52 protein-coding genes and 2 pseudogenes (1 of these 54 cut by a window edge) are annotated in these 56,731 nt (G+C 71.4%); 33 read left to right on the top strand and 21 right to left on the bottom strand.

What is annotated here, in order from left to right; translation table 11 throughout:
* The first annotated feature begins 780 nt into the window (after positions 1-780).
* From FVS66_RS29140 to FVS66_RS29185, 10 genes and pseudogenes are all read left to right on the top strand, one after another.
* On the top strand, positions 781-1,824 hold the full coding sequence (locus FVS66_RS29140; protein WP_149184237.1) for an ABC transporter permease: 1,044 nt from the start codon (positions 781-783) through the stop codon (positions 1,822-1,824).
* Between the two features lie 98 nt (positions 1,825-1,922).
* Entirely contained in the window at positions 1,923-3,719 is a 1,797-nt protein-coding gene (locus tag FVS66_RS29145; protein WP_149184238.1) for an ABC transporter substrate-binding protein, read from the top strand.
* Positions 3,720-3,826: 107 nt separating this feature from the next.
* On the top strand, positions 3,827-4,804 hold the full coding sequence (locus FVS66_RS29150) for an ABC transporter permease (RefSeq protein ID WP_149184239.1): 978 nt from the start codon (positions 3,827-3,829) through the stop codon (positions 4,802-4,804).
* Positions 4,805-4,814: 10 nt separating this feature from the next.
* A complete protein-coding gene (locus FVS66_RS29155; protein ID WP_149184240.1) occupies positions 4,815-5,876 on the top strand; it encodes an ABC transporter ATP-binding protein in 1,062 nt (353 codons plus the stop codon).
* A gap of 14 nt (positions 5,877-5,890) precedes the next feature.
* Positions 5,891-6,976: a dipeptide ABC transporter ATP-binding protein gene (locus FVS66_RS29160; RefSeq protein ID WP_149184241.1), complete on the top strand. Its 1,086-nt coding sequence runs from the start codon at positions 5,891-5,893 to the stop codon at positions 6,974-6,976.
* Between the two features lie 437 nt (positions 6,977-7,413).
* Complete coding sequence (locus FVS66_RS29165) at positions 7,414-9,045, top strand: ABC transporter substrate-binding protein (RefSeq protein WP_149184242.1); 1,632 nt, start codon at positions 7,414-7,416, stop codon at positions 9,043-9,045.
* Positions 9,046-9,073: 28 nt separating this feature from the next.
* Positions 9,074-9,997, top strand: a complete 924-nt coding sequence (locus tag FVS66_RS29170) for an ABC transporter permease (RefSeq protein WP_149184243.1) — start codon at positions 9,074-9,076, stop codon at positions 9,995-9,997.
* Positions 9,990-10,913, top strand: a complete 924-nt coding sequence (locus FVS66_RS29175) for an ABC transporter permease (protein WP_262387281.1) — start codon at positions 9,990-9,992, stop codon at positions 10,911-10,913. Before FVS66_RS29170 ends, FVS66_RS29175 begins: the two co-directional genes overlap by 8 nt.
* Before the next feature lie 11 nt (positions 10,914-10,924).
* A pseudogene (locus tag FVS66_RS29180) lies at positions 10,925-11,893 on the top strand (ABC transporter ATP-binding protein); the annotation flags it as partial.
* A gap of 73 nt (positions 11,894-11,966) precedes the next feature.
* Positions 11,967-13,067: a dipeptide ABC transporter ATP-binding protein gene (locus FVS66_RS29185; RefSeq protein WP_149184245.1), complete on the top strand. Its 1,101-nt coding sequence runs from the start codon at positions 11,967-11,969 to the stop codon at positions 13,065-13,067.
* Between the two features lie 216 nt (positions 13,068-13,283).
* On the opposite strand, the gene FVS66_RS29190 is transcribed toward FVS66_RS29185, so the two are convergent.
* Positions 13,284-15,578, bottom strand: coding sequence for a prolyl oligopeptidase family serine peptidase (locus FVS66_RS29190; RefSeq protein ID WP_149184246.1), 2,295 nt, complete (start codon positions 15,576-15,578; stop codon positions 13,284-13,286).
* Positions 15,579-15,734: 156 nt separating this feature from the next.
* On the opposite strand from FVS66_RS29190, the gene FVS66_RS29195 reads away from it, so the two are divergent.
* The 4 genes from FVS66_RS29195 (at position 15,735) to FVS66_RS29210 (ending at position 19,363) form a co-directional block, all read left to right on the top strand.
* Positions 15,735-15,929, top strand: a complete 195-nt coding sequence (locus FVS66_RS29195; RefSeq protein ID WP_058940607.1) for a hypothetical protein — start codon at positions 15,735-15,737, stop codon at positions 15,927-15,929.
* 47 nt (positions 15,930-15,976) lie between these two features.
* Positions 15,977-16,867: an N-acetyl-1-D-myo-inositol-2-amino-2-deoxy-alpha-D-glucopyranoside deacetylase gene (gene mshB / locus FVS66_RS29200; protein ID WP_149184247.1), complete on the top strand. Its 891-nt coding sequence runs from the start codon at positions 15,977-15,979 to the stop codon at positions 16,865-16,867.
* Positions 16,864-17,235: a DUF6113 family protein gene (locus tag FVS66_RS29205; protein WP_149184248.1), complete on the top strand. Its 372-nt coding sequence runs from the start codon at positions 16,864-16,866 to the stop codon at positions 17,233-17,235. Before mshB ends, FVS66_RS29205 begins: the two co-directional genes overlap by 4 nt.
* Positions 17,236-17,377: 142 nt before the next feature.
* Positions 17,378-19,363, top strand: a complete 1,986-nt coding sequence (locus FVS66_RS29210; RefSeq protein WP_187645740.1) for a hypothetical protein — start codon at positions 17,378-17,380, stop codon at positions 19,361-19,363.
* A 208-nt stretch (positions 19,364-19,571) separates the two neighbouring features.
* On the opposite strand, the gene FVS66_RS29215 is transcribed toward FVS66_RS29210, so the two are convergent.
* The 4 genes from FVS66_RS29215 to FVS66_RS29230 all read right to left on the bottom strand — a co-directional run bounded on the left by FVS66_RS29215 (position 19,572) and on the right by FVS66_RS29230 (position 26,019).
* Entirely contained in the window at positions 19,572-20,105 is a 534-nt protein-coding gene (locus FVS66_RS29215) for a hypothetical protein (RefSeq protein WP_149184249.1), read from the bottom strand.
* 11 nt (positions 20,106-20,116) lie between these two features.
* Positions 20,117-23,569 carry an ALF repeat-containing protein gene (locus FVS66_RS29220; protein WP_187645741.1) on the bottom strand — a complete coding sequence of 1,151 codons (3,453 nt, stop codon included), beginning with the start codon at positions 23,567-23,569 and terminating at the stop codon, positions 20,117-20,119.
* 585 nt (positions 23,570-24,154) lie between these two features.
* Entirely contained in the window at positions 24,155-25,006 is an 852-nt protein-coding gene (locus FVS66_RS29225) for a transglutaminase-like domain-containing protein (RefSeq protein WP_149184251.1), read from the bottom strand.
* A 17-nt stretch (positions 25,007-25,023) separates the two neighbouring features.
* Positions 25,024-26,019, bottom strand: a complete 996-nt coding sequence (locus FVS66_RS29230) for an N-acetyltransferase (RefSeq protein WP_149184252.1) — start codon at positions 26,017-26,019, stop codon at positions 25,024-25,026.
* A gap of 115 nt (positions 26,020-26,134) precedes the next feature.
* On the opposite strand from FVS66_RS29230, the gene fdxA reads away from it, so the two are divergent.
* Positions 26,135-26,455 carry a ferredoxin gene (gene fdxA, locus FVS66_RS29235; RefSeq protein ID WP_010474859.1) on the top strand — a complete coding sequence of 107 codons (321 nt, stop codon included), beginning with the start codon at positions 26,135-26,137 and terminating at the stop codon, positions 26,453-26,455.
* Positions 26,456-26,547: 92 nt separating this feature from the next.
* Complete coding sequence (dapC, locus tag FVS66_RS29240) at positions 26,548-27,666, top strand: succinyldiaminopimelate transaminase (protein WP_149184253.1); 1,119 nt, start codon at positions 26,548-26,550, stop codon at positions 27,664-27,666.
* A gap of 82 nt (positions 27,667-27,748) precedes the next feature.
* Here the strand turns inward: dapC and FVS66_RS29245 are convergent, their stop codons facing one another.
* Together FVS66_RS29245 and FVS66_RS29250 are read right to left on the bottom strand one after the other, a co-directional pair.
* Complete coding sequence (locus tag FVS66_RS29245; protein ID WP_149184254.1) at positions 27,749-28,240, bottom strand: ATP-binding protein; 492 nt, start codon at positions 28,238-28,240, stop codon at positions 27,749-27,751.
* 379 nt (positions 28,241-28,619) lie between these two features.
* Entirely contained in the window at positions 28,620-29,681 is a 1,062-nt protein-coding gene (locus FVS66_RS29250; RefSeq protein ID WP_149184255.1) for a hypothetical protein, read from the bottom strand.
* A 38-nt stretch (positions 29,682-29,719) separates the two neighbouring features.
* Here FVS66_RS29250 and dapE point away from each other — a divergent pair, with 38 nt between their 5' ends.
* Complete coding sequence (dapE, locus tag FVS66_RS29255; RefSeq protein ID WP_399226537.1) at positions 29,720-30,823, top strand: succinyl-diaminopimelate desuccinylase; 1,104 nt, start codon at positions 29,720-29,722, stop codon at positions 30,821-30,823.
* 79 nt (positions 30,824-30,902) lie between these two features.
* Positions 30,903-31,658 (top strand): TIGR00730 family Rossman fold protein, encoded by a 756-nt coding sequence (locus FVS66_RS29260; protein WP_149184256.1) that lies wholly within the window; start codon positions 30,903-30,905, stop codon positions 31,656-31,658.
* Positions 31,659-31,748: 90 nt separating this feature from the next.
* Here the strand turns inward: FVS66_RS29260 and folP are convergent, their stop codons facing one another.
* Positions 31,749-32,609: a dihydropteroate synthase gene (folP, locus tag FVS66_RS29265; protein WP_149184257.1), complete on the bottom strand. Its 861-nt coding sequence runs from the start codon at positions 32,607-32,609 to the stop codon at positions 31,749-31,751.
* Between the two features lie 125 nt (positions 32,610-32,734).
* Here folP and FVS66_RS29270 point away from each other — a divergent pair, with 125 nt between their 5' ends.
* Complete coding sequence (locus FVS66_RS29270) at positions 32,735-33,091, top strand: DivIVA domain-containing protein (RefSeq protein WP_399226540.1); 357 nt, start codon at positions 32,735-32,737, stop codon at positions 33,089-33,091.
* Positions 33,088-33,666 carry a DNA-3-methyladenine glycosylase I gene (locus FVS66_RS29275; RefSeq protein WP_149184259.1) on the top strand — a complete coding sequence of 193 codons (579 nt, stop codon included), beginning with the start codon at positions 33,088-33,090 and terminating at the stop codon, positions 33,664-33,666. The genes FVS66_RS29270 and FVS66_RS29275 overlap by 4 nt, the downstream gene beginning before the upstream one ends.
* 63 nt (positions 33,667-33,729) lie before the next feature.
* Here FVS66_RS29275 and FVS66_RS29280 read toward each other — a convergent pair whose 3' ends face one another.
* Entirely contained in the window at positions 33,730-34,512 is a 783-nt protein-coding gene (locus tag FVS66_RS29280; protein WP_149184260.1) for an enoyl-CoA hydratase/isomerase family protein, read from the bottom strand.
* Between the two features lie 309 nt (positions 34,513-34,821).
* Here FVS66_RS29280 and FVS66_RS29285 point away from each other — a divergent pair, with 309 nt between their 5' ends.
* Positions 34,822-34,989: a DUF3117 domain-containing protein gene (locus FVS66_RS29285; protein WP_010474836.1), complete on the top strand. Its 168-nt coding sequence runs from the start codon at positions 34,822-34,824 to the stop codon at positions 34,987-34,989.
* 113 nt (positions 34,990-35,102) lie between these two features.
* On the opposite strand, the gene FVS66_RS29290 is transcribed toward FVS66_RS29285, so the two are convergent.
* Positions 35,103-35,804, bottom strand: coding sequence for an O-methyltransferase (locus tag FVS66_RS29290; protein WP_149184381.1), 702 nt, complete (start codon positions 35,802-35,804; stop codon positions 35,103-35,105).
* A 107-nt stretch (positions 35,805-35,911) separates the two neighbouring features.
* Between FVS66_RS29290 and sigE the strand changes: the two genes are divergently transcribed.
* From sigE to FVS66_RS29315, 5 genes are all read left to right on the top strand, one after another.
* A complete protein-coding gene (gene sigE, locus FVS66_RS29295) occupies positions 35,912-36,718 on the top strand; it encodes an RNA polymerase sigma factor SigE (RefSeq protein WP_262387283.1) in 807 nt (268 codons plus the stop codon).
* Positions 36,715-37,575 carry a zf-HC2 domain-containing protein gene (locus tag FVS66_RS29300; RefSeq protein WP_149184261.1) on the top strand — a complete coding sequence of 287 codons (861 nt, stop codon included), beginning with the start codon at positions 36,715-36,717 and terminating at the stop codon, positions 37,573-37,575. Before sigE ends, FVS66_RS29300 begins: the two co-directional genes overlap by 4 nt.
* A 78-nt stretch (positions 37,576-37,653) precedes the next feature.
* Positions 37,654-39,486 carry a S1C family serine protease gene (locus FVS66_RS29305; RefSeq protein ID WP_149184262.1) on the top strand — a complete coding sequence of 611 codons (1,833 nt, stop codon included), beginning with the start codon at positions 37,654-37,656 and terminating at the stop codon, positions 39,484-39,486.
* A 92-nt stretch (positions 39,487-39,578) separates the two neighbouring features.
* The gene (locus tag FVS66_RS29310; protein ID WP_149184263.1) at positions 39,579-40,019 is read left to right on the top strand and encodes a sec-independent translocase; all 441 of its coding nucleotides are present in this window, start codon (positions 39,579-39,581) and stop codon (positions 40,017-40,019) included.
* Between the two features lie 89 nt (positions 40,020-40,108).
* Positions 40,109-40,783, top strand: coding sequence for a hypothetical protein (locus tag FVS66_RS29315; RefSeq protein WP_187645742.1), 675 nt, complete (start codon positions 40,109-40,111; stop codon positions 40,781-40,783).
* Between the two features lie 77 nt (positions 40,784-40,860).
* Here FVS66_RS29315 and FVS66_RS29320 read toward each other — a convergent pair whose 3' ends face one another.
* From FVS66_RS29320 to FVS66_RS29330, 3 genes are read right to left on the bottom strand one after another with little or no spacing between them, the layout of a single operon-like run.
* Positions 40,861-41,994: an Mrp/NBP35 family ATP-binding protein gene (locus FVS66_RS29320; RefSeq protein ID WP_149184264.1), complete on the bottom strand. Its 1,134-nt coding sequence runs from the start codon at positions 41,992-41,994 to the stop codon at positions 40,861-40,863.
* A 43-nt stretch (positions 41,995-42,037) separates the two neighbouring features.
* Positions 42,038-42,652, bottom strand: a complete 615-nt coding sequence (locus tag FVS66_RS29325) for a DUF1003 domain-containing protein (RefSeq protein ID WP_149184265.1) — start codon at positions 42,650-42,652, stop codon at positions 42,038-42,040.
* Positions 42,642-43,922, bottom strand: a complete 1,281-nt coding sequence (locus tag FVS66_RS29330; RefSeq protein WP_149184266.1) for a magnesium transporter MgtE N-terminal domain-containing protein — start codon at positions 43,920-43,922, stop codon at positions 42,642-42,644. The genes FVS66_RS29325 and FVS66_RS29330 overlap by 11 nt, the downstream gene beginning before the upstream one ends.
* 203 nt (positions 43,923-44,125) lie before the next feature.
* On the opposite strand from FVS66_RS29330, the gene FVS66_RS29335 reads away from it, so the two are divergent.
* Positions 44,126-44,887: a hypothetical protein gene (locus FVS66_RS29335; protein ID WP_149184267.1), complete on the top strand. Its 762-nt coding sequence runs from the start codon at positions 44,126-44,128 to the stop codon at positions 44,885-44,887.
* Positions 44,888-44,921: 34 nt separating this feature from the next.
* Here the strand turns inward: FVS66_RS29335 and FVS66_RS29340 are convergent, their stop codons facing one another.
* Both FVS66_RS29340 and FVS66_RS29345 read right to left on the bottom strand, forming a co-directional pair.
* The gene (locus FVS66_RS29340; protein ID WP_149184268.1) at positions 44,922-45,434 is read right to left on the bottom strand and encodes a hypothetical protein; all 513 of its coding nucleotides are present in this window, start codon (positions 45,432-45,434) and stop codon (positions 44,922-44,924) included.
* A 31-nt stretch (positions 45,435-45,465) separates the two neighbouring features.
* Positions 45,466-46,596, bottom strand: a complete 1,131-nt coding sequence (locus FVS66_RS29345; protein ID WP_149184269.1) for a magnesium and cobalt transport protein CorA — start codon at positions 46,594-46,596, stop codon at positions 45,466-45,468.
* Between the two features lie 509 nt (positions 46,597-47,105).
* Between FVS66_RS29345 and FVS66_RS29350 the strand changes: the two genes are divergently transcribed.
* From FVS66_RS29350 to FVS66_RS29365, 4 genes are all read left to right on the top strand, one after another.
* Complete coding sequence (locus tag FVS66_RS29350) at positions 47,106-47,708, top strand: suppressor of fused domain protein (RefSeq protein ID WP_149184270.1); 603 nt, start codon at positions 47,106-47,108, stop codon at positions 47,706-47,708.
* Between the two features lie 72 nt (positions 47,709-47,780).
* The gene (locus FVS66_RS29355) at positions 47,781-48,419 is read left to right on the top strand and encodes a DUF6758 family protein (RefSeq protein ID WP_149184271.1); all 639 of its coding nucleotides are present in this window, start codon (positions 47,781-47,783) and stop codon (positions 48,417-48,419) included.
* Positions 48,420-48,519: 100 nt separating this feature from the next.
* Entirely contained in the window at positions 48,520-49,380 is an 861-nt protein-coding gene (locus FVS66_RS29360; protein WP_149184272.1) for a PHP domain-containing protein, read from the top strand.
* Positions 49,381-49,507: 127 nt separating this feature from the next.
* Positions 49,508-50,113, top strand: a complete 606-nt coding sequence (locus tag FVS66_RS29365; RefSeq protein WP_149184273.1) for a MarC family protein — start codon at positions 49,508-49,510, stop codon at positions 50,111-50,113.
* 103 nt (positions 50,114-50,216) lie between these two features.
* Here the strand turns inward: FVS66_RS29365 and FVS66_RS35280 are convergent, their stop codons facing one another.
* Positions 50,217-50,369 (bottom strand): hypothetical protein, encoded by a 153-nt coding sequence (locus FVS66_RS35280; RefSeq protein ID WP_187645743.1) that lies wholly within the window; start codon positions 50,367-50,369, stop codon positions 50,217-50,219.
* 144 nt (positions 50,370-50,513) lie between these two features.
* Here FVS66_RS35280 and FVS66_RS29370 point away from each other — a divergent pair, with 144 nt between their 5' ends.
* Complete coding sequence (locus FVS66_RS29370) at positions 50,514-51,404, top strand: NYN domain-containing protein (RefSeq protein ID WP_187645744.1); 891 nt, start codon at positions 50,514-50,516, stop codon at positions 51,402-51,404.
* Here the strand turns inward: FVS66_RS29370 and FVS66_RS29375 are convergent.
* Together FVS66_RS29375 and FVS66_RS29380 are read right to left on the bottom strand one after the other, a co-directional pair.
* Positions 51,389-52,273: an alpha/beta fold hydrolase gene (locus FVS66_RS29375; RefSeq protein ID WP_149184274.1), complete on the bottom strand. Its 885-nt coding sequence runs from the start codon at positions 52,271-52,273 to the stop codon at positions 51,389-51,391. The two genes, FVS66_RS29370 and FVS66_RS29375, sit on opposite strands and share 16 nt — an antisense overlap.
* 398 nt (positions 52,274-52,671) lie before the next feature.
* Positions 52,672-54,678 (bottom strand): annotated as a pseudogene (locus FVS66_RS29380) (DEAD/DEAH box helicase); the annotation flags it as partial.
* 302 nt (positions 54,679-54,980) lie between these two features.
* On the opposite strand from FVS66_RS29380, the gene FVS66_RS29385 reads away from it, so the two are divergent.
* Positions 54,981-55,715, top strand: a complete 735-nt coding sequence (locus tag FVS66_RS29385) for a ferritin-like fold-containing protein (RefSeq protein ID WP_149184276.1) — start codon at positions 54,981-54,983, stop codon at positions 55,713-55,715.
* A 78-nt stretch (positions 55,716-55,793) separates the two neighbouring features.
* On the opposite strand, the gene FVS66_RS29390 is transcribed toward FVS66_RS29385, so the two are convergent.
* The 3 genes from FVS66_RS29390 to FVS66_RS29400 all read right to left on the bottom strand — a co-directional run.
* Positions 55,794-56,063, bottom strand: a complete 270-nt coding sequence (locus tag FVS66_RS29390; RefSeq protein ID WP_149184277.1) for a hypothetical protein — start codon at positions 56,061-56,063, stop codon at positions 55,794-55,796.
* Between the two features lie 220 nt (positions 56,064-56,283).
* Positions 56,284-56,511 carry a DUF3107 domain-containing protein gene (locus tag FVS66_RS29395; RefSeq protein ID WP_187645745.1) on the bottom strand — a complete coding sequence of 76 codons (228 nt, stop codon included), beginning with the start codon at positions 56,509-56,511 and terminating at the stop codon, positions 56,284-56,286.
* A 133-nt stretch (positions 56,512-56,644) separates the two neighbouring features.
* A protein-coding gene (locus FVS66_RS29400; protein WP_149184279.1) for a TetR/AcrR family transcriptional regulator crosses the window boundary here: on the bottom strand, positions 56,645-56,731 show its 3' portion. Its footprint extends 555 nt past the window's final position; only the last 87 of its 642 coding nucleotides appear in the window; the start codon falls outside the window, past its right edge — the gene reads right to left on this strand; its stop codon occupies positions 56,645-56,647.

A 56,731-nucleotide genomic window follows, 5' to 3' on the forward strand; every position in this document is an offset into this window, starting at 1 on the left:
CGCTCCGGAGCCCTGAGGGACGACCGGCGGACGGCCTCCGGACGATCGATTCAGGGCAGGCTCAAGACGTGACAGTCAACGTGTTTTCGGCTGCGAAGCGTCCGAATATCGACCGTCGCTCTCCGGAGCACGTGTTAACAGTCCGTTTCGCGTGTGTCTGTCTGTGCTCAGTTTGTCTGGATTTCGGTCAGCGATACATGGGCGATGTTGTCAAAACGAGACCCTTTAAGTGTGGTTTACAGCCCGGACGTACTTAATAGTTGGCTCCACTGAGCTCGGGTCGATGGGTCAACGCGCTGTGGGGAGCGCCGACTCACGAGCACACGTGGTACAGCACTTCGCCGTCAGGGGTGTCGGCGGAGTGCATCGTGCCCAACCATGCAGTGAATACGTGGACTCATGAGGAGGAATCCATGCGCGGTGCCATGAGCGCCAGTGGGGTCGGATCGTCGCAGCTGGCTCCAACGGCCGGTCACCCGTGTACGTCAACCGGTCGGACCGCGTGCAGCGGTCGGCGATTCTGAGACCCGGTCAACCGCTCGGCTCGCGCTTCCTGGGGGGTAAACCACCCCTGCTGACCATCCTTCCGGCTTCTCGCCACGGGTGTTTCCCACCCGGCGTGCGGTGCTGCCGTCGTACCCGGATGCGGGTGCCCGGCATGCCCGAAAGAGGCGGAAGGATCGTCGGGCAGCGGCCATGACCGGCTGAGTGCACACCACTCGTGCAGTCGCCGCGTGCGCAGGATCGCGGGTCATCCGACACCCGTGAAATGGACACACCATGACCAGTCCAATTGAGATCGAGGGCTCCGAAGCCTCCGTCACCTTGGACAAAGACGCCACGGCCAAGACCGAAGCCGCGGAGGACAACAAGCAAGGGCACACCGGCCGTTCGCCCGGCCAGCTGATGTGGACGCGCTTCAAGCGCGACCGCACCGGTGTGATCTCCGCCTGTGTGGTCCTCTTCTACTTCGTCATCGCCGCCCTCGCGCCGGTGATCTCTGCCCTCTACGGCAAAGACCCGTACACGCTGTACCCGACGCAGGCCGGCTACGAGGACATCCTCGACGACTTCGGCATGCCGTACGGAACCCTCGGCGGTATTTCCGGCGAGTTCTGGTTCGGCGTCGAACCCAAGCTGGGCCGTGACGTCTTCACGATGCTGCTCTACGGTATTCGTACGTCGCTCTACATGGCTGTCGTCCTCACGGTGCTCGCCGTGGCCACCGGCGTCCTCATCGGCATGGTGAGCGGCTTCTTCGGCGGGAAGGTCGACTACTGGCTGGGCCGGACGACGGACTTCTTCCTCGCCTTCCCGAGCCAGCTCTTCTTCATCGCCTTCATGCCCGTCGTGACCGCGATGTTCGTCTCGCCGACCGACGAGACCCCGACCTATCTGCGGGCCGTCGCGATCCTGCTCGTGATGTGGTTCCTGGGCTGGATGGGTATGGCGCGTCTGGTGCGCAGTTCCGTACTCTCCCTGCGGGAGCGCGAGTTCGTCGAGGCCGCTCTGGTCTCCGGCGCCTCGCGGTGGCGGATCGTCCGCAAGGAGATCCTGCCGAATATCGTGACCCCGATCCTGGTGCAGGGCACCTACATGCTGCCCAGCGCCATCCTCTCCATCGCGTTCCTCTCATACGTCGGTGTCGGCTTCGTCGAGCCCACGCCTGACTGGGGTCGCATGTTCGCCATCGGTTCCGAGATCTACCAGCAGGACCCGGCTTACATGTTCTTCCCCGGCGTCGCGCTGGTGATCTTCGTACTCGCCTTCAATCTGCTGGGCGACTCCGTGCGCGACGCGTTCGACCCCAAGACCGGACGGTGACGTCCATGTGCGGGGGAGCTGCCGCCCCCGCACCGGGCAACCGGACGGCAGGCAGCACTTTTCTGGACAACAACTCACAGGTAGGTGCAACGAGCATCATGAAGTCCATCCGATCGCGCTCCGCGCGCGCCATAGTCGTCGCCCTCGCGGCCGGCTCCCTGGTGCTGACCGGCTGCAGCAGCAACGACAAGGGCGCCTCGAAGCCCGCCGCCCCGGACACCAGCGAAGCGAGCGAGCAGTCCAAGCCCGTCGTCTACGGTGACGCAGCTGCCTCCACCGGTCCCGCCAAGGAGGTCGCCGGTGCAAAGTCCGGTGGCTTCATCGAGGTCTACCAGCAGTCCGACCTCACCCACATGGACCCGGGTCAGATCTACGTCTCCGACGCCGGCCAGTTCGCGAACCTGGTGTTCCGCAAGCTGACCAACTACCTGGAGGACGCCGACGGCAACCTGACGGTCGTCGGTGACATCGCCACCAACTCCGGTGAGACCACCGACGGCGGCAAGACCTGGAAGTTCACCCTCAAGGACGGCATCAAGGACGAGGACGGCAACGTCATCACCTCGGCCGACGTCCGCCACTCCGTCGAGCGCCTCTACGCCAAGCACATCTTCGACGGACCGTCCTTCCTCCAGACCTGGCTGTCGGGCGACGACTACCGCAAGGCGCTGCCGGAGGGCCCGTACACCGGCAAGCACCTGCCGGACACCGTCCTGGAGACCCCGGACGCCAAGACCGTCATCTTCAAGTTCGACCAGCCGCGCCCGGACCTGCCGCAGGCCCTCGCCATGGCCGGCTACGCCATCGTGCCGCAGAAGGCGGACACGAAGGACAAGTACGACAAGGCCCCGAAGGCGCTCGGCCCGTACAAGATCGCCGAGTACAAGGCCGGCAAGTCCCTGAAGCTGGTGCGCAACACCAACTGGGACCCGAAGACGGACTCCGTCCGCCACCAGTACGTGGACGGCTACAACTTCACCAACACCATCGACGTGGCGAGCCAGACCAAGCGTCTGATCGCCGACCAGGGTGAGGCGAAGAACGCCATCCAGTTCACGGACTCCGTGGAGACGACGCTCGTCAAGGACGTCGTGACCAACCCGTCCGTCAACAAGCGCACCATCAAGGGCTACCAGCCCTACGTCTGGCAGATGTCCTTCAACATGGACAAGCTGAAGGACAAGAAGGTCCGCGACGCGATCACCTACGCCATCCCGAACGAGCGGATGATCCAGGCCGACGGCGGCAAGTACGGCGGCGAGATCGCCGGCGGTCTGTTCGCCCCGACCCTGCCGGGCCACGACCCGAACTACGACCCGTTCGGCAAGAAGAAGAAGCCGAACGGCGACCCGGAGAAGGCCAAGCAGCTGCTGAAGGAGGCGGGCGTCAAGGAGGGCACCAAGCTCACCTACGCCTACGCCAACACGCCGCGCGGCCAGGCCCAGTCCGTCATCGTCAAGGACGCGCTCAACGCGATCGGCTTCGACGTCCAGGCGAAGGAGATCGACCGCAAGAGCTTCTACGAGCAGATCGGTAAGATCAACAACCCGTTCGACCTGTACATGACCGGCTGGGGCCAGGACTGGTCCTCCCCGTCCACGGTCGTCACCCCGGTCTACGACGGCAACCTGGTCTACGACGGCGCCTCGAACTACTCGCACGTCAACGACCCGAAGGTCAACTCCCTCATCAAGGAGGCCCTGAAGCTCCAGCCGGAGCAGGCCGCCGCGAAGTGGGAGGAGGCCCACAAGCGCCTGGTCGAGGAGATCAACCCGGCTGCCCCGGTCTACTACTCGAAGCAGCTGCAGCTCTTCGGCTCGAACATCGGCGGTGCCCGCTACAGCACCAACTCGAGCTACATCAACATCAACGATGTGTTCCTGAAGCAGCCGTAACCACCACAGTCGGCTGACCCGTGGGGGTGCGCGCCAGGCGGAGCGCACCCCCACGGGCACCTCAACCCCTCACCGCCCGCCGCTTCCGAAGAGAGCAGCTTCCCGCCATGCTTCAGTTCCTCATCCGCAGGTTGACCGGCGCCGTCGTGATCATGTTCCTGATCGGCGCCTTCACGTTCTTCCTGTTCTACACAATCCCCCAGGACTTCGCCGCCCTCTCCTGTGGCAAGAACTGCTCGCCGGAGAACCTGGCCGTCATCCGGGAGAACCTCGGTCTCGACAAGCCCATCACCACGCAGTTCTGGACCTTCATGGTGGGCATCGTGGCCGGCCGCGACTTCACGATCGGACACTGCGCCGCCCCGTGCCTCGGCGTCTCCTTCGATTCGGGTGACTTCGTCTGGGACTCCATCATCGACCGCTTCCCTCTGACGCTGTCGCTCACCATCGGCGGGCTGATCATCTTCCTGGTGCTGGGGCTCGGATCGGGCATGCTCGCCGCCTGGAAGCGCGGCACAAGGGTCGACAAGCTGGTCAGCGGCGCCTCGATGGTGCTCAGCTCGTTCCAGATCTACTTCCTCGGCGCGGTCGTACTCGGCATCTTCGTCTACCAGACCGGCTGGATGGAGAACCCGAGCTACACGCCGTTCACCAAGGACCCGCTCGCCTGGGCCACGGGCCTGCTGATCCCCTGGGCCGTGATGGCGACCATCTTCACCGCCCAGTACACGCGTATGGCGCGCTCGACCATGATCGAGCAGCTCCAGGAGGAGCATGTCCGCACCGCCCGGGCCAAGGGCATGCCGCAGCGGTACGTGTTCTTCCGGTATGCCTGGCGCGGTTCCCTGACGCCCATCGTGACCATCATCGGCATGGACCTGAGCGCGCTGCTCGCGGGCGCCGTCGTCACCGAGAAGACCTTCGACCTGGCGGGTATCGGCCGCCTTGCGGTGGACGCATCGGTGAACAAGGACCTGCCGCTGACGATGGGCGTGATGCTGTTCGGGGCGTTCTTCATCCTGATCCTGAACGTCCTTGTGGACCTCGCCTACGCCTACATCGACCCGCGCGTGCGCCTCGCCTAGGAGATCGACCGTGACCACACTGACCAAGACCGAAGACACACCGGCCCCGACCGGGCCGGAGTCCTTCCTCTCGGTCCGCGACCTGCGGGTGCGCTTCTCCACCGAGGACGGCATCGTCAAGGCGGTCGACGGGCTCTCCTTCGACGTCGAGCGCGGCAAGACGCTGGGCATCGTGGGCGAGTCGGGTTCCGGCAAGTCCGTGACGAACCTGACGGTCCTCGGCCTGCACAACCGCAAGACGACCGACATCCAGGGCGAGATCGTCCTGGACGGCCAGGAGCTGACCACCGCCTCCGAGAAGGAGATGGAGAAGCTCCGCGGCAACAAGGTCGCCATGATCTTCCAGGACCCGCTGACGGCGCTCTCGCCGTACTACACGGTGGGCCGGCAGCTCTCCGAGCCGTTCATGAAGCACCGGGGCGCCTCCAAGAAAGAGGCCAAGGACCGCGCGATCGAGATGCTGACCAAGGTCGGCATCCCGCAGCCGCAGACCCGCTTCAACGACTACCCGCACCAGTTCTCCGGCGGTATGCGCCAGCGCGCCATGATCGCCATGTCGCTGATGTGCGACCCCGAGCTGCTGATCGCGGACGAGCCGACCACCGCGCTGGACGTGACCGTGCAGGCCCAGATCCTGGACCTGCTCAAGGACCTCCAGCAGGAGTTCGGCTCCGCGATCGTCTTCATCACCCACGACCTCGGCGTCATCGCCAACATGGCGGACGACCTGCTGGTCATGTACGCCGGGCGGGCCGTCGAGCGCGGCAGCGTCAGCGAGGTGCTGCGCGAGCCGAAGCACCCGTACACCTGGGGTCTGCTCAGCTCGATGCCGCGGCTCGGCGGTGACACCAGCGAGGCGCTCGTGCCCATCCCGGGCTCCCCGCCGAGTCTGCTCAACCCGCCGCCCGGCTGCGCCTTCAACCCGCGCTGCCGGTTCGTCGACGAGGTCGGCGGCGGGCTGTGCACCACCGCGCGGCCCGAGCTGGCCGCTGGACGCGCCGCTGCCTGCCACCTCACGGCGGAGCAGAAGCAGACCATCTTCATCGATCAGATCAAGCCCCGGCTGGGCTAGGGAGACGCAGAGACATGAGCGACAACGTCACTCTGCCGCAGCAGGGAGAGCCGCTTCTCAAGGTGGAAGGGCTGACCAAGCACTTCCCCATCCACGGAGGGTTCCCGATCAAGCGCCAGGTGGGCGCCGTCAAGGCGGTCGACGGCGTCGATCTGACGGTCCACCCGGGTGAGGCCCTGGGCCTCGTCGGCGAGTCCGGCTGCGGCAAGTCCACGACCGGCCGGCTGATCACCCGCCTCCTGGAGCCCACCGGCGGCAGGATCGAGTACGCGGGCCAGGACATCACGCACGCCAAGCGCAGGCAGCTGGCGCCGATCCGGTCCGAGATCCAGATGATCTTCCAGGACCCGTACTCGTCGCTGAACCCGCGGCAGACGGTCGGCACGATCATCAAGAGCCCGATGGAGGTCAACGGGATCAACCCGCCCGGGGGCCGCGAGAAGCGCGTCCGCGAGCTCCTGGAGACCGTCGGTCTCAACCCGGAGCACTACAACCGCTTCCCGCACGAGTTCTCCGGCGGCCAGCGGCAGCGCATCGGCGTGGCCAGGGCCCTGGCCCTCGAACCGAAGCTGATCGTCGCCGACGAGCCGGTGTCGGCCCTGGACGTGTCGATCCAGGCGCAGGTCGTCAACCTGCTGCAGAAGGTCCAGGAGGAGATGGGCATCGCCTTTCTCTTCATCGCCCACGACCTGGCGGTCGTCCGGCACTTCTCGCAGCGCGTCGCGGTGATGTACCTGGGCAAGGTCATGGAGGTCGCGGACCGCGACGCCCTGTACAACCGGCCGCGGCACCCGTACACGCACGCGCTGCTGTCGGCGGTACCGGAGGCGACGGTGGACGGGCCGCAGCGGGAGCGCATCCGCCTGGCGGGTGACGTTCCGTCGCCCATCAACCCGCCGTCCGGTTGCCGCTTCCGGACGCGGTGCTGGAAGGCCCAGGAGAAGTGCGCCACGGAGGAGCCGCCGCTGGTTCAGCTCTCCGGCAACGGCGAGGGTCACCTGACGGCCTGCCACTTCCCGGAGGAGCCCACCACCCAGGCGCACGGCGAGGCGGTACTCCTGGACCCGGCCCTGGCCGCCCTGGAGTCCGACTCCGAGTAGCCCACCCGCCGAAGGCCCCCTGCCCCCACGGGCGGGGGGCCTTCGCCGTACCGGCCTACCTGGGGGCCCGGTCCCGCACCGGACCGGCGGCGCCGTGTGACGACGTCGCACGCCCCACCGCCCGGACGCACACCGAACCGGACGGGGCCCCGGCCGTCCCGTCCGCGCCTGCCCTGCCCCCGCCGCTCGGCCGGCGCGCACTCAGGGGGGCACCCCCTCGCCCGTGCGGGCGCCTGCCCGCGAACGGACGGACGGGCCTCAGCACCCACCCGTGCGCGCGAGGCCCGGCCTGCCGGGGCCGGGCGGGCCCCTGTCGCGCCGTACGTGGGACAAGGCCCACACCGTCGGGTGTGGTGAGCGTGCGGGGCGGGTGTTTTGCGGTGATATTTGGGCCTAAGTCGGTTCATGGGCCCAAGCACCCACCAGGAGGCACCTCCATGCGCGCAGCCAGCCACCCCGCCAAGAGGGCCGCATGCGCCATCGCCGCCGTGCTGGCGGTGACCGCGACCGCGACCGGCTGCGGCGGCGGGGCCGGGGCCGCGAGCGACGGGGTCCTGAGTTCCTCCTGGGGCGACCCCCAGAACCCCCTGGAGCCCGCCAACACCAACGAGGTCCAGGGCGGCAAGGTCCTGAACATGATCTTCCGTGGGCTCAAGCGGTACGACCCGGAGACCGGCGAGGCCCAGAACATGGTCGCCGAGAAGTTCGAGACGACCGACTCCCAGAACTTCACCATCACCCTCAAGGACGGCTGGACCTTCAGCAACGGCGAGAAGGTCACCGCCAAGTCCTTCGTCGACGCCTGGAACTACGCCGCGCACATCGACAACAGGCAGAACAACGCCCCGTTCTTCGCCGACATCGTCGGATACGACGACGTCCACCCCCAGTCCGGCAGCGCCAAGGCGAAGACCATGAGCGGCCTCGTCGTCAAGGACGAGCTGACCTTCACGGTGGCCCTGAAGGACAAGTTCTCCACCTGGCCCGAGACCCTCGGCTACTCGGCGTTCATGCCGCTGCCCCAGGCATTCTTCACCGACCACGCCGCCTGGCTCGACAAGCCCGTCGGCAACGGCCCGTACACCGTCCTGTCGTACACCAAGGGCCGGGACATGAAGCTGCGCCGCCGGGACGACTACAAAGGCCCCGACAAGGCCCAGAACGTGGGGGTGGACCTGCGCGTCTACACCGACAACAACATCGCCTACCAGGACCTCATCTCCGGCAACCTCGACCTGGCCGACGACATCCCCGCCCAGCAGCTCAGGAACGTCAAGAGCGACCTGGGGGACCGCTACATCAACCAGCCGGCTCTGATCATCCAGACCGTGGTCTTCCCCTTCTACCGCCCGGAGTGGTCGAAGCCCGGCATGGAGAAGGTCCGCATCGGCATCTCCAAGGCGATCAACCGCGAGCAGATCACCCGGCAGATCTACCAGGAGACCCGCACCCCCACCAAGGACTGGACCTCCCCGGCCCTGGCCGAGGCGGGCGGCTACTCCGACATCTGCGGCGACGCCTGCGTCTTCGACGCCGCCGAGGCCAAGCGACTCATCGAGGAGGGCGGCGGCCTCCCCGGCGGCAGAATCACCCTGACCTCGAACGTCGACACCGGCTCCCACCGGCAGTGGATGGACGCCGTCTGCAACAGCATCAACAACGTGCTGGGCAAGGGGCCCGTCTGCACCGTCAACCCCGTCGGTACCTTCGCCGACTTCCGCGGCCAGGTCACCACCGGAAAGATGACCGGCCCGTACCGCTCCGGCTGGCAGGCGGACTACCCGCTCATCCAGAACTTCCTCCAGCCGCTCTACTACACCGGCGGCTCCTCCAACAACGGCAAGTTCAGCGACAAGCAGTTCGACAGCCTCATCGACCGGGCCAACGCCGAGTCCGACCAGGAGAAGGCGGTCGAGCTCTTCCAGGAGGCCGAACGCATCCTCGCCGCGCAGATGCCCGCCATTCCCCTCTGGTACCAGAACGGCAGCGCCGGCTACACCGAGCGCCTCTCCGACGTGAAGCTCAACCAGTTCAGCGTCCCCGTCTACGAACAGATCAAGGTCGGCTGAGCCACCCGTACCTCCCGGAGGAGGCCCTATGGGGCGTTATGTCATCCGGCGGCTGCTCCAGATGGTCCCCGTGTTCATCGGGACCACCCTGCTGATCTTCATCATGGTGTACGCGCTCGGCGACCCCGTCGCGGCACTCTTCGGCGACAAGGCGCCCGACCCGGCCACCGCCGCCCGGATCCGCGAGGACCTCCACCTCGACGAGCCGCTGTGGAAGCAGTACGTGCTCTACATGGGCGCGATCTTCCAGGGCGACTTCGGGACCGCCTTCAACGGCCAGAAGGTCACCGAGCTGATGGCCTCCGCCTTCCCCGTCACCCTGCGCCTCACCATCGTCGCCATCGCCATCGAGATCGTCGTCGGCATCACCTTCGGTGTCGTCAGCGGCCTCAAGCGCGGCCGCCCCCTCGACACCGGCCTGCTCGTCCTCACTCTCGTCGTCATCTCCGTCCCCACCTTCGTCTCCGGCTACCTCCTCCAGTTCGTCTTCGGCGTCAAATGGGGCTGGATCAGCCCGTCCGTCTCCTCGGAGGCATCCTTCGGCGAGCTGATCCTGCCCGGTGTCGTCCTCGCCCTGGTCTCCCTCGCCTACGTCACCCGGCTCAGCCGCACCTCCATCGCCGAGAACGTGCGCGCCGACTACGTCCGCACCGCCGTCGCCAAGGGCCTGCCGCGCCACCGGATCATCACCCGGCACCTGCTCCGCAACTCGCTCATCCCCGTCGTCACCTTCATCGGCGCCGATATCGGCGCTCTCATGGGCGGCGCCATCGTCACCGAGCGGATCTTCAACATCCACGGTGTCGGCTACCAGCTCTACCAGGGCATCCTCCGCAACAACTCGCCCACCATCGTCGGCTTCGTGACGATCCTCGTCATCGTGTTCCTGGTGGCGAACCTGCTCGTCGACCTGCTCTACGCGGTCCTGGACCCGAGGATCCGGTATGCCTGAGCCGCAGGACCACGCCGCGCAGGACCACGCCGCGCAGGACCTCGCCATCGCCCCGCCGGGCGCCGGCGGCAGGCCCCGCAGCCTGTGGACCGACGCCTGGCACCAGCTGCGGCGCAACCCCGTCTTCGTCGTGTCCGCGCTGCTGATCGTGTTCCTGGTGCTCATCGCCGCGTGGCCGCAGCTGCTCACCAGCACGGACCCCCTGCACTGCGACCTCTCCAAGTCCCAGCGGGGCTCCGAACCCGGACACCCCTTCGGCTACGACACCCAGGGCTGCGACGTGTACGCCCGCACCGTCCACGGCGCCCGCGCGTCCATCACCGTCGGGATCGCCGCCACGCTCGGCGCCGCCCTACTCGGCAGTCTCCTCGGCGGCCTAGCCGGGTTCTTTGGCGGCTGGAGCGACGCCCTCCTCTCCCGTACCGCCGACGTCTTCTTCGGCATCCCCGTCGTCCTCGGCGGCCTGGTCTTCCTCTCCGTCGTCACCAGCACCACCGTCTGGCCCGTCGTCGGCTTCATCGTGCTGCTCGGCTGGCCCCAGATCGCCCGTATCGCCCGCGGCTCCGTGATCACCGCCAGACAGCACGACTACGTCCAGGCGGCCCGCTCCCTCGGCGCCGACAGCCGGCGGCTCCTGCTGAGGCATGTCGCGCCCAACGCCGTCGCGCCCGTCATCGTCGTCGCGACAATCGCCCTCGGCGCCTACATCTCGCTGGAGGCGACCCTGTCGTTCCTCGGCGTGGGACTCCGCCCGCCGACGGTGTCCTGGGGGATCGACATCTCCAACGCCGCCCCGCAGATCCGCAACGCCCCGCACATGCTGCTCTGGCCCGCCGGTGCCCTGAGCCTCACCGTGCTCGCGTTCATCATGCTCGGCGACGCGGTCCGCGACGCCCTCGACCCCAAGCTGCGCTGAGGAGCCCCGCCATGCTGCTCGAAGTCCGCGACCTCCATGTCGAGTTCCGCACCCGCGAAGGCGTCGCCAAGGCCGTCAACGGCGTCACCTACGAGGTCGACCAGGGCGAGACCCTCGCCGTCCTCGGCGAGTCCGGCTCCGGCAAGTCCGTCACCGCCCAGGCGATCATGGGCATCCTCGACATGCCCCCCGGCCGCATCAGCGGCGGGGAGATCGTCTTCCAGGGGCGTGACCTGCTGACGCTCAAGGAGGACGAGCGGCGCAAGGTCCGCGGCGCACAGATGGCGATGATCTTCCAGGACGCGCTCTCCGCCCTCAATCCCGTCCTCACGGTCGGCGACCAGCTCGGCGAGATGTTCACCGTCCATCGGGGCATGTCGAGAAAGGACGCCCGCGCCAAGTCCGTCGAGCTGATGGACCGCGTCCGCATCCCCGCCGCACTCGAACGCGTCGGGCAGTACCCGCACCAGTTCAGCGGCGGCATGCGCCAGCGCATCATGATCGCGATGGCCATGGCCCTCGAACCGGCGCTCATCATCGCCGACGAACCCACCACCGCCCTCGACGTCACCGTCCAGGCCCAGGTCATGGAACTCCTCGCGGAACTCCAGCGGGAACTCCGCATGGGCCTCGTCCTCATCACCCACGACCTCGGTGTCGTCGCCGACGTCGCCGACCGCATCGCCGTCATGTACGCGGGCCGCATCGTCGAGACCGCGCCCGTCCACGATCTGTACCAGGCGCCCGCCCACCCCTACACCCAGGGCCTCCTCGACTCCATCCCGCGTCTGGACCGGAAGGGCCGGGAGCTGTACGCCATCAAGGGCCTGCCGCCCAGCCTCACGGCCATCCCGTCCGGCTGCCCCTTCCACCCGCGCTGCCCCCGCGCCCGCGACGTGTGCCGCACCGACGTCCCCCCGCTCCACGAGGTGTCGGAGACCCGGCGCAGCGCCTGCCACTTCTGGCGCGAGACCGTCGACAAGGAGCCCGTCGCCGAAAAGCCGATCGCCGAAGAGCCCATCGGCAAGGAGTCCATCGGCAAGGAGTCCGTCGATGTCCGGCCCTGACCCCCGGGAGCCCCTCCTCGAGGTGCGGGACCTCGTCAAGCACTACCCGCTCACGCGGGGCGTCCTCTTCAAGAAGCAGATCGGCGCGGTCAAGGCCGTCGACGGCGTCTCCTTCGACCTGCGCCCCGGGGAGACCCTCGGCATCGTCGGCGAGTCCGGCTGCGGCAAGTCCACCGTCGCCAGGATGCTCGTCAACCTGGAACGGCCGACCTCCGGGGTCATCCGGTACAAGGGCGACGACATCACCCGTCTGTCCGGCCGCGCACTGAGAGCCGTACGCCGTGACATCCAGATGGTCTTCCAGGACCCGTACACCTCCCTCAACCCCCGTATGACCGTCGGCGACATCGTCGGCGAACCGTACGAGATCCACCCCGAGGCCGCCCCCAGGGGCGAGCGCCGGCGCAGGGTCCAGGAGCTCCTGGAGGTCGTCGGCCTCAACCCCGAGCACATCAACCGCTACCCGCACCAGTTCTCCGGCGGGCAGCGCCAGCGCATCGGCATCGCCCGCGGCCTCGCCCTCCAGCCGCGGATCATCGTCGCCGACGAGCCCGTCTCCGCCCTCGACGTCTCCGTCCAGGCCCAGGTCGTCAACCTGCTGGAACGGCTCCAGGACGAGTTCGGCCTCTCGTACGTCTTCATCGCCCACGACCTGTCGATCGTCCGGCACATCTCCGACCGGGTCGGCGTCATGTACCTGGGCCGCATCGTCGAGACGGGCACCGACACCGAGATCTACGACCACCCCACCCACCCGTACACCCAGGCGCTGCTCTCCGCCGTGCCGGTCCCCGACCCGGAGGCCCGGGAGCACCGCGAGCGCGTCCTCCTCACCGGAGACGTCCCCTCCCCGGCCGACCCGCCGTCCGGGTGCCGCTTCCGCACCCGCTGCCGGGAAGCGCGTGAGCGGTGCGCGCTGGAGGTCCCGCCGCTCGCCGTCCCGGCGGTCTTCCGGGGCGTCGACACCCCGGCCGGCCACGACTCGGCGTGCCACTTCGCAGGGGAGATCCGCATGGCGCCCGGCGAGACGTCACCGGGGCCGCCGCCGGGCGGGACACCCGAGGTGAGCGGAACTCACCTCACTTAACAGACAGGACACACCGACGATGTCGTTTCGATATACGGACACGTGAACCTGAACAACGTACGGCCGTGCGGGTGCCGTGTAACGGCCGGGGGCGCGCCATGTCGCCCCCGGCCGCCTCCTTTGCGTCTGAACCGGCGCCGCTCTCCCGGACGTTGCGGATCTCTCGTCGTGGTTCCCCGATCGAGGGCTGCCGTACTACTCGGCGAGTAGCCGCGGTCACGTCAGGCCCAGGGCACGCTTCAGGAAGTCCACCTGGAGCAGCAGCAGGTTCTCCGCCACCTGTTCCTGCGGGGTCATATGGGTCACGCCGGTGAGCGGGACCACCTCGTGCGGGCGGCCCGCCGCGAGGAGTGCCGAGGACAACCGCAGGGTGTGGGCCATCACCACATTGTCGTCGGCCATGCCATGGATGATCATCATGGGCCTGGCCGGGTTCTCGGGCGTGACCAGACCGTTGTCCCACACAAGCGAGTTCGCCTCGTAGATCTCCGGCATATCCTGGGGCATCCCGCCCAAGTACCGCTCGGTGTAGTGCGTGTCGTACAGCCGCTGGTCGGTCACCGGGGCGCCCACCACCGCCGCGTGAAACACGTCCGGGCGCCGCAGTACCGCGAGCCCCGCCAGCCATCCGCCGTACGACCAGCCCCGGATCGCCACCCGGCGCAGGTCCAGCGGGAACCGGTCCGCCAGCCCCTCCAGGGCCGCCACCTGGTCGTCCAGGACCAGCGTGTGCCGGCCCGCGACGGCCTTCTCCCACCCGGGCGACCGGCCCGGAGTGCCCCGCCCGTCCGCCACCACCACCGCGAACCCCTGGTCGGCGAACCACTGCGACGTCAGGTGCGGATTGTGCGCCGCCACGACCCGCTGACCGTGCGGCCCGCCGTACGGGTCCATCAGCACGGGCAGCGGCCCGTCGCCCTCCTCGTATGTGCGCGGCAGCAGCACCGCGCACGGGATGCGGCGCGGCCCCGACCCGGTGAGCGTGACGCGCGGCGACAGCACGGGCGTCTCCGCGTACGAGGCGACCACCGCGATCTGCCTGCCGTCCCGCAGCACCCGCACACGCGTGCCCGGCTCGTCCGGCACCGCCGACGCCAGCACGGTCACCGGGCCGCCGCGCACCGCCCCGTGGACGCCCGGCCCCTCGGAGAGCCGCTCCACGCCCAGTTCGTTCACCCGGTACACATGGATTTCGCCAATCTCCGGATCGGCCGCCGACTCGCCCGCCGAGGCCGAAACCAGAACGTCGTCGCCCACGTCCAGCACGGCACGGATGTGCAACCGCCCATCCGTGAGCGGCCGGTCGCCGACCACCAGGACCCGCGCCCCGCCCTCGCCCGCCCGTCTCCCGTCACGGCCCTGCTGCGGATGCCCTTCGGGCAGCACCTCGTCGACGACCCGCACGAGCCGCCCGTCCGGGGCCCACGCCGGCGCACCGGTGATCAGTTCCAGCCAGCTGTCGTCCTCGTCGACACGGACGGTATGGGTCGTACCGGTCTCCGGGTCGACCGCCAGACAGAGCTGAGTGCGCTGGTCGCGGGCCTGCACAAGCAGCAGCGGCGCGCCGTGGGAGGACCAGTGCACCCGCGCCAGGTACGGATAGCGGACCCGGTCCCACACGACCTCGGTCCGCTCCCCGGCCTCCCCGTGCTCCCCGCCCTCCCCGTGCTCCCCGGCCTCCCCGTGCTCCCCGGCCTCCCCGTTCTCCCCGTGCTCCCCGTTCTCCCCGTTCTCCGTCAGGCCGACCAGGAAGAGCCGTACGTCCGCGTTGGCCGTGCCGGCCGCCGGGTACGCCATGCTCACCGGCTCCCGGTCCGGGTGCGCCGGGTCGGAGATCCACCACCGCTGTACGGCGCTGTCGTCGACCCGCGCCACCAGCAGCCGGTCCGAGTCCGGCGACCACCAGAAGCCCCGCGAGCGGTTCATCGACTCGGCCGCGACGTGCTCCGCCAGCCCGTACGTCACATGCTCGCCCCCGGGGGCGGCCAGCACTCGGTCCCCGCCGTCCTCACCCGGCGCGGCCTCCACGGGGACCACATGCAGCGCCCCGTGCGCCACATACGCCACCTGCCGCCCGTCCGGCGAGGGCCTCGGGTCGATCACCGGCCCCCGGGCGGGCAGTTGGCGCGCCGTCCCGGCCCGCAGCTCCGCCACGTACAGCCGGCCCGACAGCGCGAACGCCGCCAACTCGACCGCGGCGTCCACCGCGTAGCCGACCACGCCCTCCGCGGACTCACGGCTCCGCTCCCGGCGCGTCCGCTCCTCGGGCGACAGCCGCTCACCGGCCCCGCCGAGCAGCGCCTCCGGATCGGCGGCGACCCGCTCGCGTGCCTCGTCACCGTCCATGTCGAGGACGCACAGCCGGTGGGCGGGCCGCGTCCCCGAGGGGGCGCGCAGGAACACCACCCGTGAGCCGTCGGGCGAGACCGTGAACGACCGGGGTGCGCCGAGGGTGAAACGCCGCGTGCGGGCGTACTGGCGGGGGAAAGAGCGCTGCTGCCGCGAGGTCATATGACCGAAACTAGCGGCTGTGCGCCCCCAAATGCTGCCGTGCACCGATCGATGCGTGCGAACGGAAAGTTATGATCCGTAGCGCAAGGTGGGTATGAACCTTCCGGCACATGCGCGCTGCCCGTTCCCGACCGATATGTATGGAGGTGAACCGCCGTGGCACTCTCGATTTCGGCGGTGGTGCTGCTGGCGATCGTCGTCTTCCTGCTCATCCGGAAATCGGGTCTGAAGGCCGGGCATGCGGTCGTCTGCATGCTGCTGGGCTTCTACCTGGCGAGTTCCTCCATCGCTCCCACCGTCAGCCAGCTGACGACCAGCGTGGCGGGCATGATCGGCAACCTCAAGTTCTAGCGTCTTCGTCCAGGGTTCTTCGGGAGCGGACCTCGTAGGGTGTCCGTATGACGGATCTCCCCGCCCGTCGTCTGCTCCTGGTGCACGCGCACCCCGACGACGAGTCGATCAACAACGGCGCCACCATGGCCAGGTACGCGGCCGAGGGCGCCCAGGTCGCCCTGGTGACCTGCACACTGGGCGAGGAGGGCGAGGTCATCCCGCCCGCCCTCGCCCATCTCGCACCCGACCGGGACGACCGGCTCGGGCCGTACCGCGTCGGGGAGCTCGCCGCCGCGATGAAGGAGCTGGGCGTCACCGACCACCGGTTCCTCGGCGGCCCCGGACGGTTCCGGGATTCCGGCATGATGGGCGTCCCGCAGAACCATCGCGAGGGCGCCTTCTGGAGCACCCCCGTGGACGAAGCCGCCGCGCACCTCGTCGAGGTGGTCCGGGAGGTCCGCCCCCAGGTCCTGGTGACGTACGACCCCGACGGCGGGTACGGCCACCCCGACCACATCCAGGCGCACCGGGTCGCCGCGCGCGCCGCCGAGCTGGCCGCCGACGGGGCGTACCGCCCCGATCTGGGCGCCCCGCACACCATCGCCAAGATCTACTGGAACCGGGTGCCCCGCGAGGTCGCCGAAGAGGGCTTCGCCGCCCTGCGCGCCGCGACCGGGGTGACGTTCCCCGGCATCGCCGACATCGGGGACGTCCCGGGCGTCGTCGACGACGAGCTGATCACCGCGGAGATCGACGGCACGGCGTACGCGGATCGGAAGGTGGCGGCCATGTGTGCGCACGCCACACAAATCGCCGTTCAGGGTGGGTTCTTCGCGCTCTCCAACGATCTGGGCCAGCCCATCTTCGTACGCGAGTACTACCAGTTGGTGCATGGTGAGTCCGGCGCGGCGACGGGGGAGCGGGAGGCCGATCTGTTCGCGGGGGTGACGACATGAGCACCCCGGTCAAGGTCGCCGTCCATACGGTGCTCGTCCTGCTCGGCATCCTGGTCGGGCTGGCCGGCGCGCTCGTTCAGGGCGCCTGGTTCCCCGGCGGGCTGCTCCTGGCGCTGCTGGCGACGTGGGCGCTCTTCTACGGGGGCCTGCGGGCCGCCGGTGGTCAGTTGGGCGTGCTGACGTCCGGGGCGGGCTGGCTGGCGGCCGTCGTGGTGCTCAGCCTCGGCCGGAGCGAGGGTGACAAGGTCTTCTGGGGCGGCGTGGCCGATCTCGTGTACGTCCTCGGCGGCATGGTCATCGCTGTGATCTGCGCCACGCTGTCGATGATGCCGCAACATCGCGGCCCCGCGCGCCCACTTGACAAGTGACGTGCCCGAACTTGGGGTGTAATGCCCGGTGATGTTCCCCCGGTCGCGGGTGGTGCGGTGACGGCGGCCAGTATGGTGGTGCGCGCCGCCGGGCGCCCGTGGGTGTGAGAGCGGGCGGCGGAGCCAACCGGGAGAGCCTGCTTTGAGTCGTGAAACTGACACTTCGTCCTCCGGGCCACAGGGGCGTGGCGGAGCCGCGTACCCCTCGGGCACGCCTCCGTACGGGACGCCCCAGTACCAGGAGCCGTCAGGGCCCGCCGCCTCCGCGGAGCCGGAGGAGAAGAAGACCGAAACGACCCTGACCACCCGCATCCGGATCAACATCCCGGGTTCGCGGCCGATCCCGCCGGTCGTCGTGCGCAAGCCGGTGAAGGACGACGCTCAGGAAGCGCCCGAGGGCGAACCGACGCCCGAGAGCCCCGCCGAGCGGACCGCCGAGCGCCCGGCCGAGCGGACCGCCGAGCGGACGGCCGCGACGCCGCGCCCGGACGTGGACGGGCCGACGCCGGCCGGTGGGGACGACAGGCCGACCAGCGCCTGGTTCGCCCCGCGCAAGCCCGCGACCGGGGCGAGGCCGCAGGCCCCCGCCCAGGGCGCCGGCCCCGGCGCAGGCCCCCGCCCTGGTGCGGGCCCCGCTACGGGCGCGGGCGGCGCGAACGGCTCCGGGTACGCCGCGACGACCGGCGGAGCCCAGCCGCAGGGCCGGCCCGGCGGTCAGGGCACCCCCGGCATGCCGTACTTCTCGGACGGGCCCGAGCCCCCGACCGGCCCGACGACGGGCCCCGCCATGGGCACGACCCGGGTGCCGCCCGCCAGGGACGGCGGCGCAGGCGGGGGCCTGGGCGGCGGCCCGATGGGCGATGCCCCGCCGGGTGACGGTCCGATGGGCGGCGGTCTCTCCGACGACACCGCGATCCTCACCCCGCAGAAGCCGCACCCCGGCCCGCCGCCCCCGCAGGTGTCGGGCGACACGCTCACGAGCGGCATCCCCGTGGTCCCGCAGGGCGACCGCGAGGCGCCCGCCCCGTCACCGTTCCCGATGTCGGGCCCGGCCCGCACGTCGGAGCCCGGCGGCTTCGACACCTACGAGGCGTACCCCCCGGTCCTGGACGAGCCCGCCCCCGAGGCGCCCGCACCCACTCCGCCGCCGCCCACGCGCGCGGCGGCGCCCCGGAAGAAGAAGGGCCGCTCCAAGCTGGTCCTCCTCGGCGTGGCCCTCTTCACCGTGGCCGGTATCGCCTACGGCGCCGGTCTGCTCCTGAACCAGGCCGATGTGCCGAAGGGCACCACGGTCCTCGGTGTCGACATCGGCGGCGCGACGAAGGAGGAGGCCGTCCAGAGGCTGGACGCCGCGCTCGGCACACGCGCCTCCACGCCCCTCCAGCTGGAGATCAGCGGCAAGAAGCAGGCCCTCGCCCCCGACAAGGCCGGCCTCGCCCTGGACAGCCAGGCGACCGTCCGGGCCGCCGCGGGCAGCGACTACAACCCGGTCTCGGTGATCGGCTCCCTCTTCGGCGCCGAGCGCGTCGCCCAGCCGGTCATCCCGGTGGACAAGGAGAAGCTGAGCGTCGCCCTGTCCGACCTGGCGGGCGGCTCCGGCTCGGTCACCGAGGGCACGATCACGTTCGAGCCCGGCAAGGTCGTCGCCGTACCCGGCAAGTCGGGCACGGTCCTCGACGTCCAGCGGTCGATGATCTTCGTACGGGACGCGTACCGCGCCCAGGTCGAGACGGGCCGTTCGAACGTCGTCGAGCTGCCGTTCGCCACCAGGGAACCGACGATCAAGCAGGACGAGATCGACCGGGCCATGAAGGAGTTCGCCGAGCCCGCGATGTCCGGCCTGATCACGATCAAGGCGGGCGGCAAGGAGATCCAGTTCGGCCCGCAGCGGTCGCTGCCGCAGATCCTCTCCATGAAGCCGGTGGAAGGGAAGCTGGTCCCGTACTACGACAAGGAGGCCATCACCCGCCTCCTCGACGGCGTCTTCGACGGCGTCATGATCACCAAGGCCGACGGCAAGAAGCACCAGGTGTCCGCGGACGACGTGGCCCACGTGATGCAGGACGCCCTCCTGGGCAAGACCCAGGCGGAGCGCACGGTCACGATCAAGCTGGACGGCGAGGGCTGAGCCCCGAATACGGGTGAGGGGGCCGGGGGCACACGCCCCCCGGCCCCCTCACCGTGCGATGCCGGGCCGTAGACGTCGGTGCCGGTGTGGGCGACGTAGTGGCCGACGCCCTCCGCTGAGCCCTGCCGTACAGGCCGAAGGGCCGCCGCCCGCCGGGGTGGCGGGCAGCGGCCCTCGGACGGCACGGCTGTGGCCGTGGCCGTACGGATCAGATGTTGCCGTTGTACGTGGACACCAGGTACACGGCCCGCTGCTCACCGCCCTCGGGCACGACCAGTACGTCGAACGTGGCCTTCGTGGGCGTCTTGAAGCGGTGGTGGAAGTCGTACGTCTTCTTCGGGTCGAGCTTCAGCTCGCTGAACGTCTTCATGGCGTTGTCCGGGAAGGGCGGCCTGGTGGGGGAGAACTCCTTTCCGTTGACGGTGGAGGCCGGGAACGGCCACCGCAGTGCGCGCTCGCGGTCCACGCCGTACTTGTCCAGGTAGGCGTTCACGCAGTCCTCGGGGGCCTCGAACCGAAGGCGCAGGTTCATGCCGAGCTCCTTCGCCTTCCCGGTGAACCGGAGATCCTCCACCTCGCACGACGGCAGGGTGAGCCGGTAGCGCTCGAGGATCTCGTCGAGGGTCTCCCCGGAGTCCGTGCCCGCGTACGCGCGCGGGTCGGCGTTCTCGGTCGCGCACCCCGCGAGGGCCAGACCGAGGAGCGTGGCGCAGACGGCGAGGGCCGTCGCCTTTGTTCGCATGGGCCTTCCTCCTACGGGTACGTCACGTCGACCGGGACCGTCCCGCTTCCCTGCACCGTGAAGTTCTGGGACAGACCGTAGCGAGTGGACTCCGTCAGGGGCCAGAACGGGATGCCCTTGACGCTCTCGTCCGGGTCGAAGTTGTACGCCTTGTTGAAGTCCACCCGGACGTCGCCCGTCAGCCGGACCCCGCCGCCCTCGGTGACGGTGGCGGTGAGGGTGCCGGTCGTGCGGTAGTTGACTCCGCGCAGCGCGAAGAACAGATCGCGTTCGGAGCGGGGGAACGTGTGGCCGTTCCACATCGAGTCCAGATGGATGGTGCACTGTGTCCCGGCGGGACCGGTGCACTTGGTGGCGGCCTGCTGGGCATAGGTGCCGAGGTCGCCGTTGATCGTCTCCTCCCAGGACGAGCTGTTGAGGAGCTCTTCCATCTGGTGGGCCGGGAGCTCGTACGCCCCTCCCCGCGCGGTCATCCAGTACTCGTACAGCTCGCAGGACACGTCACCGGCCCAGCAGGCGATGGCGTACGCGCCCAGGACCGCCGTGGCGTACTCGTCCGTGAGGGCGAGCTTCTCCCACCACGAGGCCGAGTCGAACTCCGGCTGTCCGTCCTCGTCGCTGTACGGGTCCTGTTCCCCCTCGCCGCCCACGGGGTAGCCGGCCTCGTCCTGCCACTCCTTGATCTGCTTCTGGATGTAGATCTTGACCGCTTCGATCGCCGCCACGGCCGCCGCCGCCGCGTCCTTGCCGGCGGCCAGGGCCGAGGCACGGGCCGAGGCGGCGGAGCTGTAGGCGCTCGCCGCGTAGGCGCGGGCCTTGGTGGCCGACGCACGCGCGTAGGCCGCCGACCGCATGGCCTGCTTGGCCGCCGCTGCGGCGGTGTTCGCCGCGCTGCGGGCCTGGGCGGCCGAGTTGGCGGCCTGCTGGGCGGAGACGCCGGCCTGCTTGGCCGAGTTCGCGGCCTCCTCCGCGTAACCGGCGGCATCCTTGGCCGCGGTTTCGGCCTGCTGGGCGTACATGACGGCGTCCTCGGCGGCGTCGCGCGCCTTGGCGGCGGCCTCGGCGGCCCGGGCGGCGTTCTCCATGGCCGTCGCGGCGACCTTGGCGGCGTCCGCGATGACGCGGCGGACACCCGAGACGTGCGTGGCAGTGTCGTGGTCCCGCTTGGCCGCCTTGTACTGGCCCACGGCGATGAAGTCGCGCAGCATCTTGTCGGAGCCGGCCAGGGCGACCTCGGCGGCGGCCTTGGCGTTGGCGCCGCCGTTGTTCAGGACGGTCAGCGTCGCCGCGCGGTCGTCCTCGGCGCGGGCGGCGTGCTGGCCGGTCTGGAGGAAGTCGTACAGCGTGAGCGCCCGGCCGTCGTCGATGGCCGCGCTCGCCTCCCGCTTCACCGCGGGGCCGCCCGCGTCGGAGATCTTCAGGACCTCGACGCGGAGCGCCTCCGCCTGGGCCTCGTACTGGCCGACCTTCAGGAACTGCGTGATCTCGGCGTGGGTGCCGGTCAGCACCGCCTCGGCGGGCCCCCGTACCTCCTGCGGACCGTCCTGCGCGAGGTGGGCGACGCGGGACCGGTCGTCCGCCTCCTCGGCGACGGCGCGGCCGTTGTCCAGCCACTCCAGTACGTCCGCGTCACTGCCGGACAGCGCGTCCGCGGCGGCCTGCCGGGTCCAGGAACCACCGGTGGACATCAGGTTCAGAGCGGCCTGACGCCCCTTGGCCACGGCCACCTCGGGGCTGGTGCCGGCGGCGGTGGCCTCGGCGAGCAGCTGCTTCGTCGCCTCGTCCAGGCGCGCGGCCTCGATCTGGTCGTGCTCGGCGGTGGCCTCCCGCCGGTCGGCCTCCTTCTTGACGGCCTCGGCGGCCATGACGGCCAGGTCCTTCTGGCTGGCCAGCTCCTGCGCCTCGGTCTCCCGGGCGGTCTGCTCGACGTTCCGGGCCTGCGTCACGGCGTTCTGCGACTGCTGGGCCGCCGCGAGCGCGGCGTCCGCGTGGGCCTTGGACTTGTTGGCGTAGTCGATGGCCTCGCCCGCGTGCGCCGCCGCCTCGTCGGCGGCCTTGGCCGCGTTCTCGGCGTGGGTGGCGGCGCTGTTGGCCGCGTCGTGCGCCGCCTGGGCGGCCGACGCGGCCTTGCCGGCCAGGCGCTCGGCGGCGTTGGCGGCGCTGTTGGCGGTCGCGGCGGCGCGCTGCGCCAGGGCTGCGGCCTCCTCGGCGCGGCGTGCCTGGTAGTCGGAGACGTTCGAGTAGTTGGCGGCCTGGGCCGCCGCGCTCGCGGCCGCGGCCGCGTTCGCGCCCGCGCTGGCGGCGGAACGGGCGGCGGTGATGGCCTGGTTGACGGCCGTCAGCGCGTTCAGCGCGGCGGCGGCCGCGGTCCTGGCACCCTTCGCGGCGTCACGGGCCTTCTCGGCGGCCGCGCGGGCGTTCGACGCCTGGGAGGCGTCCTTGGAGGCGGCCGTGGCGGACCGGTAGGCCCGTGCGGCGGCGTCACCGGCGGCGGCTGCCGCGGACGCGGCGGCGGACGAGGCGGCGGCCGCGGTCCTGGCGGCCGCCACAGCGGTGTTCGCGGCGCTGATGGCCGTCTGCGCGGCCTGGGCGGCGCCCTTGGCGGCGTCCGCGGCCCGGCCGGCGGCGGCCGACGCCTTCTTGGCGTCCGCCTGGGCGGCGGCGGTCTCGGCGGCGGCCTTCTCGGCGGCCTTCTTGGCGAGGGCGGCCGCGGCGACTGCCTTCTTCGACGCCTCCTCGGCGGCGTCGGTCTCCTTCTGCGCGACCGCGCCCGCCTTCTCGGCGGCCTTGGCCAGCTCGGCGACCGTCATCGCCTCCTGGTCGCGGGCACGCGCCAGGTGCTGACCGGTCACGACGAACTCGTGGACGTCGGCGGCCGTGCCGTTCAGGGCGTCATTGGCGGCCTGCTGCACCACGGGGCCGCCCGTGTACGACAACATGAGAGTCTCGACCCGCTCGTCCTCCGCTCGAGCGGGGAACTGACTCTCCAGCAGGAAGTTCTCCAGGGCCTGCGTGGAGCCGTCGGCGAGAGCCGCGTTGCCGGCGTTCGTCACCGCGCGGCCCGCGCCGTTCATGACGGTGAGAACGGCGACCCGCTGGTCCTCCTGATAAGCCCCCTGCCAGCCCGACTTCAGGAAGGCGTCGAGTTCCTCGGGCGTTCCCGACAGGGCGGTGTCGAGCCCCTGACGCGCGGCCGGGCCGGCGCCGTTCATCAGCTTCAGCGCCCGCAGCCGGTTGTCCTGGTCACGCGCGATGGCGTACCCGGTGTTCAGGAACTCGGCTATCCGCTCGTCCGTGCCGAGCAGAGCCTCCGCCGCGCCCGACTTGACCGACGAACCGCCGGTGCGCCACATCTCGACCACGCGGCCGCGGTCGGTGAGCGGCGTCGTCTCCGCGGCCGTGGCGGTGGCCGGTGCGGGCCCCAACAGGCCGGCGCCCAACGCGAACGCGACAGCTCCGACCATAAAGGAGCGCGTTCTGCGTAGGGCCGTCCGCGCCAGCGGTGTTCCGCTGCGCTGTTCAGTCATGCTCTTCCCCAGACTTCGAGGTTCCCGGCCGACCGGGCAGGGCCGGCCGATACGCCGCGGGTCGCGGCGCCCGGGCATGATCGCATGCGCGTACGGTCGGTGAATAAGCGTCAACATGCTGTGCGGCGGAGGTAGTTAACGCATCGAAACCTTCGGCCGACACCGAGCGCGTCTTGGAAGGGCCGCTGCCCTCCTGTGCGGCGGACCGCGGCCCTCGGCTCTTCCGCCGCGCTGTCGGGTCACGCGGGCACCGAGAATCCCGGGGTCCGTTCCCTCTGCGCGATCGATTGACGGTTCCCTCACGCTCCCACAAGATCACTCAAAGTCACACACCGGCCGAGTGGGAGGCGGACCCCATGCACCGACGCGGAGCACTGCTCCCGGCGGCCCTCAGCGCGCTTCCGGTCGCGGCCGCAGACCCCACCGGCCGTGGCCGCCGACCCCCCGCCCTCGCGCGGGATCGAGAGAGTCCCGCCCACCCTGCGGTCGATCGCACCCATGCGACCCCGCACATGACTCGGATCAGTTGAGCCGCGCCCGCGCCGCCCGCGCCCTCTCACGGAGCGTGGACGCGGCGGCCGGCTCCACCGCGTCCACCACCTCCGCGTAGGCGTCCAGCTCCGCCGCCCCCGCCAGGAAATCGCCCCGCTGCACCAGCAACTGCCCGCGCTCGTACCGTAGCCGCGCCGGATGCGAGGGCAGCAGCAGTGACAGTTCCACGGCCCACAGGGCCACGTCGGAGCGCTCGGGGCGGACCGCCGCCCACGCCCGGATGTTGTTCAGGATGCGCAGCACCATGTCCAGCGGGTCCGCCGGCACCAGCATCGACGGGCGCAGCCGCTCCCCGGTCGCCCCCGCCACCAGCAGCTCCGCGTCCTCGCCCGTCAGCAGCCGCCCCCCGGTGAACGGGTCCGCCAGCGCCTGCTCGTCCGGGTCCCCGAAGCCGACCACGAAGTGGCCGGGCAGCGCGACCCCGTACACATGCGCCCCGGCCCGCCGCGCGACCTCCATCCACACCACGGACAGCAGGATCGGCAGGCCACGGCGGCGCCGCAGCACCTGGTGGAGGAGCGACGACTCCAGGCGCCGGTAGTCCGCGGACGTGCCGTGGAAGTCGTACCGGCCGCCGAGCAGCGCGGCCAGCGCCGCCGCCCAGGAGCGCGGGTCCTTCGGGCCGTACGGCAGCAGCCCGGCGAGCCGGTCCAGTTCGATCTCGGCGGCGTCCAGCCCGGCCTGCCCCAGCCCGGGCTCCGCCTCGGCACCGATCAGCAGGCACAGCATCGCCAGGTCGGGCCGCTCCTCGCGGGCCTCCTCCGCGAACCGCTTCCGCGGATCGCCCGGCTCGGGGCGGTCGTGCTCAGGATGGTCGTGCATACGGCTCACGTACCCGTTCAGGAGGCCCGGAAGTGGTGGTAGCGGTGATGGACCGCGAAGCCCATCGACTCGTACAGGGCGCGGGCCGCGTCGTTGTCCGTCTCCACCTGGAGCCAGGCCGCCGACGCGCCCTCCTCCAGCGCGCGGGCCGCCAGCGCCGCCGTCACGGCCGCGGCGAGGCCCTGCCGCCGGTACGCCGGGTCGACCTCGACGGCCGTGAACCCGCCCCAGCGGCCGTCCACCACACACCGCCCGATCGCCACCGGCACCTCGCCCTCGCCCGCTGTCGACGCGAACCACACCGAGGGGCCGCCGGACAGTACGCGCACCACATGCGGACCGGGCTCGCCCACCCGCTGGTAGCGGCGCAGCCAGGCCGTGTCCGGCGTCCGGGAGAGGGTCACGCGCGCGGTGTCCGCGTCCAGGTCGGCGACCGGCGCCAGACCGGCGATCCTCACCTCCGCCGACACCTCGCGCCGCCAGCCGCGCTCCTCCAGGGCGGCGCACAGCCGCTCCTGGGTGCCCTCGGCCCCGGTCGCGGCCTGGATGTACGCGGGCAGGCCGCGATCCTCGTACCAGGCGCGGACACGGGCGAGTGCCTCGTCGAGCGGGAGGCCGGGATCGCCCAGGGCGAGCGCCGAGTTGGCCCGGCGGGTGAATCCGTGCGCGGCGCGCAGCGTCCACTCTCCGAGTCGTTCGCTCTCCTCCGGCTGCCAGGCCCGGGCCTGGACCCGCGCCAGCTCCTCGTAGCCGGCGGCGGGGCCGCGCCTGCGGGCCGGGGCTGCGGGGATCACCTTGCCCGCGACCAGCGACGCTTCCGGGATTCGGACGGTCTCGCCGGTCCGTCGTGTGATCAGCAGCACACCCTTGTTCCACGATGTGAGAACACCGACCGTGTCGGTGAACGTCTCCGGGCCGTCACCAGGGTCGCCCAACCGGCGGACAGATACGCGTTTTCCCACGTCAGAGGGTGTGATCTGGACTTCCAGGCGTCCGCCCGCAGTGAACTCCACAGCTCTGGCCGCCCCTCCTGTTCGGTTCGTCTCCAAGAACGGAGATACTAGGTGCGGGCATCGACGACGCCGCGCTCCCGCGCAGAGCACAGCCCTACCAAGGAGGAACGACAGCGTGACCTACGTCATCGCGCAGCCTTGTGTCGACGTGAAGGACAAGGCGTGCATCGAGGAGTGCCCCGTCGACTGCATCTACGAGGGCCAGCGGTCCTTGTACATCCACCCGGACGAATGCGTCGACTGCGGGGCCTGTGAGCCGGTCTGCCCGGTCGAGGCGATCTTCTACGAGGACGACACTCCGGAGGAGTGGAAGGACTACTACAAGGCGAACGTCGAGTTCTTCGACGAGCTCGGCTCGCCCGGTGGTGCTTCGAAGCTCGGTCTGATCGAGCGGGACCACCCCTTCATCGCCGCCCTGCCGCCGCAGAACGGCTGATCGCTTATCCATCGTCGTCGGTCCCGTACGGTCTTGAAGCTGTACGGGGCCGCGGCGTTTGTGCCCGCCGCACACACGAGAAAGTGAGCACCGTGTCCGCAGTCTCCTCCCGCCTCCCCGTCTTTCCGTGGGACAAGCTGGAGCCGTACAAGAAGACGGCCGCCGAGCATCCCGACGGCATCGTCGACCTGTCGGTCGGCACCCCGGTGGACCCGGTTCCCGAGCTGATCCGGCGGGCACTGGTCGACGCGGCCGACTCGCCCGGCTATCCGACGGTCTGGGGTACGGCCGCGCTGCGTGACGCGATCACCGGCTGGTGCGAGCGGCGGCTCGGCGCCCGCGGCATCGCGCACGAGAACGTCCTGCCGGTCGTCGGCTCCAAGGAACTGGTGGCCTGGCTCCCCACTCAGCTGGGCCTGGGCCCGGGCGACAAGGTCGCCCACCCGCGCCTCGCCTATCCGACGTACGAGGTCGGAGCCCGCCTCGCGCAGGCCACGCCGGTGGTCTACGACACCGAGACATTCGCGGCCGCGGGCACGGGCACGGGGCTGGACCCGGCCGGGCTGAAGCTGCTGTGGCTGAACTCCCCGTCCAACCCGACCGGCAAGGTCCTCGCGAAGGACGAGCTGACCCGGATCGTCGCGTGGGCGCGCGAGCACGGCGTGCTGGTGTTCAGCGACGAGTGCTATCTGGAGCTGGGCTGGGAGGCCGACCCCGTCTCCGTACTGCACCCGGACGTCTGCGGCGGTACGTACGAGGGCATCGTCGCCGTCCACTCGCTCTCCAAGCGCTCCAACCTGGCCGGCTACCGGGCGGCGTTCGTCGCGGGCGACGCGGCGGTGCTGGGCGAGCTGCTGCGGATCCGCAAGCACGGCGGCATGATGACGCCCGCGCCGGTGCAGGCAGCCACGGTCGCGGCGCTGGGCGACGACACCCATGTGCGCGAGCAGCGCGAGCGGTACGCGGCGCGGCGGTCGGCGCTGCGCGCGGCCCTGGTGGCGCACGGTTTCCGTATCGAGCACAGCGAGGCCAGCCTCTACCTGTGGGCCACCCGCGACGAGCCGTGCTGGGACACCGTCGGGTACCTGGCGGGCCTCGGCATTCTCGCCGCACCGGGCGACTTCTACGGTCCGGCGGGGGAGCGGTTCGTACGGGTCGCCTTCACGGCGACGGACGAGCGGGTGGCGGCGGCGGTCAAGCGCCTCGGCTGACCCGCGGCCGGAACGGGCACACGGAAGGGCCCGGGAGTCGCATGGCGCGCGGTCCCCGGGCCCTTCGGCGGTGCTGAGGACGTCAGCCGAGCGGGCTGCTGACCGGCATGCCGCCGAGGAGGCCGCCGCCGAGGTCGCCGCCCGGCAGGCCGCCCTTGGTGGTGTCGCCCGCGACGCCGGTGGTGGCGCCGGCGGCCTCCCCGACGACGTCGCCGGCGCTCTTCGTGGCTTCACCGGCGGCCTTCTGGGCGGCCGGGGTGGCCGTCCTGGTGGTCTTGGCCGCGGTCTTGCCCGCGGTCTTGCCGGCGGCGGGAACGGTCTTCTTGGCGGCCTTGCCGCCCGTGTTGACGGCCTTGCCGCCCGCGTCGCCCGCCAGGTCGGTCGCGCTCTGCGAGGTGTTGTCGGCCGTGTCGGTGACCGAGCCGGTGTCGACGGCGCTGAGGCCGCCCGCCAGGTCGGTGTTCTGAGGAAGGTCCACGGCGCTCGCGGAGCCGGCCGCACCGACCACGGAGGCCGCTCCCGCTGCGGTGAGCAGCGCGGCACTGGCGATCCGGCGGGTCAGGGGGAGGGTCATGATGCTCCTTCGACGGGGAAGAGGTCGTGTGGGCTGTGATGCCTGTCCGACGATCGGACGCTGTGACAACCGCTCGGAGGCCCGGGAAGGTTGCGGTGGGTCCAGGTAAAGAGTTGGCAATGCGCCGAATGATCCGCTCCCCCCAAATCCGGGCAAACAAACGACTTCCCGGAGCCGTGAAGAACCGTCACTCCGCACTTCCCCCTTGGAAAACGCGGAAAGGTGCCGCAGTGGTCGACGCGCCTGGTGACGAGGGGGGTCGGAAGGGGGGAACCGCCTCGGTCAGGTGAATTCCCGGATGGCTGACCGAATGGTGTACGAGTGCGTCGTGATTACTCTGTGATCAGGGTCGACTACTATGCGGTGCCGGTGTGCGCGATTACTCGGCGACCCGGATGACGACTTCCGTCGTACGCGAATCCGCATCGCGGTCGGCCGTACGCCAGCCCTTCTCCGCCTCCCGTACGCTCCACACCCGGCCTGCGTACGAGACCTCCGCGACCCGCAGGGCGTCCGCCTGCGCCACCGCCCACTGCGCCAGCTCCCAGCCGCGCCGTGAACCGCCGTCGGACGCGCCCTCCGGCCCGGCCGGGTCGATCCGCGGGGGCACGGGAACGGAGACGACACCGGCTCCGGCGCCCTCGCCGGAGGTGCCGCCGGAGGTGCCGCCGGCCGGGCTGCCGCCGGCCGGGCTGCCGCCGGGCGCGGGGCCGTCGGGGGTGCCGCCGCCCTTCCCGTCGTCGATGCCGTCGGTGTCGTCGACGTTGTCGATGTCATCGCCCCGCGCGCCGAGTACGCCGTCGCCGAACGCCCGCAGCAGCTCACCCCGCACCCGGGCGACGTCCCCGGGCCGCGACCCGCGCAGCGGCGCGCAGTTCAGCGACGCCTCCGCGCGTCCCGTGAGTGCCGCCGCCAGTAGTGCGGCGTCCGGCTCGTGCTTCGCGTACGCCTGCGGGAAGCCGCTGCGCTGGACGCGCTGCGCGGCGACGGTCAGCGGCAGCCGCGAGTACCCCGGCACCTCCGCGAGCCGGTCGTAGAAGGCGCCCGCCGAGTACACCGGGTCCATGATCTGCGCCTCCGTGCCCCATCCCTGGGACGGGCGCTGCTGGAACAGTCCGAGCGAATCCCGGTCGCCGTAGTCGATGTTGCGCAGCGCGGACTCCTGCAGGGCGGTCGCCAGCGCGATCGTCACCGCCCGCTCCGGCATGCCCCGCGTGGTGCCCACCGCGGAGATGGTCGCGGCGTTCGCCGCCTGCTCGGGCGAGAACCGGTACGTGTGGCTGCCGCTGCCCACCGTGCAGTGCGGGGCGCCTCCACCGGTCGTTTCAAACCGAACCACCACATAACCGACAACAGCCAGCAGAACGGCGACCGACGCCGCGACACGGACACGACGGCCACCACGGCGGGAACGAGACGAGGAGACGGCGGACTCGGACACGCGGCCAACCGTACTAGGGGCCGGGTTAGGCTCGGCACATGCCCGACTCCATGCCCGAAGCGACCCCATACGCCGCTCTCGACCTCACCCAGGACGGCCCCGCGCTGACCGCCGCGCTGGTCGACTTCCCGTCCGTCAGCGGCACCGAGAAGCCCCTCGCCGACGCGATCGAGCAGGCTTTGCGGCCACTCCCGCACCTCAGGGTGGACCGGTACGGCAACAACGTCGTCGCCCGCACCCAGCTCGGGCGCGCGGAGCGGGTCGTCCTGGCCGGGCACATCGACACGGTCCCGATCGCCGACAACGTCCCCTCACGGCTGGACGAGAACGGTGTCCTGTGGGGCTGCGGCACCTCCGACATGAAGTCCGGCGTCGCCGTCCAGCTCCGCATCGCGGCAACGGTCCCCGAGCCCAACCGCGACCTCACCTTCGTCTTCTACGACAACGAGGAAGTCGCCGGACACCTCAACGGCCTGGGCCATGTGGCCACCGCACACCCCGACTGGCTGGCGGGCGACTTCGCGGTGCTCCTGGAGCCCTCCGACGCGCAGGTCGAGGGCGGCTGCCAGGGCACCCTGCGGGTCCACCTCACGATGAAGGGCGAGCGTGCCCACTCGGCCCGATCCTGGATGGGCTCCAACGCCGTGCACGCCGCCGCGCCCGTCCTGGCCCGCCTCGCCGCGTACGAGCCGCGCCGCCCCCTCATCGACGGGCTGGAGTACCACGAGGGCCTCAACGCCGTCGGCATCTCCGGCGGCGTCGCCACCAACGTCATCCCCGACGAGTGCACCGTCGTCGTCAACTTCCGCTACGCCCCCGACCGCACCATGGAGGAGGCCGAGGAGTACGTACGGGAGGTCTTCGCCGACTGCGGTGTGGACGAGTTCGTCGTGGACGACCACACGCCCGGAGCCCTCCCGGGCCTCTCGCATCCGGCGGCCGCCGCCTTCATGGAGGCCGTCGGCGGCATCGCGCAGCCCAAGTTCGGCTGGACGGACGTGTCCCGGTTCAGCGCCCTGGGCGTGCCCGCCGTCAACTACGGGCCCGGCGACCCGATCTTCGCGCACAAGCGGGACGAGCACGTGGCGGTCGACCGCATCACCCACTGCGAGCGCCGACTGTACGACTGGCTCACTGCCTGACCACCGTAATTTAGCCACTCTTCACATTTTCCGCCCTACGCTGACCCCAGCAAACGATGTTCAGCGGAGGGAGCACACCATGGGGAACCCCGAGGCCGAGGGGCTGCGTGCACTGGCGGAGCAGCGGCTGGGGCCGGTGCTCCGCCGCAGGGAGCAGGTCCAGCCCGGCACCGCCGATCAGCGGCTCCTGGACACGGCCGGCGACTCCGACTGGGTCCACACCGACCCGTGGCGGGTCATGCGCATCCAGTCGGAGTTCGTCGAAGGCTTCGGCGCGCTCGCCGAACTGCCCAGTGCGATCAGCGTCTTCGGCTCGGCCCGCACCGCGGCCGGCACACCCGAGTACGAGGCGGGCGTGCGGCTCGGCAAGGCCCTTGTCGAGGCCGGCTTCGCGGTCATCACGGGCGGCGGTCCGGGCGCGATGGAGGCGGCGAACAAGGGTGCCAGGGAGGCCAAGGGCGTCTCGGTCGGCCTGGGCATCGAGCTCCCCTTCGAGCAGGGCCTGAACCCGCACGTCGACATCGGCGTCAACTTCCGCTACTTCTTCGTACGGAAGACGATGTTCGTGAAGTACGCCCAGGGCTTCGTGGTCCTCCCGGGCGGCCTCGGCACCCTCGACGAACTCTTCGAGGCCCTGACCCTCGTCCAGACCCGCAAGGTCACCCGCTTCCCGATCGTCCTCTTCGGCACCGAGTACTGGAGCGGCCTGGTCGGCTGGCTCCGCGAAACGGTCATCGCCCAGGGCAAGGCAGCCGAACGCGACCTGATGCTGTTCCACGTGACGGACGACGTCGACGAGGCGGTCGCGCTGGTGAGCAAGGAGGCGGGCCGCTGAGGCGTGTCCGGTCGCCTTCCCGTCGTGCCACCCGTTCCGCGAGGAAGGTACGGGCGGGCACGACGGGACCACCGGCGGACAGTCGCCGCCCTACACCAGCCCCCGACGGGCGACGGCGGGCTCCCGGTGCCCCGCGATCGCGGAGACCATGTCCAGCACCTGCCGCGTCTCGGCGACCTCGTGCACCCGGTACACCCGCGCCCCCAGCCAGGCCGACACAGCGGTGGTGGCCAGGGTCCCGATCACCCGCTCCTTCACCGGCCGGTCAAGCGTCTCGCCCACGAAGTCCTTGTTGGAGAGCGACACCAGCACCGGCCACCCCGTCTCCACCATCTCCCCGAGCCGCCGGGTCGCTTCCAGCGAGTGCCGCGTGTTCTTCCCGAAGTCATGCCCCGGGTCGATCAGTACGGACTCACGCGGCACCCCCAGCGCCACCGCCCGCTCGGCCAGCCCCACCGTCACGCGCAGGATGTCCGCCATCACGTCCTCGTACGTGACCCGGTGCGGCCGGGTACGCGGCTCCGCGCCGCCCGCGTGCGTGCACACCAGACCCGCGCCGAACCGCGCGGCGACCTCCGCCAGCTTCGGGTCGACGCCACCCCAGGCGTCGTTCAGCAGATCGGCACCGGCCTCGCACACGGCCTCGCCGACCTCGTGCCGCCAGGTGTCGACACTGATGACCACGTCGGGGAAGCACCGCCGCACCTCGGCGACGAACCCGACCGTCCGCCGCGCCTCCTCCTCGGCGGTCACCTCTTCCCCGGGCCCGGCCTTCACCCCGCCGATGTCGATGATCGCCGCGCCCTCGGCCACGGCCTGCTCGACCCGGGCGAGCGCGGGCTCGTCGCGGAACGTGGCGCCCTGGTCGTAGAAGGAGTCCGGGGTCCGGTTCACGATCGCCATGATCACCGGCTCTCGCGCGTCGAATTCGCGTCGTCCCAGGCGCAGCATCCCGTAAGTCCTCCTCGCATGACGTCCCTGCGACCCTAACCGCAGCGACCTCATGGCACGATCGGCACCGGACGTTCTACGCTCCATGTTTCCGGTCCCGGGAGAGGCGCACTGTGTTCTGGTTCTTGGCTGTAGCGATGGTCGTCGTGGTGGCCGCGGTGACCCTCGCGGTGGTCGGCGGCGGTGAGAACGAGGTGCTGCCCGAGGTGGCGCCGGAGCACGTGGTGGACCCGCTGCCGGAGACCCGGCCAGTCAGCCGCGCCGACATCGAGGCGCTGCGGCTGCCGATGGCGCCCCGCGGCTACCGGATGCTGGACGTCGACGAGGTGCTGGACCGGCTGGCGGCCGAGCTCGCCGAGCGGGACGCGCGGATCGCGGAGCTGGAGTCAGCGCTCGCGGGCGCGCAGGCCACGGCGGTGGGCGGACAGGACATGTTCGAGAAGCGGCCGCAGGCGCCGCACGACGAGGACCAGGACCGATGACCAGGGGAGCCGTACCCGGCCCTGACGGCGGACTCCGCTGCCCCTGGGGCGTGTCGACGCCGGACTACCTGCCGTACCACGACGGGGAGTGGGGCCGGGCCGTCCACGGCGACGACGCGCTCTTCGAACGGCTCTCGCTGGAGGCGTTCCAGTCGGGCCTGTCCTGGATCACGATCCTGCGCCGCAGGGAGGGGTTCCGGCGGGCGTTCGACGACTTCAGGATCGCGGCGGTCGCCGAGTACACGGACGTCGACCGGGAGCGGCTCCTCGCCGACGAGACGATCATCCGCAACCGCGCGAAGGTGGACGCGACGCTTTCCAACGCGCGCGTGCTGGCCGATTGGGCGCCGGGCGAGCTGGACGCGCTGATCTGGTCCCACGCCCCCGACCCGGCGACCCGCCCGGCCCCGCGCACCCTCGCGGACGTCCCGGCGGTCACGCCCGAGTCGACCGCCCTGGCGAAGACCCTGAAGAAGCAGGGCATCCGCTTCGTGGGCCCCACCACGGCCTACGCCCTGATGCAGGCATGCGGCCTGGTCGACGACCATCTGACGGACTGCGTGTCGCGCGGCTGACCGGGGCGGCGTCCGTAGTGGGCACCCACCGGCGCCCAGCCGCCGGACCCACCCACCGGGCCGCTAGCGCCCCACGTACCGCGGCTTCTCCTTCGCGAGGAACGCCTCCACCGCGATCCGATGGTCCTCCGACGCCCCCGCACGCGACTGAAGCTCGTCCTCCTTCTCCAGTGCGTCCGCCAGTGTGTGCCCGGCCCCGTACGCCATGGACTCCTTGAGCGCCGCGTACGCGACCGTCGGCCCGGCGGCCAGGGTGCGGGCCACCGCTGTCGCCTCCGCGGCCAGCTCCGCGGCGGGGACGAGCTTGTTGACCAGGCCCAGGTCGTACGCCTCCCGCGCGGACAGGGAGCGCGGGAACAGCAGGAGGTCCGCCGCGCGGCTCGGCCCGATCAGACGGGGCAGCGTCCAGGACATGCCCGAGTCGGCGGTGAGCGCCACCCCGGCGAACGCGGTGTTGAACGACGCGGTGTCCGCGACGACCCGGTAGTCCGCCGCCAGGGCGAACCCGAAGCCCGCGCCCGCCGCGACACCGTTCACCCCGGCCACGACCGGCTTGGCCATGCCGGTGATCGCCCGCACGATCGGGTTGTAGTGCTCCCGGACCGTGCGCATGGCGTCGTCCCCGGTCAGCGACTGCACATGCTCCTTGAGGTCCTGCCCCACGCAGAACGCCCGCCCGGTGGCGGTCAGCAGGACGGCGCGTACGGCGGAGTCCGCGCCCGCCGCCCACAGCGCGTCCCGCAGTGCCACCTTCGCTTCGATGTTCATCGCGTTCATCGCGTCGGGCCGGTTGATCGTGACGGTCGCGAGCCCGTCGCTCACCTCGTACAGCACGGTGTCGGCCATGGCAGGTCCCCTTTGCGGCTCCGGCGGTCGTGTTCCGCCCAGCATGACGTAGATCATCGGGGTCCGGTGTGTGACCTGCGTCAAACAATTTCCGACCCCGGCGGGGGCGGCGACGGCGAAGTATCGCAGGCGGATCGCCGAATTGGGGGGTTTTGCGTGAGGGCGTTGTGCAAGTGATGCGGCCCGATGTTGGTCATCGGGTGTCGCCATGCGGGATAATGACCTGGAAGCAATGTGTTCGACGCCGGTTCGTGCCCTTCCATGGGGCCATCGGCTGACGATGAGCTGGTTTCAGGAAGGGGAACGAGCATGGCGGCCATGAAGCCGCGGACGGGCGACGGCCCGCTCGAGGTGACCAAGGAGGGGCGCGGCATCGTCATGCGCGTTCCGCTCGAAGGCGGCGGTCGGCTTGTCGTCGAGCTGACCCCGGACGAGGCCGTAGCCCTCGGCGAGGAGCTGAAGAAGGTCACGAGCTGACGCTTACGCCCCACGTTTTTCCGATCGCCCCGGCCGGTGCCCCGCACCGCGCCGGGGCGATCGCGTGTCCAGGCCCGGAGCAGCCGCCGGATCGGCGGCGGAGGCGCAGCCGGTCAGCCGCGGCGTACGGCGCAGAGCAGCCCGTCGCCGACCGGCAGCAGCGACGGCAGCAGCTCGCCGCTCTCCCGTACCGTACGGAGCAGCTCGCGCAGGGTCAGGACCTCGGCGGGCTGGGCGCCCGAGTCGACCGTACGGCCGTCCGCGAAGACCCCCTCGAAGCACACCAGGCCCCCGGGGCGCAGCAGACGCAACGATTCAGCGAGGTACTCGGGGTACTCGGTGCGGTCGCCGTCGCAGAAGACCAGGTCGTAGCCGCCGTCGGCGAGCCTCGGCAGGACGTCCAGGGCCCGCCCCGGGATGAACCGCGCCCGGTTGCCGGCGAAGCCGGCCGCGCGGAACGCCTGCCGGGCGAACTGCTGGCGCTCCGGCTCCGGGTCCACCGTGGTCAGCACCCCGTCCGGCCGCATGCCCAGCAGCAGGTAGATGCCGGAGACGCCCGTCCCGGTGCCGATCTCCGCCACCGCCTTGGCGTCCGCCGCGGCAGCGAGCAGCCGCAGCGCGGCGCCGGTGCCCGGGGACACCGAGGGCAGCCCTGCCTCCCGGGCACGGTCGCGGGCCCAGCGCAGTGCTTCGTCCTCGGCGACAAAGGCGTCGGCGAACGCCAAGCTCGTCTGCCGGTTGGCGGTAATGACCCTCTCCTGTTCCCGTAGTTGGCAACGGTGACTGTAGCCGCTCGCGGTCGGGAACCCGCAGATGGGACCGCGCGTTGGGAAGGGGTGAGGGCGACTACGTGGATCAAGACCCGAAGTCGGTCCCAAATTCACGTAAAGATTCTTATCCGGAGCTAACGGGCGAGGTGGCTATGGTAGGGGCTCCACTGGACACCACCAGAGCCGACAGGGGAGGTGCGGCTGCGCCTGTGGATCGGAGAGGAGTGCTGCGGCTGCGGCGCTTTCTCAGGTCGGCGGGTGAGCCGAAATCCGTGACCGACACCGCTGACAGCACCCGCGCCGCCACCGACACCGCAGCCACGACGGCGACCTTCGCATCGGATGCGGAATCGCAGGCGTGGGCTCCTCCCACGTGGGAGGAGATCGTCAGCACGCACAGCGGCCGCGTCTACCGCCTCGCGTACCGCCTGACCGGGAACCAGCACGATGCCGAGGACCTCACGCAGGAGGTCTTCGTCCGGGTCTTCCGGTCCCTGTCGACGTACACGCCCGGCACGTTCGAGGGCTGGCTGCACCGCATCACCACGAACCTGTTCCTGGACATGGTCCGCCGCAAGCAGCGCATTCGCTTCGACGCGCTCGGCGATGACGCGGCGGAGCGGCTGCCCAGCCGGGAGCCGTCCCCGCAGCAGGTCTTCCACGACACGCACTTCGACGCGGACGTCCAGCAGGCGCTGGACACGCTCGCGCCGGAGTTCCGCGCGGCCGTGGTGCTCTGCGACATCGAGGGGCTCTCGTACGAGGAGATCGCCGCCACGCTCGGCGTGAAGCTCGGCACGGTCCGGAGCCGTATCCACCGCGGGCGGTCGCATCTGCGCAAGGCCCTCAAGCACCGGTCGCCGGAGGCGCGGGCGGAGCAGCGGGTCACCGCCGAGGAGGGGGTCATGGCCGAGCGTCGCACGTTCGTCGCCGTGGCCGGGGAGGGCGGAGCCGCGTGAGTGGCACACATCCGACCCCCGCGGAGCATCATCTGGGGGACCGGCTCGCCGCCCTGGTGGACGGCGAGCTGGGTCACGACGCCCGTGAGCGGGTCCTCGCGCACCTGGCGACCTGCGCCAGGTGCAAGTCCGAGGCCGATGCCCAGCGCCGGGTGAAGAGCGTCTTCGCCGAGTCCGCCCCGCCGCCCCCGTCAGCGGGGCTGCTCGCACGCCTCCAGGGGTTGCCCGGGGGCGCCGACGAAGACGGCGGCACGCCCTTCGGAGGGCGCCCCGGAGCCGCCCCGGGACATCCGGGAGATCCCGGCGCGGCCGGGGACCCCTCAGGACTCGGCCTGTTCGGAGTGAGGCCCGGCGGCTTCGGCTACGTCTCGGCGCACGACCGGGCGCCGGCCCCGGCGCGTACGGGGTTCCGTATCCACGAGGCCGGCCGACCGGAGCCCGAGCGGTCGCCGTGGCGCGGCCGGAGGTTCGCCTTCGCGGCGGCGAGCGCCGTGTCGTTCGCGGCCATCGCGCTGGGCGGTGCGATGCCGGCGGTCACGGCGGTCGACGCCCGTGGCGGTGAGGGCTCCGGGAACAACGTCACACCGCTGCGGTCCTCGCCCGGCCAGACCGGGGCTACGACGGAGAACACCCGCCGCCGGGCGGGTACGGGCCCGTCGGCCGGTGCGGGACGCTTCGCGGAGCGGCCCGGCGGCGTACTGCTCCCCGGCGCGCCGGTGCGGGCACGGCAACCGGGGGCGCCGCCCTTTCTCCACGCCACGACACCGCTGATCGGCGCGAATGGGCTGCCTCCGATGGACAGCCCGGGCTTCGCTCTGTCACCCTCCCCGACACACCTGGCACCACCGGCACCGTAAGGGGTGCGCGGGGGGACCTGGTTGAATCCAGGGTCAGAGACGCCCGAGGGGCGCTGACTGGTCAGTAGCGGGGAGAGCATGGACGACGGGAAGCCCACGCAGCCGAAGCCGAAGTGGTGGAGCCGCCCCACCCCTGCGACCACGGCCGCGCCGACGACGGACCCGCCCACCGCGCCCACCCTCACACCCCCGGAGACAGGCCCCGTGGCCCGAGCCTGGGCAGCGGCGAAGACCCGCGCCGAGTCGCGACGTCCAGGCTCCGGCTCCGCCCCCGAGGCTGCGGCCGGGCCGGTGGCGGACCCCGGGCGCGAGGCCGCACCGGAAGCCGGGGCCCCCGCTGAGGCGGGCACCGAGGCAGGGACCGGCGTCGATGCGGCCGGTCCCGCCGGTCCCGCCGGTCCCGCCGGTACCGAAGCCGACCGAGCCGGGCTTCCGCCCGGGCCAGGGGCACAGGCTGTCACCCGGCCCGAGGGCGTGGCCGACGCCGACGGGCCGGGTCCGTCGGGTCACCAGGGCGACGCGGCAGGGAGCGGCGGGCGGCCGGGTCCACTGCACGCGCCCGACGAGTACCGGACGCCGCCCTATGGGGAGCCCGGGCCGTGGGCACCCGCGCCGCCTGTGCAGCCGCCCGCCTACGGCAGCCCGGCCGCCCCGGCACCGCTCCCCGCACCCGCGCCCGCGCCCGCCGCGGCACCCGCGCCGGTCGCCCCGCAGTGGGGGCAGTACGACCCGTGGAGCAGTCCGGCCGCGCGGCAGGCGCAGCCGCTGACCGGGAGCGGGGGCGGTGCGCCGTCCGGGCCGCGGGGGCGGCGGGGGCTCGCGTTGGCCGGAGCGCTGGTGTTCGCGCTGCTCGCGGGTGTGCTCGGCGGTGCCGTCGGGGCGTACATCGAGCGCAATGGCGGGCTGACCACCGTCGAGCTGCCGCAGGCCGAAGCCGGGGTCGCCGACCGCGCCCCGGACAGCGTCGCGGGCATCGCCGCCCGCGCACTGCCCAGCGTCGTCACGCTGCACGTCAGCGGAGGCGGCGAGCAGGGCACCGGCACCGGCTTCGTCCTCGACAGGCGCGGCCACATCCTCACCAACCACCATGTCGTCGACTCGGCCGGCGACGCCGGCGCCATCACCGTCACCTTCAGCGGCGGCGAGACCGCGCGCGCCACGCTCGTCGGCGGCGACAGCGGCTACGACCTGGCCGTCGTCCGGGTCAGCGGCGTGTCCAACCTTGCGCCGCTGCCGCTCGGCAACTCCGACAGTGTCCGCGTCGGCGACCCCGTCGTGGCCATCGGCGCCCCCTTCGACCTCCAGAACACCGTCACCTCCGGCATCATCAGCGCCAAGGGGCGGCCCATCACGGCGGGGGGCGAGAAGGGCGACGGCAGCGACATCAGCTATGTCGACGCTCTTCAGACCGACGCGCCCATAAATCCGGGGAACTCCGGTGGGCCGCTGCTGGACTCGCGGGCCCGGGTCATCGGCATCAACAGCGCCATCCGCGCCGCCGACAGCGGCTCCGGTATCGACGGCGGCCAGGCCGGTTCCATCGGCCTCGGCTTCGCCATCCCCATCAACCAGGGCAAGCGCGTCGCCGAGGAGCTCATCAACACCGGCAAGGCCACTCACCCGGTCATCGGGGTCAGCCTCGACATGAAGTTCGCGGGCGACGGTGCCCGGGTCGCCGACAAGGCGCAGGACGGCGGCGCGTCCGTCACCGCGGGCGGACCGGCCGCCAAGGCGGGCATCCGGGCCGGTGACGTCATCACCAAGGTCGACGGCGAGCGTGTCCACAGCGGCGAGGAGCTGATCGTCAAGATCCGCGCCCACCGCCCCGGCGACGAGCTCCGTCTCACCCTGGAGCGCGGCGGCCGGGAACACGCCAGAACCCTCACGCTCGGCTCATCGGCGGACAACTGAACGGCTGAACGGCTGATGGGTGCGACGGCAGTCCCGTCGCACCCATCGAGCGGGTACCTTGGTGCAGCGGAGACCTGAGGAGGAGCAACAAGGTGTTCAGTGACATAGGCGCACTCGAGCTGGTGGCGCTGGTGATCCTCGCAGTGCTCATCTTCGGTCCCGACAAGCTGCCCAAGGTCATCCAGGACGTCAGCCGCTTCATCCGCAGGATCCGGGACTTCTCCGAGAGCGCCAAGCAGGACATCCGCAGCGAACTCGGCCCGGAATTCAAGGACTTCGAGTTCGAGGACCTGAACCCCAAGACGTTCATCCGCAAGCAGCTCAACGAGAACCAGGACGTCAGGGAGCTGCGGGAGCTGCGCAGCAGCTTCGACCTCAAGAAGGAGATCGACGAGGTCGCGGACGCCGTCAAGGGCACCGCCTCCGGCACGCCCGCCGGAAGCCCCTCCGCCACCCCCGCTCCGGACCTCCTGAAGAAGAGCGAAACGCCCGATAAGGCCGATCGGCCCCCGTTCGACGCGGACGCCACCTGAGTCCCCTGAGTACCGGCCTTCCGGAAGAGCCCCGCCTGGGTGGATATCCTCTCCCTCTGTCCGAACGGATCGAGGAGGCGGCCGGGCAGATGGAGACGACGAGTCGGGTGGGGGCACAGGCGGAGCCGACGCCCAGCACCACATCCACGTCCGAGGGGGTGCCTGGCGCCCGTCGCACCGTCGACGGGTACCTGCGGGCCCCCTTCCCCTGGTACGGGCTGGACGAGGCGTTCACAGGGCCGCGCTGGCTGATGCAGGTCGGCACGGCGGCGGACGGCACCGTGCAGCACGGTTCCACAGGCCATGGCGAGGAGCCGTCGATACGACCCGAGGTGGTCGGCCCCGAGCGCTGCCGTTTCGCGGTCGTCGTCACCGTCGCCGCCCACCCGGTACGTCGTACGGGGGACGGCACCGGCGTCCTGGACGCCACCAACGTGTCGTCCGCCGCCTGGCTGGCCGGCTCCGGGCTCCTGGCGTACACCTGGCCCGCCCAGCTCGACCACACGCTGCGCAAAGAGTGGCTGGACCAGCAGACGGAGGCCGCGTTCGAGCTCGCCGACGACCTGGAGGGCCCGGACTGGACGACGCTCTCGCTGCCCGTCGACGGCGTGCCGCAGCCGTTCCACTACCGGGAGTCCGAGTTCGGCTGGGTGCTGGCCGGGACGACCGCCCAGGGTGACGTTCATCTGGGCGCGTACGGGCGGGGCATGAGCGCGTACGGACTCGGCTTCTCCGTGATCGCGGACATCGCCACGTACGCCTAGGCCGCGCCCGGGGACACGACGAAAGGGGGCGCCGCTCACCCGGAGCGGCGCCCCCTTGCCCGTACGGGCTCAGCGGCTCAGAACTTGTTGCGCGGGGTGATCCCCAGCGACATGCCCGACAGGCCGCGCTGGCGGCCGCCCAGCTTGCCCGCGATGGTGCGCAGCGCCGCACCCGCCGGCGAGTCCGGGTCGGTGAGCACGACGGGCCTGCCCTCGTCGCCGCCCTCCCGCAGCCGCACGTCGATCGGGATCGAGCCCAGCACCGGCACCGTCGCACCGGTCGTCCGCGTCAGCCCGTCGGCGACCCGCTGGCCGCCGCCCGTGCCGAAGACGTCGACCATCTCGTCGCAGTGCGGGCACGGCAGGCCCGACATGTTCTCGACGACACCGACGATCTTCTGGTGGGTCTGCACGGCGATCGAACCGGCCCGCTCGGCGACCTCCGCCGCCGCCTGCTGCGGCGTGGTGACGACCAGGATCTCGGCGTTCGGCACCAGCTGCGCCACCGAGATCGCGATGTCGCCGGTGCCCGGAGGCAGGTCCATGAGCAGCACGTCCAGGTCGCCCCAGTACACGTCCGCGAGGAACTGCTGGAGCGCGCGGTGCAGCATCGGGCCGCGCCACACCACCGGCGCGTTGCCCGGTGTGAACATGCCGATCGAGATGACCTTCACACCGTTCGCGGACGGCGGCATGATCATGTTCTCGACCTGGGTCGGACGGCCGTCGGCGCCCAGCATGCGCGGCACGCTGTGGCCGTAGATGTCGGCGTCCACGACACCGACCTTCAGCCCGTCGGCGGCCATCGCGGCGGCCAGGTTCACGGTCACGGACGACTTGCCGACGCCGCCCTTGCCGGACGCCACCGCGTACACGCGGGTCAGCGAGCCGGGCTTCGCGAACGGCACCTCACGCTCGGCGGTGGTGCCGCGCAGCGCGGCAGCCAGCTCCTTGCGCTGCTCGTCGCTCATCACGTCCAAGGTCACATCGACGCGGGTGACGCCCTCGACGCGGGAGACCGCCTCGCTCACGTTCTTTGTGATCGTCTCGCGCATGGGGCAGCCGGAGACCGTCAGATAGACGGTGACGGCCACCGCCCCGTCCGCGCCGATCTCGACTGACTTGACCATGCCGAGTTCAGTGATCGGTCGATTGATCTCGGGGTCGTTCACCGTCGCCAGTGCTTCACGCACCGCGTCTTCCGTCGTCATACGGACGATGGTACGGCGCTCACCAGGGCCCCCGGAAAGCCTCTCAGCGGTCACCTTCGTCACTCCCCGGCGACGCCGACCGCGGGAATACGGCGCGCCGCTCCTCCAGCTCGCGGACCAGGTCCTCCAACTCGGAGCGCATCCAGTCGCGGGTCGCGACCTCGCCGAGGCCCATCCGCAGCGCCGCGATCTCCCGGGTCAGGTACTCGGTGTCGGCGATCGACCGCTCGTTCTGCGCCCGGTCCTGCTCCAGATTGACCCGGTCCCGGTCGTCCTGCCGGTTCTGCGCGAGCAGGATCAGCGGGGCCGCGTACGAGGCCTGCAGCGACAGCATCAGCGTCAGGAAGATGAACGGGAACGGGTCGAAGCGCAGCGGGTCGGGCACGGTGATGTTCCAGATCAGCCACGTGATGATGAAGACGGTCATCCAGACGATGAACCGGCCCGTGCCCAGGAACCGGGCGATCCGCTCCGACAGCCGTCCGAACGCCTCGGGGTCGTACTCGGGCAGCAGCCTCGGCCGCCGCAGGCGTGGCTGGTCCAGCGGCTGGTCGAGCCGGGTGCGGGGCGTGGCCCGGTCCCGTGCGGCGGCCCGCTCCCGGTCCCGCTGCGCGACCCGGTCGCGCGGGCCCCAGTCCGGGGTGCGTTCAGGCGCCATGCGCCGCCCCCCGCCCCTCGTCGGGCCCGAAGTCGGTCTCGCGCCAGTCCTCCGGCAGCAGGTGGTCCAGTACGTCGTCGACGGTGACCGCGCCCAGCAGCGATCCGCTGTCGTCGACGACGGGCGCCGCGACCAGGTTGTACGCGGCGAGATGGCTGGTCACCGAGCGCAGCGGGGTGTCCGGGGAGAGCGGCTCCAGGTCGGTGTCGACGACGGCCGAGACGAGCGTGAACGGCGGATCCCGCAGCAGCCGCTGGAAGTGCACCGTGCCCAGGAACTTGCCCGTCGGCGTCTCGTCCGGTGGCCGGCACACGTACACCTGCGCCGCCAGGGCGGGGGAGAGGTCCTGCTGGCGGATCCGGGCCAGGGCGTCCGCGACGGTGGAGTCGGGGCGCAGCACGATCGGCTCGGTCGTCATCAGACCGCCCGCCGTGCGGTCCTCGTACGACAGCAGCCGCCGGACGTCGGCCGCGTCGTCCGGGCGCATCAGCGTCAGCAGCCGCTCCTTCTCCTCCTCGGGCAGCTCGGACAGCAGGTCGGCGGCGTCGTCCGGGTCCATCGCCTCCAGGACGTCCGCGGCGCGTTCGGCCTCCAGCTTGCCGAGGATCTCGATCTGGTCGTCCTCGGGCAGCTCCTCCAGTACGTCGGCGAGCCGGTCGTCGTGGAGGGCTGCGGCGACCTCGGCGCGCCGCTTGGGCGAGAGGTGGTGCAGCGTGTTTGCGACGTCGGCGGGGCGCATCTTCTCGAACGTGGCGAGCAGGTTCTCGGCGCCCTGCCCGTGCTCCTGCAGCGAGAACCCGGTGACCCCCGACCACTCGACCGTCAGCGTCTCCCCCTTGCGGCGCAGCGTACGGCCCCCGCCGCGCCGTACGAACACCTTGTCGATCTCCCAGTCGCGGCGGGCGGGCAGCTGCCGGATCCCCACGTCCAGCACGGTGACCTCGTCGCCGCCGTCGACCAGCCGGACCCGGCGGTCGAGCAGCTCGCCGAAGACGAGGCGCTCGGTGGGGCGCTGCTCGAAGCGGCGGAGGTTGAGTACGCCGGTGGTGATGACCTGACCGGCCTCGACGCCGGTCACCCGGGTCATGGGGAGGAAGATGCGGCGCCGTCCGATCACCTCGACGACCAGCCCGAGGATCCTGGGCGGCCGACGGCCGATCCGCAGCATGGCGACGAGGTCGCGCACTCGGCCGACCTGGTCGCCGCTGGGGTCGAAGACCGGCACCCCGGCGAGGTGCGAGACGAAGATCCGGGAGGCGCCTGCCACCATCCCGAGCGCCTCCCTCCTTCATCGACCACCGACCGCTTATCCGCATACCACTCATATGCATAATGCGGTGATTCAGGCTAGCTCGTCATGTTTCGGGTCGCCCGGGCAGCGGCGTCCGTACGGCTCCGTGCGGAGCCCGCCACCGCTCCCCGGTACGCTGCCGTCTGCCAATCCCCCCACGTGAAACACGAGAGGCAGCGCTGGTGACCGCTCTCCCCCCGGCTCGGCGTACCCGTCGCGTCGCGCTCCCCGTCGCGCTCTGCGTCGGGCTGGCCGCGACACTGACCGCTTGCGCGGAGGATCCGGACGAGGGCACCAACGGCGTCGGCAGACTCGAGGCGAGAGAGATCGAGTCCAAGGCGCAGACGTCGGCGAAGGGCGCGAAGTCGGTACGGCTCTCCGGCACGCTGGTCAGCAAGACCGGTACGTACAAGCTCAACATGCGGCTGAAGGACACCGGCGCGACCGGCTCCGTCACCACCAAGACCTCGACCTTCGAGCTGCTGCGCGTCGGCGACGCCCTCTTCCTGAAGGCGGGCGCGGCCTTCTGGCGGCACGCCGAGGACTCCGCCGAGCCCACCGAGGCCGATATCCAGGCAGCGGACAAGCTCGACGGCAAGTACGTCAAGGTGCCGCAGGGCGACCCCTCGTACAAGCAGCTGCGCGGCTTCACCGAGATGAACGTCCTGCTCCGCGGGCTGCTCGTGCTCCACGGCGAGGTGCACAAGGGCGACCGCGACAAGCTCGCCGGCATCCGCACGATCAAGGTCGCGGGCGGCGAGCGCGGCGAGGGCGGCACCCTGGACGTCGCCCTGGAGGGCACGCCCTTCCCGCTCCGGTTCGCCCGGGCCGGCGGGGGAGGCGTCGTGGTCCTGACGGACTGGAACAAGGACTTCCCGCTGGCGGAGCCGGAGAAGGGCGACATCCTCGACTACGGCCGGCAGCTGCCCCGTACCAGCGACTGACGCCCGTACCGGCGGATGAGCCGCCTGCTCGGCGTCAGCGCTTCCGGCGCTTGAGGAGCAGGCGGGGGAGTGCCTCCGGGATCGGATGGCGCGTCGTGGCCTCCGTGGGCAGCGGCGCCGCCGCGAGGGAGTCCTGCGGCAGGTCCGTGCTCACCTTGTGCGGGGTCAGCCGCAGCAGCCGGCACTCGCGCGACCACCGCTCGGTCATCGTCTCCGCGTCCGGGGCGTTCAACCGCTTCCCCTTCAGCTCGTCCGCCGCGGCCCGCCAGTCCTCGGAGCCCGGCGCCAGCTCACTGACCCGCGCCGTCCAGGCGACCAGGCGGCCGCCCTTGTCCTTGCTGCGTACGGTCACCTCGGCGGCCCCGCCCTCGGCCAGGCCGCCCGGCAGCGGCTGCTCGCCGGGCCCGTCGCCGACGACATACGCGGCACCGTCGTGCCACACATGCCAGAGCGCCCGCGCGGGCCCGTCCCCGCGCACCCAGATGAGGCCGGACTTCTTGGTGGCCTCCTCGACGAGGGCGCGGGAGAGCAGCGAGTCGTCAGTCATGCCCGCAGCTTAGCCAGCGGGCCCCCGCCCCCTACAGCCAGCCGTTGCGCTTCAGGGTGCGGTGGATGGCGAAGCAGACACCGATGATGCCGGTGAGCACCATCGGGTAGCCGTACTTCCACTCCAGCTCCGGCATGTACTGGAAGTTCATGCCGTACACACCGCACACCGCCGTCGGCACGGCGATGATCGCGGCCCAGGAGGTGATCTTGCGCATGTCCTCGTTCTGCGCGACCGTCGCCTGCGCGAGGTTCGCCTGGAGGATCGAATTGAGGAGCTCGTCGAAGCCGACGACCTGTTCCTGCACGCGGACCAGGTGGTCGGCGACGTCCCGGAAGTACTTCTGGATGTCCGGGTCGACCAGCCGCATCGGCCGCTCGCTCAGCAGCTGCAACGGACGCATCAGCGGCGTCACCGCCCGCTTGAACTCCAGTACCTCACGCTTCAGCTGGTAGATCCGCCCGGTGTCGGCGCCTCGCGTGCTGCCCTTCGTGGGCGGCGAGAAGACATCGGTCTCGATCTGGTCGATGTCGATCTCGACGGCGTCGGCGACCGCGATGTACCCGTCCACGACATGGTCCGCGATGGCGTGCAGGACGGCTGACGGTCCCTTGGCGAGCAGCTCCGGGTCGGACTCCAGGCGGTGCCGCAGATTGCGCAGCGACCCCTGGCCGCCGTGCCGGACGGTGATCACGAAGTCCCGCCCGGTGAAGCACATCACCTCACCGGTCTCCACGACCGCACTGGTCGCGGTGAGCTCGGCGTGCTCGACGTAGTGGATCGTCTTGAAGACGGTGAAGAGCGTGTCGTCGTACCGCTCCAGCTTCGGCCGCTGGTGCGCGTGCACCGCGTCCTCCACGGCCAGCGGGTGCAGCCCGAACTCGGCGGCGATACCGGCGAATTCGGCCTCCGTCGGCTCGTGCAGCCCGATCCAGGCGAAGCCGCCGCCCTCGCGTACGCGCCGCATCGCCTCGCGCGGGGTCAGGCACTCCTCGTCGTCCTTCACCCGGCGTCCGTCCCGGTACACGGCGCAGTCGACGACCGCGGTGGACGCGGACGGGTCGCGTGTCGGGTCGTACGCGTTGTACGGCGGGTACGGGGACGCGCTGCGCTTGCGCAGCGACGGGCGTACGACGGCGCGCAGGTCACGGATCATCGACATGGCAGGCTCCTTCACGCAGAAGCCGTCGGCGAGGCGTGGCACAGCCCGGAATGGGGACGTGGCGTTGCATACGTCCGCAAAGCGGGCGGCACCGCGGATCGCGGTGACGGGGTTCGCGGTTCGCGGTTCGCTACAGACGGGCGGGGACGACGTGCTCTTCCGTCGCGCGCGGTGCCCTGCGTGCGGAGTGCGGGCGGAAACGCCTCAGACGCTCGTACGAAGGGTGGTACGGCAGGTGAAGCGTGCACGGGGGGTGCGCGGCGGGAGCGGCTCGCGCTGCGCGGAAGAGCGGCTGGTACTGCACGGTCGACTTCGATCCACCGCAGCCCCACCTCCTCCGGCCGGTCCCCCGTAAGGGATGACGTGTCGTCGGGACCGGAAAGCACTCCCCCGGCGACCGCTGGGAGGGGCCCCCATGACGTACTGTCCCGACCAGCGGCCCACCCTAGCAGCCGACTGAGGGTCAATCCCTCCCCATGCCCCTTGGAAGCGCGCTTTATGCTCGCCGCATGGAAAAAGTTCTCGCGCTGGTCGAGGCCCGTCTGTTCACGGCGCTGGGCGAACCGGACGCGCGTGCCTCCGTGACGTTCCTCGGTACGGAGCGCATCGAGGTGCTGCGTTTCACAGACACCGAGAACGGCGAATCCCAGCCGGTCGTCCGGTACGCGACGCTGGGCATGTCGGCGCAGCCCATGACCGATCCGACGGCGGCCGTCGCCGACCCGGTCAAGGGCCCGCGCGCGGAGCTGCTCCTGACCGTACGGGCCGGGATCGCCGACACCGACAAGGTGCTCCGCCCGCTTGCCGTCCTCGCGGCGTCGCCGCAGGTGGAGGGCGTCGTCGTGGCCCCGGGCGCCTCTCTGGACGTGGGCGAGCCGCTCTGGCCGGGCGCTCCGTTCACCTCCGTACTCGTCGCGGAACCGGGCGGCCTGGTCCCGGACCTGGAACCGGACGGCGGGATGGACCCGGTGCGGTTCCTGCCGCTGCTGCCGATGACGCCCAACGAGGCGGCGTGGAAGCGGGTGCACGGCGCGCAGGCGCTGGAGGAACGCTGGCTGACCGCGCAGACGGACCTGCGCGACCCGCGCCGGGCATCCGTGAGCCTGGACTGAGGGCCCTCTACGGCACACCGGACGGGTGATCGTCCTTGACGGGGGGACGGTGGGGGAGGACCGTTGAACGCTATGAGGGGCGAACCCAGTTGCCCGAAGTGCGGAGGCCGGGTCCGGGCGCCCGGTCTCTTCGCCGACCGCTGGCAGTGTGGTGTGCACGGCCCTGTGTATCCGCTGCAGCCCGTGGTGCCGCCCAGCGTCGAGGCGCTGCACGTCGCCGTGAACCGTGCGCAGGTCCCCGTCTGGATGCCCTGGCCGCTCCCCATAGGCTGGCTCTTCACCGGCGTCGCGTACGCCGGTGACGACCGCAGCGGCGGCCGGGCCACCGCCGTCGCCTGCTCGGGCCCCGGGCCGCTCGGCGGGGTGGGCGAGCTGCTGCTGATCGCCGAGGAGCTGGGCGTCGGCCTGGGCGCGCGGTACGCCGGCACGGACGGCCCGGACCCCGGCCCCCACCTCTGCATGGACAAGGCCCCGCAGGCCAAGGTCCTGGCCGGCGGCCGCCTGACCCCCCTCTGGCATGTGATCGGTGCCCCGGAGGGCCGCGCCGTCTTCGCGGGCGAGGCTCGCGGCCTCTGGCTCTGGGCCATCGCCTGGCCCGAGGACTCGGGTCTTCTGCTCTACGACGAACTGGTCCTGACCGACGTCCGCGAGGCCGGCGCCGAGGTCGACCTGGTGCCGTGCGGGGCGCTGTCGCCGCGGCTGCTGTCCTGAGGGCGCCGGCCCTCCGCCGGGGCCGGGCGGACGAGGCGGTCGCCCGGGGCCGTTATTCTTGGGTGTCCCCTGTCCGTGCCGAGCCCTGGAGTCATGTGTCGTGCGCATCGACCTGCACACCCACTCCACCGCGTCGGACGGTACGGACACCCCCGCCGAGCTGGTGCTGGGCGCCGCCGCGGCCGGGCTCGACGTCGTCGCGCTGACCGACCACGACACCACGCGGGGGCACGCCGAGGCGCTCGCCGCGCTGCCCGAGGGGCTCACGCTCGTCACCGGTGCCGAGCTGTCGTGCCGGATCGACGGCACCGGTGTCCACATGCTGGCGTACCTCTTCGACCCGGACGAGCCCGAGTTGGCGCGGGAGCGCGAGCTGGTGCGCGACGACCGGGTGCCGCGCGCCCGTGCGATGGTCGGCAAGCTCCAGGAACTGGGCGTGCCGGTGACGTGGGAGCGCGTCGCGGCCATCGCCGGGGACGGCTCCATCGGGCGACCGCACATCGCCGAGGCCCTTGTCGAGCTGGGCGTCGTCCCCGACGTCTCCGGCGCGTTCACGCCCGAGTGGCTCGCCGACGGCGGCCGTGTGTACGTCGAGAAGCACGAGCTGGACCCGTTCAAGGCGATCCGACTGGTGAAGGCGGCCGGCGGGGTGACCGTCTTCGCGCACCCCGGCGCGGTCAAGCGCGGGCGGACGGTCCCCGACTCCGTGATCGCCGACCTCGCCGCGTACGGACTCGACGGCGTCGAGGTCGACCACATGGACCACGACGAGCCGACCCGCGCCCGCCTGCGCGGCCTCGCGCGCGAGCTCGGGCTGCTGAACACCGGCTCCAGCGACTACCACGGCAGCCGCAAGACCTGCCGGCTCGGCGACTTCACCACCGACCCGGAGATCTACGGCGAGATCACGCGCCGCGCGACCGGCGCGTTCCCGGTGCCGGGCACGGGCGGACGTCCGTAACCCACAGGCCGCACCGCCGCCCTCTCTCCTGCCTGGTCCACTCCGTCGCACGGCCCCGCCGACCGACGCCCCGCACGGCTCCGCCGTGCGCCCTTCCGCACCACCCCTTCTTCCGCAAGGCATCACTGTGTTCGACTTCGCCGTCTTCGGCTCACTCTTTCTGACCCTGTTTGTCATCATGGATCCCCCCGGGATCACGCCGATCTTCCTCGCCCTGACCTCCGGCCGCGCCACCAAGGTCCAGCGCCGTATGGCCTGGCAGGCCGTCGCCGTCGCGTTCGGTGTGATCACCGTGTTCGGCATCCTGGGCCAGCAGATCCTGGCCTACCTGCATGTCTCCGTACCGGCCCTGATGATCGCGGGCGGACTGCTCCTGCTGCTCATCGCGCTCGACCTGCTCACCGGCAAGACCGACGAGCCCCAGCAGACCAAGGACGTCAACGTCGCCCTCGTACCGCTGGGCATGCCGCTGCTCGCCGGGCCGGGCGCGATCGTGTCGGTGATCCTCGCCGTGCAGCACGCGGAGGGCGTCGCCGGGCAGGTCTCGGTGTGGGCCGCCATCGTCGCGATGCACGCGGTGCTCTGGCTGACCATGCGGTACTCCCTGCTGATCATCCGGGTGATCAAGGACGGCGGGGTGGTGCTGGTGACCCGGCTCGCCGGCATGATGCTGTCGGCCATCGCCGTGCAGCAGATCATCAACGGCGTGACACAGACGATCCAGGCCGCCTGAGCGGCGCGCGGCCGCGGCGCCGGAACGACCGCGCCCCCGTACGACTCGTACGGGGGCGCGGTCCGCTTCACACGTCGTCACGCGTCTTCACACGTCGCGATCGTTACGACGCGGTGGCTTCGGCCGGGCGGATGTAGAGGCGCTGGCCCCTGGCGGCGGCCTGCTGCACGATCCGGTTGACGGAGGCGGCGTCCACGACGGTGCTGTCGACGGCCGTTCCGTCGACATCGTCGAGTCGCATGATCTCGAAGCGCATGGCTTCTCCCTTCGTCGAGCTGGTGTCTGTACACCTGCAACCAGGTGCAGCCCCTGAAACATTCCCTACGCTAAGGAAATTTTTCGATTGGCTAAGCAGTGGCCGCTGGCGGTGCGGCCGTCCAGGGCGGACAATGAGGCCCGTATGAACGACGCGGACATCGCCCAGCGCCTTGAGCGCACCAATGAGCTCCTGCAGCGCATGCTCGTCGAGGTCGCCAAGACGCCCTCGACACATGCCATCTTCGTGGACGCCGGTTACGTCTATGCTTCGGCCGGGTTGCTGGTCGCGGGCACCGAGGACCGGCGCGCCTTCGACCTCGACGCGGAAGGGCTCATCGAGGCGTTCATCGACACCGCGCGCACGATCTTCGCCGACAGCAGACTGCTCCGCGTCTACTGGTACGACGGCGCCCGGCGCCGTATCCACACCCCCGAGCAGCAGTCCATCGCCGAACTCCCCGACGTCAAGGTCCGGCTGGGCAACCTCAACGCCAACAACCAGCAGAAGGGCGTCGACTCGCTCATCCGCTCCGACCTGGAGTCACTCGCCCGCCACCGGGCCATCAGCGACGCGGCGCTCGTCGGCGGCGACGAGGACCTCGTCTCCGCCGTCGAGGCCGCGCAGGGGTACGGGGCGCGGGTCCACCTGTGGGGCATCGAGGCCGCGGAGGGCGGCAACCAGGCCGAGCCGCTGCTGTGGGAGGTCGACAGTCAGCGCGTCTTCGACCTGGACTTCTGGCGCCCTTACATCACACGGCGGCCCGTGACGACGTACGAGAACGAGGGCGAGCCGCCGCCGTCGCGCGACGAGGCGCGGTTCATGGGCGCCCAGATCGCCGCCACATGGCTCGCGGAGCGGGGCACGGACGTGATGGCCGAACTGCTGCCCGGCCACCCGTACCTGCCCGGACCGGTGGACCAGGACCTGCTGATGGAGGCGGAACGCCGGCTGAGCAGGTCCCTGCGGGGCCACGCGGTGCTGCGGCGGGCGCTGCGGGACGGCTTCTGGCAGCAGCTTCAGTCGCGTTTCTGAGGGCCGCGGCCGTAACCGTCCCAGAATCTCACGACGGCGGCCGCTGTCTCCTCCGGCCGGTCGGTGTTGGGTGAATGCTCGGCCCCGGCGATACGGGTGCGGTGGGCGCCCAGCCGCTCCGCCATGGCGTCCAGCAGGGGCACCGGCCAGGTGTCGTCGTGCTCGCCGGAGATGACATGGACGGGGAGCGGGGGGTCGAGCGCGGCGAGCTCCGCCACACGGTCGGGTTCCGTCCTGAGCTGACGGCCCGTCGCGAGGAGCTGCGCGGGGTTGTGGCGCAGCCAGCGGCGCCGGAGGTCCTCGCGGTCGCCCCGGAGCGGGTCGTCGGCGTCCTCCGGCGGGTCGAGGGCGCGCATCGCCTGCCAGACCTGCTCCATGTCCATGACGCTGAGGGCGTCGCTCAGCAGCTTGACCTTCTCCCGCTGCCCGGGGGTGACTTCCGCGGGCCCGGAGGACATGAGGGTGAGCGAGACGAAGGCGGACGCATCCGTCAGCACGGCCGCCCGGGCGATCTGCCCCCCGAGGGAGTGCCCCAGCAGATGCACCGGCCCGCCGCCCCCCACCGCCCCGGCCTGCGCGAGCACGTCCAACGCCAATTCCCGCTGGGCGTAAGCCCCTTGCTCCTCGGGTCCGGAGGTCTCGTACTGTCCGCGCCCATCGACGGCGACGACCCGGTACCCGGCGGCGCTGAGGGGCTCCAGCATGGCGATGAAGTCTTCCTTGCTCCCGGTGTACCCCGGCAGCAGCAGCGCGGTCCCCCTGGGCGCACGGGGCGGCGCCGCGTCGAGCACGGCGAAGGCGCCGCGTGCGGTGGGCAGCGCGTGGGCGCGGGCGCACGAGGGCGGAACAAAGGTGGGCGGCCGACTCATGCCACGAGGCTAGCGGCCGGGAACGCCTCCCCGGCGCTGGGGCATGCCCAGGCGGGTCCCGTAGTGGGCCGCTCCGGCCCGGCCCGTTCGTGCCCGCCCCCCAGGCTCTCGATTCCGCTCGATCAGGGGGGACCTCCAGAACATGGGACCCCCGTCCCCGCGCGGAACGCCTGTCCGCAAACGGACTGGCGCAGCTCCTGGCCCGGCGCCCCTCCGGGCTCACCTCCTCGGGCCGGCGGCCCCGGGCGCTGGACGCCCCCCACGCGACCGGCGCCGCCGGCCGCTGCGGGGGCGGACCCGGCCCCTCCCGCCGGGACGGCGACCGACCCGTCGGCGGGCACGCGAAGGCCCCGCCACCCGGGTGGCGGGGCCTTCGGTGTGCTGGGTCAGGCCTCGGCCGGCTGGGCCGCGGCCGTCTTGCGGGTGCGGCGCCGCGGCTTGGCCTCGGCGGCCGGCTCGACCACTGCCGCGGCGTCGGCGGACGCGGCAGCCTTCCGGGTGCGTCGCCTCGGCGTCGCCTCGGCGGCCTCGGGTGCGGCGGCCTCAGCGGTCACGACGGCCTCGGCCGTCTTGCGGGTGCGGCGGCGGGGCTTGGCCTCGGCCTCGGGTGCGGCGGCCTCAGCGGTCACGACGGCCTCGGCCGTTTTCCGCGTGCGGCGCCGCGGTTCGGCCTCGGCCTCGGGGGCCGCGGTGGCGACCGCCTCGGTGGCCTTGGGCTCCGCCGCCTTGCGGGTGCGGCGACGCGGCGCCGGCGCCGACGTCGGTTCGGCGTCCGGAGCGTCCTCCACCGGCGTCACAGGCGCGGCCGTCTCCACCGCGCCCGCGCGGGTGCGGCGACGGCGGCGGGGAGTGCGGCGCTCGACGGTTTCACCCTCGGTCGCCTCGGCAGACGCCGCAGGCGCCGCCGGAGTCGCCGCCTCGGTCTCGTCCACCGTCGCGCCGCCACGAGTGCGGCGCCGCTGGCGAGGCGTACGGGTGCGCGCCGGGCGCTCCTCCTCGCGCTCGCGGCGCCGGCCACGCGCGCCACGGCCGCCGGGCTCGCCCAGGTCCTCCAGCTCCTCCGCGTTCAGCCCGGCGCGAGTCCGCTCGGCGCGTGGCAGGACGCCCTTCGTACCGTCCGGGATGTCCAGGTCCGCGTACAGGTGCTCGGATGTCGAGTACGTCTCGACCGGGTCGTGGAATTTCAGGTCCAGCGCCTTGTTGATGAGCTGCCAGCGCGGGATGTCGTCCCAGTCGACAAGTGTGATCGCCGTACCGGACGCGCCCGCGCGGCCCGTGCGGCCCACCCGGTGGAGGTACGTCTTCTCGTCCTCCGGCGACTGGTAGTTGATCACGTGCGTGACGCCCTCGACGTCGATGCCGCGCGCGGCGACGTCGGTGCAGACGAGGACGTCCACCTTGCCGTTGCGGAACGCGCGCAGCGCCTGCTCGCGGGCGCCCTGGCCGAGGTCGCCGTGGACCGCGCCGGAGGCGAAGCCGCGCCGCTCCAGCTGCTCGGCGATGTCGGCCGCCGTGCGCTTCGTGCGGCAGAAGATCATCGCGAGCCCGCGGCCGTTCGCCTGCAGGATGCGCGAGACCATCTCCGGCTTGTCCATGGAGTGGGCGCGGTAGACGTGCTGCCTGATGTTGGCGACGGTCGCGCCCTCGTCGTCCGGCGCGGTGGCGCGGATGTGCGTGGGCTGCGACATGTAGCGGCGGGCGAGGCCGATGACGGCGCCCGGCATGGTCGCCGAGAACAGCATCGTCTGGCGCTTCGCCGGCAGCATGTTGATGATCTTCTCGACGTCGGGCAGGAAGCCCAGGTCGAGCATCTCGTCCGCCTCGTCGAGCACGAGGTTCCGGATGTGGGACAGGTCCAGCTTCTTCTGGCCGGCCAGGTCGAGCAGGCGGCCCGGGGTGCCGACGACCACGTCGACGCCCTTCTTGAGCGCCTCGACCTGGGGCTCGTACGCACGGCCGCCGTAGATCGCGAGGACGCGGACGTTACGGACCTTGCCTGCGGTCAGCAGGTCGTTGGTGACCTGTGTGCACAGCTCGCGGGTGGGGACGACGACCAGGGCCTGAGGCGCGTCGGTCAGCTCCTCGGGGCGGGCCCGGCCCGCCTCGACGTCGGCAGGGACGGTGACGCGCTCCAGCAGGGGCAGACCGAAACCGAGGGTCTTGCCGGTGCCGGTCTTGGCCTGGCCGATGACGTCGGTGCCGGAGAGGGCGACCGGAAGGGTCATCTCCTGGATGGGGAAGGGCGTGACGATGCCGACGGCCTCAAGGGCCTCTGCGGTCTCGGGAAGGATCCCGAGCTCTCGGAAAGTCATAGGCTGAGTAGTCAGGGTGTTGCCTCTTCTGTGAGCCGCGGCACGAGGCGAACGCTGGGGGTCTTACCGCGCCGGATCACTGTCCGGCCGCAGACCGCGAGATCACAGCCGGGTGGCGCGGGACCACTGCCGTCGCTCGAGCGTCATACCGCTGAGGGCCCCTCATGTGCGCTGCGCACGGAGGGCTGTCGGGTCGGAGCCGATCGGGCCACCGACCGGGCATCCTCATTCATGAAACGGCCTACCGAGTACGAATGTCTCCGCATACTCGACAGGCGCATTACCACTGTACCCCGGAATCGCGCAGGTGTGTTGGGGCAATTCACAAGGAGGGGGACGTCACACTCACTGACCAGGGCCTTCCGGGGTGTGGTGAGCGGGCTATTGTGCGCTTCATGGAGACGCCTGACAACGCCACTGCCGCCGAAGAACCGACCGGGATCGCCGCCCTCGACTGGGCCGGGGCCTCCGCCGACCCGCAGTACCGCGCGGCCGTCGTGGATCTGCTCGGCGCGCTGGCCTACGGGGAGCTGGCGGCGTTCGAGCGGCTCGCCGAGGACGCGAAGCTCGCGCCGACCCTGGCCGACAAGGCGGAGCTGGCGAAGATGGCGTCCGCCGAGTTCCACCACTTCGAGCAGCTGCGCGGCCGGCTCGCCACGATCGACGTGGAGCCGACCGCCGCGATGGAGCCCTTCGCGAAGGCCCTCGACGACTTCCACCGCCAGACGGCGCCGTCGGACTGGCTGGAGGGCCTGGTCAAGGCGTACGTCGGCGACTCGATCGCCAGTGACTTCTACCGGGAGGTCGCGGTCCGGCTGGACTCCGACACGCGCGCGCTGGTGCTCGCCGTGCTGGACGACACGGGCCACGGCAACTTCGCCGTGGAGAAGGTGCGGGCCGCGATCGAGGCGGACCCGCGCGTGGGCGGACGGCTCGCCCTGTGGGCGCGGCGGCTGATGGGCGAGGCCCTGTCGCAGGCTCAGCGGGTGGTGGCCGAGCGGGACGCGCTGTCGACGATGCTGGTCGGCGGTGTGGCGGACGGTTTCGACCTGGCGGCGGTCGGCGAGATGTTCTCGCGGATCACCAAGGCGCACACGAAGCGCATGGCGGCCCTGGGCCTCGCGGCCTAGTCACCCCGGGCCGGACGCCATCCCCGGGGGAAGCCCGGTCAGGTGCCGTCGGGCGGTCGTGAGGAGCGGCGGCGAGGGTCACGCCGCCGCTGATCGGCGCAAGCGGCGCCCCGCGGGCCGGATCAGCAGCGAGAGCAGTACGGCGCAGATCGCCACCGCCCCGAGAAGCGTGCCCAGCACGAATCCGGGCCCGAGCGCCGCGTGCGTCACGAGTGCGCCGAACAGTGCGCCGAGCACACCGGTGGCGAGGACCGTACGCCGTGGCGGAAGCCGGTCGGCCAGCCGGTGGAGCGCTGCCCAGGACAAGGCGAGTCCCAGCAGGACGGAGCCCAGAGCTTCCCAGAACACAGGCATCACCTCGCGGACGGCGGGGCGGTCGGTCGGTCGTAGCCGGTCCTACCCGGAGCACGCGGAACGCAACCCTTCCGTCCGCACCGGTGAGCACCGGGAACCCCCGGCCGCGCACGGACTCCCGGCGGACCGGCTCCCCGGCACATGGTTCGGGACATGACGGAGGCCCGGCGGGGACATCCCCGCCGGGCCTCCGTCATGTGCTGGGGCCGCGTCGTCAGAGCGCGCCGAAACCCACCCGGCGCGCCGTCGGCTCGCCGATCTCCACATACGCGAGCCGGTCCGCCGGTACGAGCACCCTGCGGCCCTTGTCGTCCGTCAGGCTGAGCAGCTGTGCCTTCCCGGCCAGCGCCTCCGCCACGGCGCGCTCCACGTCCTCGGCGGACTGCCCGCTCTCCAGAACGATCTCCCGGGGCGCGTGCTGCACGCCGATCTTGACCTCCACGGCTATGTCCCTCCGAACGGTCAGCGTTGCGCGATCACCGCGCCGTACGCTGCACACATTAGCCCGGAGAGGCGACGGCCCACGGCCCGGCGGCGCACGCCAGGAGCGAACAGCCCGGCGCCGCCGCCCCGGTTCAGTTGCCTTCGGTCCCGTGCAGCGGGAATCCGGCGATGCCCCGCCACGCCAGCGACGTCAGCAGCTGCACGGCCGTGTCGCGCGG

This window comes from Streptomyces sp. TRM49041 (assembly GCF_008271805.1).
Taxonomy (GTDB): Bacteria; Actinomycetota; Actinomycetes; order Streptomycetales; family Streptomycetaceae; genus Streptomyces.

Coding starts and splice junctions, on each gene's coding strand:
- FVS66_RS29140 (WP_149184237.1), top strand. CDS start 781: ATGACCAGTCCAATTGAGATCGAGGGCTCCGAAGCCTCCGTCACCTTG.
- FVS66_RS29145 (WP_149184238.1), top strand. CDS start 1,923: ATGAAGTCCATCCGATCGCGCTCCGCGCGCGCCATAGTCGTCGCCCTC.
- FVS66_RS29150 (WP_149184239.1), top strand. CDS start 3,827: ATGCTTCAGTTCCTCATCCGCAGGTTGACCGGCGCCGTCGTGATCATG.
- FVS66_RS29160 (WP_149184241.1), top strand. CDS start 5,891: ATGAGCGACAACGTCACTCTGCCGCAGCAGGGAGAGCCGCTTCTCAAG.
- FVS66_RS29165 (WP_149184242.1), top strand. CDS start 7,414: ATGCGCGCAGCCAGCCACCCCGCCAAGAGGGCCGCATGCGCCATCGCC.
- FVS66_RS29170 (WP_149184243.1), top strand. CDS start 9,074: ATGGGGCGTTATGTCATCCGGCGGCTGCTCCAGATGGTCCCCGTGTTC.
- FVS66_RS29175 (WP_262387281.1), top strand. CDS start 9,990: ATGCCTGAGCCGCAGGACCACGCCGCGCAGGACCACGCCGCGCAGGAC.
- FVS66_RS29185 (WP_149184245.1), top strand. CDS start 11,967: ATGTCCGGCCCTGACCCCCGGGAGCCCCTCCTCGAGGTGCGGGACCTC.
- FVS66_RS29190 (WP_149184246.1), bottom strand. CDS start 15,578: ATGACCTCGCGGCAGCAGCGCTCTTTCCCCCGCCAGTACGCCCGCACG.
- mshB (WP_149184247.1), top strand. CDS start 15,977: ATGACGGATCTCCCCGCCCGTCGTCTGCTCCTGGTGCACGCGCACCCC.
- FVS66_RS29205 (WP_149184248.1), top strand. CDS start 16,864: ATGAGCACCCCGGTCAAGGTCGCCGTCCATACGGTGCTCGTCCTGCTC.
- FVS66_RS29215 (WP_149184249.1), bottom strand. CDS start 20,105: ATGCGAACAAAGGCGACGGCCCTCGCCGTCTGCGCCACGCTCCTCGGT.
- FVS66_RS29220 (WP_187645741.1), bottom strand. CDS start 23,569: ATGGTCGGAGCTGTCGCGTTCGCGTTGGGCGCCGGCCTGTTGGGGCCC.
- FVS66_RS29225 (WP_149184251.1), bottom strand. CDS start 25,006: ATGCACGACCATCCTGAGCACGACCGCCCCGAGCCGGGCGATCCGCGG.
- FVS66_RS29245 (WP_149184254.1), bottom strand. CDS start 28,240: ATGACCCTCCCCCTGACCCGCCGGATCGCCAGTGCCGCGCTGCTCACC.
- dapE (WP_399226537.1), top strand. CDS start 29,720: ATGCCCGACTCCATGCCCGAAGCGACCCCATACGCCGCTCTCGACCTC.
- FVS66_RS29260 (WP_149184256.1), top strand. CDS start 30,903: ATGGGGAACCCCGAGGCCGAGGGGCTGCGTGCACTGGCGGAGCAGCGG.
- folP (WP_149184257.1), bottom strand. CDS start 32,609: ATGCTGCGCCTGGGACGACGCGAATTCGACGCGCGAGAGCCGGTGATC.
- FVS66_RS29275 (WP_149184259.1), top strand. CDS start 33,088: ATGACCAGGGGAGCCGTACCCGGCCCTGACGGCGGACTCCGCTGCCCC.
- FVS66_RS29280 (WP_149184260.1), bottom strand. CDS start 34,512: ATGGCCGACACCGTGCTGTACGAGGTGAGCGACGGGCTCGCGACCGTC.
- FVS66_RS29285 (WP_010474836.1), top strand. CDS start 34,822: ATGGCGGCCATGAAGCCGCGGACGGGCGACGGCCCGCTCGAGGTGACC.
- sigE (WP_262387283.1), top strand. CDS start 35,912: ATGGTAGGGGCTCCACTGGACACCACCAGAGCCGACAGGGGAGGTGCG.
- FVS66_RS29305 (WP_149184262.1), top strand. CDS start 37,654: ATGGACGACGGGAAGCCCACGCAGCCGAAGCCGAAGTGGTGGAGCCGC.
- FVS66_RS29315 (WP_187645742.1), top strand. CDS start 40,109: ATGGAGACGACGAGTCGGGTGGGGGCACAGGCGGAGCCGACGCCCAGC.
- FVS66_RS29320 (WP_149184264.1), bottom strand. CDS start 41,994: ATGACGACGGAAGACGCGGTGCGTGAAGCACTGGCGACGGTGAACGAC.
- FVS66_RS29325 (WP_149184265.1), bottom strand. CDS start 42,652: ATGGCGCCTGAACGCACCCCGGACTGGGGCCCGCGCGACCGGGTCGCG.
- FVS66_RS29330 (WP_149184266.1), bottom strand. CDS start 43,922: ATGGTGGCAGGCGCCTCCCGGATCTTCGTCTCGCACCTCGCCGGGGTG.
- FVS66_RS29340 (WP_149184268.1), bottom strand. CDS start 45,434: ATGACTGACGACTCGCTGCTCTCCCGCGCCCTCGTCGAGGAGGCCACC.
- FVS66_RS29345 (WP_149184269.1), bottom strand. CDS start 46,596: ATGTCGATGATCCGTGACCTGCGCGCCGTCGTACGCCCGTCGCTGCGC.
- FVS66_RS29350 (WP_149184270.1), top strand. CDS start 47,106: ATGGAAAAAGTTCTCGCGCTGGTCGAGGCCCGTCTGTTCACGGCGCTG.
- FVS66_RS29355 (WP_149184271.1), top strand. CDS start 47,781: ATGAGGGGCGAACCCAGTTGCCCGAAGTGCGGAGGCCGGGTCCGGGCG.
- FVS66_RS35280 (WP_187645743.1), bottom strand. CDS start 50,369: ATGCGCTTCGAGATCATGCGACTCGACGATGTCGACGGAACGGCCGTC.
- FVS66_RS29370 (WP_187645744.1), top strand. CDS start 50,514: ATGAACGACGCGGACATCGCCCAGCGCCTTGAGCGCACCAATGAGCTC.
- FVS66_RS29375 (WP_149184274.1), bottom strand. CDS start 52,273: ATGAGTCGGCCGCCCACCTTTGTTCCGCCCTCGTGCGCCCGCGCCCAC.
- FVS66_RS29385 (WP_149184276.1), top strand. CDS start 54,981: ATGGAGACGCCTGACAACGCCACTGCCGCCGAAGAACCGACCGGGATC.